50 protein-coding genes, 1 tRNA gene and 1 riboswitch (1 of these 52 running past the window's edge) are annotated in these 57,671 nt (G+C 39.2%); of the genes, 6 read left to right on the plus strand and 45 right to left on the minus strand.

Translation table 11 applies throughout. From position 1 onward, the window contains the following. Positions 1–169: 169 nt before the first annotated feature. Both yjeM and A3O17_RS06395 read right to left on the minus strand, forming a co-directional pair. Entirely contained in the window at positions 170–1,678 is a 1,509-nt protein-coding gene (gene yjeM, locus A3O17_RS06390; protein ID WP_064213316.1) for a glutamate/gamma-aminobutyrate family transporter YjeM, read from the minus strand. Positions 1,679–1,809: 131 nt separating this feature from the next. Beyond that, a riboswitch (Lysine riboswitch) is annotated at positions 1,810–1,987 on the minus strand. A gap of 41 nt (positions 1,988–2,028) precedes the next feature. Next, positions 2,029–2,892: a metallophosphoesterase family protein gene (locus tag A3O17_RS06395; protein ID WP_064208724.1), complete on the minus strand. Its 864-nt coding sequence runs from the start codon at positions 2,890–2,892 to the stop codon at positions 2,029–2,031. A gap of 117 nt (positions 2,893–3,009) precedes the next feature. Between A3O17_RS06395 and A3O17_RS06400 the strand changes: the two genes are divergently transcribed. Then, positions 3,010–3,384: a hypothetical protein gene (locus A3O17_RS06400; RefSeq protein ID WP_064208723.1), complete on the plus strand. Its 375-nt coding sequence runs from the start codon at positions 3,010–3,012 to the stop codon at positions 3,382–3,384. Positions 3,385–3,410: 26 nt separating this feature from the next. Here the strand turns inward: A3O17_RS06400 and A3O17_RS06405 are convergent, their stop codons facing one another. From A3O17_RS06405 to A3O17_RS06450, 10 genes are all read right to left on the minus strand, one after another. Continuing rightward, the gene (locus A3O17_RS06405) at positions 3,411–3,995 is read right to left on the minus strand and encodes a YfbR-like 5'-deoxynucleotidase (RefSeq protein WP_064208722.1); all 585 of its coding nucleotides are present in this window, start codon (positions 3,993–3,995) and stop codon (positions 3,411–3,413) included. Positions 3,996–4,091: 96 nt separating this feature from the next. Further along, complete coding sequence (gene era / locus A3O17_RS06410) at positions 4,092–5,003, minus strand: GTPase Era (RefSeq protein WP_064213315.1); 912 nt, start codon at positions 5,001–5,003, stop codon at positions 4,092–4,094. Between the two features lie 18 nt (positions 5,004–5,021). Further along, entirely contained in the window at positions 5,022–5,423 is a 402-nt protein-coding gene (locus tag A3O17_RS06415; RefSeq protein WP_086427374.1) for a diacylglycerol kinase family protein, read from the minus strand. Beyond that, on the minus strand, positions 5,401–5,877 hold the full coding sequence (gene ybeY, locus A3O17_RS06420; protein WP_057828057.1) for an rRNA maturation RNase YbeY: 477 nt from the start codon (positions 5,875–5,877) through the stop codon (positions 5,401–5,403). Before ybeY ends, A3O17_RS06415 begins: the two co-directional genes overlap by 23 nt. Continuing rightward, positions 5,877–6,896, minus strand: coding sequence for a PhoH family protein (locus A3O17_RS06425; RefSeq protein WP_057828056.1), 1,020 nt, complete (start codon positions 6,894–6,896; stop codon positions 5,877–5,879). Before A3O17_RS06425 ends, ybeY begins: the two co-directional genes overlap by 1 nt. A 100-nt stretch (positions 6,897–6,996) precedes the next feature. After that, positions 6,997–8,022 carry a DUF6933 domain-containing protein gene (locus A3O17_RS06430; protein WP_064213314.1) on the minus strand — a complete coding sequence of 342 codons (1,026 nt, stop codon included), beginning with the start codon at positions 8,020–8,022 and terminating at the stop codon, positions 6,997–6,999. Positions 8,023–8,033: 11 nt separating this feature from the next. Continuing rightward, the gene (locus tag A3O17_RS06435; RefSeq protein WP_064213313.1) at positions 8,034–8,660 is read right to left on the minus strand and encodes a hypothetical protein; all 627 of its coding nucleotides are present in this window, start codon (positions 8,658–8,660) and stop codon (positions 8,034–8,036) included. 69 nt (positions 8,661–8,729) lie between these two features. Then, on the minus strand, positions 8,730–9,272 hold the full coding sequence (locus tag A3O17_RS06440; protein ID WP_064208718.1) for a 5-formyltetrahydrofolate cyclo-ligase: 543 nt from the start codon (positions 9,270–9,272) through the stop codon (positions 8,730–8,732). Further along, entirely contained in the window at positions 9,262–10,581 is a 1,320-nt protein-coding gene (locus A3O17_RS06445) for an APC family permease (RefSeq protein WP_064208717.1), read from the minus strand. Before A3O17_RS06445 ends, A3O17_RS06440 begins: the two co-directional genes overlap by 11 nt. A 100-nt stretch (positions 10,582–10,681) precedes the next feature. Next, positions 10,682–11,974 carry a threonine/serine exporter family protein gene (locus A3O17_RS06450; RefSeq protein ID WP_081255687.1) on the minus strand — a complete coding sequence of 431 codons (1,293 nt, stop codon included), beginning with the start codon at positions 11,972–11,974 and terminating at the stop codon, positions 10,682–10,684. 303 nt (positions 11,975–12,277) lie between these two features. Between A3O17_RS06450 and A3O17_RS06455 the strand changes: the two genes are divergently transcribed. Then, on the plus strand, positions 12,278–13,075 hold the full coding sequence (locus A3O17_RS06455) for a type II toxin-antitoxin system PemK/MazF family toxin (RefSeq protein WP_064213311.1): 798 nt from the start codon (positions 12,278–12,280) through the stop codon (positions 13,073–13,075). A 234-nt stretch (positions 13,076–13,309) separates the two neighbouring features. Then, positions 13,310–13,831 carry a hypothetical protein gene (locus tag A3O17_RS06460; RefSeq protein WP_064572390.1) on the plus strand — a complete coding sequence of 174 codons (522 nt, stop codon included), beginning with the start codon at positions 13,310–13,312 and terminating at the stop codon, positions 13,829–13,831. Between the two features lie 107 nt (positions 13,832–13,938). Here A3O17_RS06460 and A3O17_RS06465 read toward each other — a convergent pair. The 8 genes from A3O17_RS06465 to A3O17_RS06500 form a co-directional block, all read right to left on the minus strand. Further along, positions 13,939–14,030 (minus strand) — tRNA-Ser (locus A3O17_RS06465). 115 nt (positions 14,031–14,145) lie between these two features. Beyond that, the gene (locus A3O17_RS06470) at positions 14,146–15,534 is read right to left on the minus strand and encodes an amino acid permease (protein WP_064213309.1); all 1,389 of its coding nucleotides are present in this window, start codon (positions 15,532–15,534) and stop codon (positions 14,146–14,148) included. A 234-nt stretch (positions 15,535–15,768) separates the two neighbouring features. Continuing rightward, complete coding sequence (locus A3O17_RS06475) at positions 15,769–16,026, minus strand: hypothetical protein (RefSeq protein WP_064208714.1); 258 nt, start codon at positions 16,024–16,026, stop codon at positions 15,769–15,771. 207 nt (positions 16,027–16,233) lie between these two features. Then, positions 16,234–17,670 carry a C69 family dipeptidase gene (locus A3O17_RS06480; protein WP_064208703.1) on the minus strand — a complete coding sequence of 479 codons (1,437 nt, stop codon included), beginning with the start codon at positions 17,668–17,670 and terminating at the stop codon, positions 16,234–16,236. Positions 17,671–17,974: 304 nt separating this feature from the next. Next, complete coding sequence (locus tag A3O17_RS06485; protein ID WP_057907024.1) at positions 17,975–18,418, minus strand: GatB/YqeY domain-containing protein; 444 nt, start codon at positions 18,416–18,418, stop codon at positions 17,975–17,977. A 34-nt stretch (positions 18,419–18,452) separates the two neighbouring features. After that, complete coding sequence (gene rpsU / locus A3O17_RS06490; RefSeq protein WP_003694124.1) at positions 18,453–18,638, minus strand: 30S ribosomal protein S21; 186 nt, start codon at positions 18,636–18,638, stop codon at positions 18,453–18,455. 156 nt (positions 18,639–18,794) lie between these two features. Then, positions 18,795–22,844, minus strand: a complete 4,050-nt coding sequence (addA, locus tag A3O17_RS06495) for a helicase-exonuclease AddAB subunit AddA (protein ID WP_064213308.1) — start codon at positions 22,842–22,844, stop codon at positions 18,795–18,797. A gap of 1 nt (position 22,845) precedes the next feature. Beyond that, positions 22,846–26,751, minus strand: coding sequence for a PD-(D/E)XK nuclease family protein (locus A3O17_RS06500; protein WP_064213307.1), 3,906 nt, complete (start codon positions 26,749–26,751; stop codon positions 22,846–22,848). A 162-nt stretch (positions 26,752–26,913) separates the two neighbouring features. Between A3O17_RS06500 and A3O17_RS06505 the strand changes: the two genes are divergently transcribed. Beyond that, positions 26,914–27,723 carry a pyruvate, water dikinase regulatory protein gene (locus A3O17_RS06505; protein WP_064208039.1) on the plus strand — a complete coding sequence of 270 codons (810 nt, stop codon included), beginning with the start codon at positions 26,914–26,916 and terminating at the stop codon, positions 27,721–27,723. A 40-nt stretch (positions 27,724–27,763) separates the two neighbouring features. Here the strand turns inward: A3O17_RS06505 and A3O17_RS06510 are convergent, their stop codons facing one another. From A3O17_RS06510 to rbsK, 7 genes are all read right to left on the minus strand, one after another. After that, positions 27,764–28,021: a hypothetical protein gene (locus A3O17_RS06510; protein ID WP_155728933.1), complete on the minus strand. Its 258-nt coding sequence runs from the start codon at positions 28,019–28,021 to the stop codon at positions 27,764–27,766. After that, positions 28,011–29,846 carry a translation elongation factor 4 gene (lepA, locus tag A3O17_RS06515; protein ID WP_064208041.1) on the minus strand — a complete coding sequence of 612 codons (1,836 nt, stop codon included), beginning with the start codon at positions 29,844–29,846 and terminating at the stop codon, positions 28,011–28,013. Before lepA ends, A3O17_RS06510 begins: the two co-directional genes overlap by 11 nt. Before the next feature lie 277 nt (positions 29,847–30,123). Beyond that, positions 30,124–32,514 (minus strand): phosphoketolase family protein, encoded by a 2,391-nt coding sequence (locus tag A3O17_RS06520; protein WP_064213305.1) that lies wholly within the window; start codon positions 32,512–32,514, stop codon positions 30,124–30,126. A gap of 27 nt (positions 32,515–32,541) precedes the next feature. Then, on the minus strand, positions 32,542–33,186 hold the full coding sequence (gene rpe, locus A3O17_RS06525) for a ribulose-phosphate 3-epimerase (RefSeq protein WP_064213304.1): 645 nt from the start codon (positions 33,184–33,186) through the stop codon (positions 32,542–32,544). A 25-nt stretch (positions 33,187–33,211) separates the two neighbouring features. Then, positions 33,212–34,099 carry a ribose/proton symporter RbsU gene (gene rbsU / locus A3O17_RS06530; RefSeq protein WP_064213303.1) on the minus strand — a complete coding sequence of 296 codons (888 nt, stop codon included), beginning with the start codon at positions 34,097–34,099 and terminating at the stop codon, positions 33,212–33,214. Positions 34,100–34,117: 18 nt separating this feature from the next. Continuing rightward, the gene (rbsD, locus tag A3O17_RS06535) at positions 34,118–34,513 is read right to left on the minus strand and encodes a D-ribose pyranase (RefSeq protein WP_064208045.1); all 396 of its coding nucleotides are present in this window, start codon (positions 34,511–34,513) and stop codon (positions 34,118–34,120) included. A 23-nt stretch (positions 34,514–34,536) separates the two neighbouring features. After that, positions 34,537–35,448: a ribokinase gene (gene rbsK, locus A3O17_RS06540; protein ID WP_064213302.1), complete on the minus strand. Its 912-nt coding sequence runs from the start codon at positions 35,446–35,448 to the stop codon at positions 34,537–34,539. Between the two features lie 266 nt (positions 35,449–35,714). Between rbsK and A3O17_RS06545 the strand changes: the two genes are divergently transcribed. Then, positions 35,715–35,942, plus strand: coding sequence for a hypothetical protein (locus tag A3O17_RS06545; protein ID WP_057828035.1), 228 nt, complete (start codon positions 35,715–35,717; stop codon positions 35,940–35,942). Between the two features lie 165 nt (positions 35,943–36,107). Here A3O17_RS06545 and A3O17_RS06550 read toward each other — a convergent pair whose 3' ends face one another. Further along, entirely contained in the window at positions 36,108–36,530 is a 423-nt protein-coding gene (locus A3O17_RS06550) for an OsmC family protein (protein ID WP_064213301.1), read from the minus strand. Between the two features lie 105 nt (positions 36,531–36,635). Between A3O17_RS06550 and A3O17_RS06555 the strand changes: the two genes are divergently transcribed. Beyond that, entirely contained in the window at positions 36,636–37,976 is a 1,341-nt protein-coding gene (locus A3O17_RS06555) for an MATE family efflux transporter (RefSeq protein ID WP_064213300.1), read from the plus strand. A gap of 38 nt (positions 37,977–38,014) precedes the next feature. Here the strand turns inward: A3O17_RS06555 and A3O17_RS06560 are convergent, their stop codons facing one another. From A3O17_RS06560 to citF, 17 genes are all read right to left on the minus strand, one after another. Further along, positions 38,015–39,478, minus strand: a complete 1,464-nt coding sequence (locus A3O17_RS06560) for an amino acid permease (RefSeq protein WP_064213299.1) — start codon at positions 39,476–39,478, stop codon at positions 38,015–38,017. Positions 39,479–39,532: 54 nt separating this feature from the next. Next, positions 39,533–40,960: a basic amino acid/polyamine antiporter gene (locus A3O17_RS06565; RefSeq protein WP_064213298.1), complete on the minus strand. Its 1,428-nt coding sequence runs from the start codon at positions 40,958–40,960 to the stop codon at positions 39,533–39,535. A gap of 56 nt (positions 40,961–41,016) precedes the next feature. Further along, on the minus strand, positions 41,017–41,958 hold the full coding sequence (gene arcC, locus A3O17_RS06570; RefSeq protein ID WP_064213297.1) for a carbamate kinase: 942 nt from the start codon (positions 41,956–41,958) through the stop codon (positions 41,017–41,019). 49 nt (positions 41,959–42,007) lie between these two features. After that, entirely contained in the window at positions 42,008–43,045 is a 1,038-nt protein-coding gene (argF, locus tag A3O17_RS06575) for an ornithine carbamoyltransferase (RefSeq protein WP_064213296.1), read from the minus strand. A gap of 28 nt (positions 43,046–43,073) precedes the next feature. Beyond that, positions 43,074–44,315: an arginine deiminase gene (arcA, locus tag A3O17_RS06580; RefSeq protein ID WP_064213295.1), complete on the minus strand. Its 1,242-nt coding sequence runs from the start codon at positions 44,313–44,315 to the stop codon at positions 43,074–43,076. 259 nt (positions 44,316–44,574) lie between these two features. Further along, positions 44,575–45,909: a D-serine ammonia-lyase gene (locus A3O17_RS06585; protein ID WP_064213294.1), complete on the minus strand. Its 1,335-nt coding sequence runs from the start codon at positions 45,907–45,909 to the stop codon at positions 44,575–44,577. A 386-nt stretch (positions 45,910–46,295) separates the two neighbouring features. Then, a complete protein-coding gene (locus A3O17_RS06595) occupies positions 46,296–47,201 on the minus strand; it encodes a deoxyribonuclease IV (RefSeq protein ID WP_064213292.1) in 906 nt (301 codons plus the stop codon). 1 nt (position 47,202) lies between these two features. Continuing rightward, positions 47,203–47,607, minus strand: a complete 405-nt coding sequence (tagD, locus tag A3O17_RS06600; RefSeq protein WP_064213291.1) for a glycerol-3-phosphate cytidylyltransferase — start codon at positions 47,605–47,607, stop codon at positions 47,203–47,205. Continuing rightward, positions 47,604–48,638, minus strand: a complete 1,035-nt coding sequence (locus tag A3O17_RS06605; protein ID WP_064213290.1) for a sugar transferase — start codon at positions 48,636–48,638, stop codon at positions 47,604–47,606. Before A3O17_RS06605 ends, tagD begins: the two co-directional genes overlap by 4 nt. 14 nt (positions 48,639–48,652) lie before the next feature. Further along, positions 48,653–49,861, minus strand: coding sequence for a glycosyltransferase family protein (locus A3O17_RS06610; protein ID WP_064213289.1), 1,209 nt, complete (start codon positions 49,859–49,861; stop codon positions 48,653–48,655). 2 nt (positions 49,862–49,863) lie between these two features. Then, the gene (locus tag A3O17_RS06615; protein WP_064213288.1) at positions 49,864–51,027 is read right to left on the minus strand and encodes a glycosyltransferase; all 1,164 of its coding nucleotides are present in this window, start codon (positions 51,025–51,027) and stop codon (positions 49,864–49,866) included. Between the two features lie 21 nt (positions 51,028–51,048). Continuing rightward, positions 51,049–52,227, minus strand: coding sequence for a CDP-glycerol glycerophosphotransferase family protein (locus tag A3O17_RS06620; protein ID WP_064213287.1), 1,179 nt, complete (start codon positions 52,225–52,227; stop codon positions 51,049–51,051). 14 nt (positions 52,228–52,241) lie between these two features. Then, the gene (locus A3O17_RS06625) at positions 52,242–53,114 is read right to left on the minus strand and encodes a YitT family protein (RefSeq protein WP_064213286.1); all 873 of its coding nucleotides are present in this window, start codon (positions 53,112–53,114) and stop codon (positions 52,242–52,244) included. A gap of 232 nt (positions 53,115–53,346) precedes the next feature. Beyond that, entirely contained in the window at positions 53,347–55,035 is a 1,689-nt protein-coding gene (locus A3O17_RS06630; RefSeq protein ID WP_064213285.1) for an alpha-keto acid decarboxylase family protein, read from the minus strand. A gap of 12 nt (positions 55,036–55,047) precedes the next feature. Next, positions 55,048–55,836 (minus strand): alpha/beta fold hydrolase, encoded by a 789-nt coding sequence (locus A3O17_RS06635; protein WP_064213284.1) that lies wholly within the window; start codon positions 55,834–55,836, stop codon positions 55,048–55,050. Further along, on the minus strand, positions 55,803–57,251 hold the full coding sequence (citG, locus tag A3O17_RS06640) for a triphosphoribosyl-dephospho-CoA synthase CitG (RefSeq protein WP_064213283.1): 1,449 nt from the start codon (positions 57,249–57,251) through the stop codon (positions 55,803–55,805). The genes A3O17_RS06635 and citG overlap by 34 nt, the downstream gene beginning before the upstream one ends. Before the next feature lie 26 nt (positions 57,252–57,277). Further along, positions 57,278–57,671 carry the final stretch of a citrate lyase subunit alpha gene (citF, locus tag A3O17_RS06645; protein ID WP_064213282.1) on the minus strand. 1,145 nt of this gene lie beyond the right edge of the window, so 394 of the gene's 1,539 nt are visible here — the last part of the coding sequence; its start codon lies beyond the right edge, outside the window; it ends in the stop codon at positions 57,278–57,280.

Genomic DNA, 57,671 nt, shown 5'->3' on the forward strand with positions numbered 1-57,671 from the left:
CCGTCACTGTTACGGGTTTCGTAACTTAAATAACTTTTTTAATCGCATTGATTGTATTTTTCTCTTAAATCAAAAAGAAGCATCAACTGCGTAACAACAGTTAATGCTTCTCCTAAAAGTTCTTCACCAATACGATTTGACAAAGAGCCCAATCAATTTTCAATTCACTTTAATCTAATTCTTCTTCAACAACCGGTTCAACGTTGCGACTTGCATGCCGATAGAAGATCCATCCAACAAGGGCAAAGAAGACCGGTCCAAATGCTGTCCAGAAAGCAGTATATGCATCATGTTGTAATACTGGTTGAATAATCGTAAAGACGATTCCGAAGAAAATCGTGATCCAGCTAACAACACAAATCGTATTCGTTAACTTCCGGTTCTTATAAACTTCGAATGACCGGTTTAAATTCTTGATCCGCTTGAAGAATGGGAATGCAAGAATTAAGAACAAGTACGGAACTGATGAAGTAATGTTATTCATATCTGTTAAAACCGTATAGAATTGTTGGGCACTCTTCCCGCCAAATGAAACGCCGAAGATAATAATTCCCATTACGATGGCTTGCATCCACATTGCAAATGCCGGCATCTTGCGGCTGTTCAACTTCGTAAGCTTTTCTGGCCATAAGCGCTTTGGTGAACCAAGTAAAATCGTCTTCAATGGGGAGTAAATCAAAACGGTCATTGAACCAAAGACTGACATCATTTCTTCAAATCCGATCAGCCGATCTGTCCATTGTCCCATGATCAATGCTTGGTGAACTGGCAAGTGAAACACTTCACGTCCAATCGTGTAACCTAAATTCTGCATCAAAACCAAAGTGATATTTCCAAGGTTAGTTGAATCGGTTCCCAATACCTTGTGCCAGTTGGCAGTTACTCCCCAAAGAAAAATCCCTAAAGCGTAAATCAAAATCATTCCAATTCCAGCAAGGATAATGCCCTTTGGGAAATTGCGTTCGGGCTTATCGACCCGGTCGATCGTTCCACCCATCGTTTCCATCCCAGCATATGCAAAAACGGCATAAACGAAGAATGAAAGAATCGCAATTGGTGACTTAAACTGCGGATTCGGTGATGAAACGATGGCGTGAGCTGACATTGGCTGAGCTAAGTGGCCATGATTTAAAACCAGCATCAAAATACTTGCGACAATAAATAATCCTGAGATTGCAATGATAACCGCCCCGCTGGCTGAAGCAACCTTTTCGATCTTATCGAATCCCCGAGTTGCCAGCCACGTAATCAAAACTAATAACACGATTCCAATTAATCCAAGGGTTTCCGTTGAATTCATTCCAAAAAGGTGCCAGCTTTGCGTCGTATCCTTTCCAAAGATCAATCCAGAAATTGGAATACAAATCGTTGAGAATTGGGTTACCAATGTAATTACCCATGCAGCATACCAAACAAATGCGCCGATAAAGGCCGGCTTTTCACCGATTGAAACTTCAAGCCATGAGTAGATTCCCCCTTGACTTTCCTTCAATGCTGATCCATATTCAGCAAACATCAATGATGACGGAATGAAGAATAACAATGCACCGGCAATGTACCAGATAATTGCACCGTATCCCATTTGGTAATATGCGGTTGTTACGTTTCCGAGGCCGAAGATCGATGCAAAGATCATCAATACTAAGGCCGTGACTGACATCTTCTTTTGGTTTTCCATAATAAAAAGACTCCTTATATTAAATTAATAATAAAGGCGTCACACTATCAACAAAATTGAGATAAATAAAAAGCCTTACTGCCGGCTGAGCTCACTTCCAACAATAAGACTTGATTTTATTTAATCCCGTGTTGAATAATAGCGCTCCGCAAACAATTGCGACAGTCCGTAATTTCTTAAACTACGTCCCAATGCATTCCTAGCTGTTATCCAACAATGCATTTCGGCAAAATCCCCTTTCAGCCATCTTCAACGTTTAACAGCCACTCAAATAGCTTACTGATGTCATTTGCAACCTCTATTATTTGATTTACTTTGAATTTTAAAACTACTTCCTAAAATTGTCAACCCTAAAAATCAGATTTTTCGTGAATTGCATGTTGAGCTTCATACTCTTTGGTTTCACGAAGATAGCCATATTTATCATTCAACCGCGCCAACAACGGGTAATCATGCGTGTGAACTTCACCCGTTTCCATTTGCTGCTGATAAAGTTCAATATACGGAATGTTCGCGTTTGCCGCCCGCAATAATTCATCCGGATGACTGTATGCGACTTTTCGAAAATCAATCCCGCTTACCCCGTCATCATCAATCGTCACGATCAAATATTGCGCCCGTAAATCCTGTTGAAATTTAACATGGCGGTTAAATGGTTGTCCGACAGATCCCGGATTAAGGACGATCTGTTCTTCACTGCTGTACCGCATGATTGGATGGTGAACATGCGCATAAATTGCAAGGTCAAGGTCATCTTCCACAAACAATTTATTAAAGTTTTCTGTTGGCAATGTCGGATACAATTGTTGTCCAAAATTGATTTCTGGAAGATCATGCGTGATCGCGATCCGCACGTTATTGATCTGCTTTACAACTCGCATCGGCCAGCGTTTCATGGTTGCCAAAACTTGAGGATCAACTTTCGAAGCAAGGTCCATTGCAAGCCGTTGCATATAAACCTTGCTTGGCTTTTCAAGCGCAATTTTCCCAGCGGCGCCCCGAATCATCAGGTCATCCCAATTTCCGCGGATATATACATCAGGATTAATTTTTTGCATTAAATCCCATAAATCTTGTGCACCGGACCCCGGAGCGAATAAATCACCTAAAAACCATGATTCAGTTACTCCTTGCTCTTGCATATCCTCATATACTGCCTTTAAAGCCGTATAATTCCCATGTACATCTGAAAAAATTGCTATTTTATGACGCATGATGATCCTCTTTCCTAAATTGTTATCTTAATTAATCATATCACAAACTCAATATTTTCCTTCACCCTTGATTGCGTTAAAATAAATTCAGAATCAATTACGAAGAAGGAATTTTAAATGACATTACCGAAAAATCAACGTTATGTTCAACCGCAAAATGTGCGCGAGGCAATGGAAGTCATTCAAGACCTGTTTAATCAATACCGGCATGAACCATTGACCCAACAACTTTTAAATTATCATCTGGGACTAACTCAACGTTTGCAAACTGACATTTATGTAACTGCGGTCAAAGAAAACGATCCCCAACAGTTAAAACAATTAGATGGAATGATCGAAGCCATGAAAACATGGACCCAAATTCGAACAGCTAACCGCCCGTTTAACGCTAAAATGAAAAATTTTAAATTGGTTTCAAGCAACCGTCCGAAATTTAAAAAACACTCGCATAAAATTAAAGGACAGCATAATTTTCATGCTGCCCGGCATTAAAAGATTGTGGCATGCCACAATCTTCTTTATTTATCTTCTGTTTTAACACTTTTAGCTTGTTCATCCGTGACGATTTCTTCAAGATGATCCAAATACCGTCCAAGGTTATCATATGTTTCCCGGATAACTTTCAGTAACGTTGCATCTTGATTTCCAAGTGCACGTTCAGTCTTTAAAAATTGAATAAGTGCAATAATATCGGCAAGTTTAATCACGGTCCCCACAATATCGCCATCTGCTTCGTGCTCGCGTAAACTTGTAAATTCATCTTTAATTTCGGGAAAATATTTGTTGATTGCAAAATCTTCAGCCTTGTCAAGCATCTGCTTTAATCCCGGAACCTGATATTTAACGTTGCTTGGAACATCTGATGAAGATGATTCTGCAATGTCGTGGATCAATGCTTGAATCGTAATTTCCCCTTTTAATTCATCATTCAGTTTTAACTTTTTCGCAATCTTAAGTGCGTAATACGCAACGAAAAAACTGTGTTGCGCAATGTTTTCCGCCTTGATCGTGGTGATCGTTGATTGACGGTGAACACTATTCATGGTTGCGAGCTTATCATTAACAATTGCTGCGACAAATTTTTGCATTTCTCCAATTTCCATTCTTTTCAGCCCTTTCTGTCTTTAACGATAAATACTACACATTGTTAAATGTAAAATCAAGTGTAAACAAAAAAATCGTGCGGTTGCACGGTTTTTCTATAAGTCATAATCATCTTGTTTATAACCAAATGCTGCAAGATCCGCTTTGCGATCCTTCCAGTTCGGCTGTACTTTAACCCATAATTCAAGGTAAACCTTATCACCAAGCATTAATTCAATATCTTTCCGTGCTCGGATTCCAATTTCTTTCAGCATTTTTCCGCCTTTACCAATAATAATTCCCTTTTGACTTGGGCGTTCAACAATAATGGTTGCTTGGACAAGAACCTTTTCATCGGTTTCACGTTTGATCCGATCAACTACGACAGCGACTGAATGCGGAACTTCCTCCCGCGTAAGTTGTAAAACCTTTTCCCGAATTAATTCGCCGGCAATAAACCGTTCGGGGTGATCTGTAATTTGATCATCTGGATAATATTGCGGTCCTTCAGGAAGATCAGCCACTAAATTATCGATTAATTCTGGTACATTATTCCCTTGAAGAGCTGAAATTGGATAAACTTCCTTATAGTCAAGGGTGTCTTTATATTCAGCAATAATATCCAGGAGTTTATCCGGATGAATCTTATCGATTTTATTAATCACTAAATAAATCGGCTTGTGAACCTTTTTAAGCCGTTCAATAATGAAATCATCACCCTTACCCCGCTTTTGCGTTGCATTGACCATAAAAAGCACCGCATCAACTTCATTTAACGTTGAAAGGGCTGATTGAACCATAAAATCACCTAATTGACTATGTGGCTTATGGATCCCGGGAGTATCAATAAAGACAATCTGCGCGTCTTTCCGGGTATAAATCCCTTGAATCTTGTTTCGTGTTGTTTGAGCCTTATCGCTCATAATTGCAATTTTTTCGCCGATCACCCGGTTTAAAAACGTTGACTTTCCAACATTTGGTCTTCCAATAATTGCAACAAATCCTGAATGAAATTCTTGATTTCCCATTTTATCCCTCATCTTTAATTAGAATAAAGCAATAATGCGGGGAATAAAAATCAATCCCGCAACGATCACCGCAAAGGCCGCTGCAAGTAAAACCATTCCGGCAGCGATATCCTTTGCTTTTTTTGCAAAGTCGTTTGAATGAAGATGACTTGCTAAATCTGTCAAATTTTCAATGGCAGTGTTGGCCGCCTCGGCAATTAAAACAATTGCTGAAGCCGCAATCAACCACAACCATTCACTAATTGGCAAGTGAAAGATCAATCCTGCAATAACGACCAATGATAAGCAGATCAATTCAAACCGAAAATTCCGCTCTTCTTTAAAAAGCGTTATTAAACCATCACATGCATGTCTTAATGAGTGCGAAAATTTTCGATTTTTCCAACTTGTCGCGAATTTATCTTTGAAGTCCATAGCCATCCAAAATCTCGTCTTGTAAACTGAACATTTCTTTTTCGTCTTCAGCCTTCATGTGGTCGTATCCATTCAGGTGAAGGAAACCATGAACCGTTAAAAATCCAAGTTCACGATCTTGTGAATGTCCAAGATATTCGGCTTGTTCAGCGACCTTTTCCATTGAGATCATCAAGTCGCCTAAATTTTTCGGCATTTCAAATTCCATGTCAGATGGCAAAATAATATCATCTTCATCGCCATCTTCTTCCATTGCAAAACTGATAACATCTGTCGGCTTATCAATTCCGCGATATTTTTTATTGATTTCGTGAATATGCTTGTTATCCATTAATGTCACTGACATTTCAGTATTTTCAGGTAAACTCAAATAGTTTGCAGCATATTCAAGCACTCCACGGACAAGATCTAATTGATGATCTGTCACGTGCTTAGTTTCATCAATAAGCTGTAGATCCATTAGTCTTCATCCTTATCATTTTCGTTTTCATCTAAAATTTTATCCGCGGCTAAATCGCCACCATCTTCATAAGCTTTGATAATTTCAGATACAACTGGATGCCGAACAACATCCGCTGCATCAAAGTGAACAAATCCAATATGCGGTAGGTTTTGTAATAACCGTTCGGCATCAACCAATCCGCTTTGTTGGTGTCCCCGTGGTAAATCGATTTGTGATTTATCACCATTAACGATCATTTTTGAACCAAAGCCTAAACGGGTCAAGAACATTTTCATTTGAGCACGGGTTGCATTTTGGGCTTCATCCAAAATAACGAAGGCCTTTTCAAGGGTCCGTCCCCGCATGTATGCTAACGGCGCAATTTCAATTACTCCGCGTTCGATTAACCGTTCAGTATGTTCTGCACCTAAAATTGCATATAATGCATCATAGATTGGCCGTAAATATGGGTCGACCTTTTCTTTTAAATCACCCGGCAAGAACCCTAATGATTCACCTGCTTCAACGGCTGGCCGTGTTAAAATCAAGCGTTCAACTTCCTTCTTCTTCAATGCGGCAACGGCCATTACAACTGCTAAGAAAGTTTTCCCGGTCCCAGCAGGCCCAATTCCAAAAGTCAAATCGTTGTTTTTAATCGTTTGAATATACTGCCGTTGACTAAAGTTCTTTGCCCGAATCGGCCGGCCAGTCCGATCCCGCAAAAGCGTTGTTGTATATAAATCAGAAAGATAGCTTAATGTCCCGCGTTCTTGCATCTTAACTGCTGAAACAATATCGGCTTCACTAATACTGATTCCGCTTTTCAAAAGTTCAATTAATTTTTCAATAATTTGAATTGTCGCTTTTACATCATCAGCTTGGCCATCAATCTTAATATTGTCTCCAAACGGACGAATTTCGACGTTTTTACTTTCTTCAATCAAATGAAGGTAACCATCATTAATTCCAAATAATGCTGGTTCTAAATTAGGCTCAGAAATATGATATTCTTCTTCAACCTTTTGCTCTGCTGTCAATCAATTGACCTCCTAGTAATATAATCGTTAAATTAAAATTTAACCGTCTTTACAGAGATATTATACAACTTTCTGACTTTCAACAATATTGTTTACTCTTTTACATCGGATAAAAGGTTGTTTGAACGATTTTCTTCGTTTCATTCAGCTCATGGTCAATGATTTCATGATCGTCAGTTGAAATCTGACCGCTTGCCTCCCAAAAATCAGCCAATTCGCTAAGCGTTTCAAACGCAACCGGCTCATCTAAAGGATTTTGCCGCTGAGCAGGCATAAACTCAGCAAAATATGCCGGTAAAATTGATAGATCATGGATAAACGTTTGATGTAAAATCGTCAATAAAAATTGATCAAGATAATCACGCGCATAACTCATCATCAATGCGATTTTCCGCTGACTATATGATGCTCCCTGGAGATACCGTTTAAAGCGGGCAAGCATGATTGAGTTATTCTTTTCAACGGCAATCCGGAAATTATTCATTTCATCTGGATCACTACTGATCTTCCCATCCATTTCTTCCCATTGAGAATATGGATCCCACGTTGGCTTAATTTTGACGTCATCAAAATTGGCGGTAACGTCCGCTGGAAATAAATATTTTGCTGTAATTTCAAATTTAAAGGCTGCCAACGGATTCCGGTAATCATTCAACTTACTTGGAAAATCACGCCCGATTCGAACCGCCGCCATCACATTTTGCGGGTCATTTGGTCGATCCAGTAAGTTTGCATTTTGAATCAGCTTTTCTTTATAAACTTCCAGTAACCCGGCTGCTTTACTATGGTTACTCATTTGCATGATCGTTTTATGGTCGATCTTAATGTCATTCAGATAAGCTTCGATTTTAATGAAACTAATATCCATTGATTCGCAAACGGACATTAAAGTTAGACTAAAAGCCTCAAAAAAATCATCAAATGACTTGAATGGTCTTGTTTGCGGAATGATCACCGCAAAGTTTGTATAGTCATTCAAGGTAAGCATTCCTTGATGGTCGTCGATTTCATACGGTAAAATCGACCAATTTAAAATTTCAGTGTGATCATCGGTTTCAGTCAAATCCACTTCATGAGTCGGATTCTTAAACTGTGAAAGTGCCTTTTTTGTTGTATGAATAAGCATTCAATCAACCCCTAGTTTTTATTGTTGACAACATCCGTTAAAACTTGACCGTCTTTGGCCGCATAAATTACTTGATTGCTATTCGGCTTCGTCAATTGTAATGTATAGCCCTTTCCAAGCGGTTTGGTCAGTTGCTTTGAAGTGCTTAAAATTCCGCTCGTCAAATTATTATAGCCGCTTTGTTGCGCCTTTTGTGGATTGGCTAGAACGTAGTTAATTGCTTTTACATCCTGGTCCGTTGTTGGCGTGACCGTAAACGTCTTGCTTTGCTGATCAAACGTTACGGTTCCAACTTTCGCAAAGCTTTGCTGCAAATCTTTCAAAACCTGTTGTTGATCCTTATCTTCTTGGATTCCGTTATTGATCACTTGCAAGCCATTTTCAACCATTCCACCTTGGAATGATGCTTCCGCTGATAACGTTGTCCGCATTGGATTTGAGCTTGTCTTTGCCTTTTGGTCTTCTTGGTGAAGATGATAAGCATTTAAACCGCATCCAACACATACGATCAGACTTACGATCAATAAAATGGTTGGTGCAAGCCACTTTCCATAACGGTGTACTGAATTAATCAAATAGAAAATTCCGAGAATAAAAATTATCCCGGCTAATAATGCGATTGCAAACCAAATTGCCACTCTTTTTCGTCCTTTCTCATGGGTTTAATACGTTAATTATGCCTTATCATCCGCAGAAGTTCAAACGATTTAGTGAAGAATTTGATCAATCGGCATATCTGTTGACTCAATTTGCCAATCAGTACTTAAAGCCACTTGCTCAGGCAGTGCTAACGTTACCGTGTGCCCGTTAAATTTTTTCAAAAAACGATCATAAAAACCGCCACCGAATCCCACTCGCTGATGAGTATCCAAAGCATATTTAATCCCGGGGACGATTAAAATATCGGGTTGGTTGTTGATCTTTTCCTTTTTCCATTCCGGCTCCCAAATTCCAAAATTACTCTTTTGAAAGTTTGTGTCTGAACTGATTTCAATAAAGTCCATTTGGTGATATGGGCGGGTGATTGGACAACAAACTTTCTTTTGATCTTTCAAAATTCGCTCGATCAGTTGATGCGTATCCAGTTCAGGAAAATTACTAATTGTAATTCCAATCGCCGTTGCTTTTTGATATTCGTCAAGTTTCAAAAACTGCGCAACTAATTTTTGCGTTTCACTTTCCCGTTCACTTTCCGGCTTGACCGTTAATTGATGTAACACATTTTTACGAATTTCTGCTTTACTTTCCAAGACCCTGCTCCTTTATTTTGGCTTTTTTAGTAATCAATTTATCAATGAAGTACAATGCAACCCCGCAAATCAATGCAATTATTCCAAAAAGAATTACCTTCAATTTGAGGTTCACTAAAATATAAACACATACCAGCAATGAAAGCACTGGAACTAAAATTCCCCCGCGTAAATTAAAGGCTCCTTGTGGTAATTGTTCATGATGCCGTTGCCGCCGCCACTGTTTAACAAACATTACCAGTGAAGTTGAGAAGTACTGAACAAGCGAGATGATAATTGTACATGGAACTAAGAAAAGGTAACCCCCACTTAAAATCAATAACGCACATAATCCAGCAGTAATGATGATCGCAACGTATGGCGCCCCACTTTTCGATTTTTTACCAAAAAATTGTGGAAGCAGTTGGTGTTCATTTGCAAGGGACGATGCAACGTATGGGGTACTGTATGATAGTGAGATTGCGACGCCCAAAACTGACCCAACCGTTCCAACTGTAATAATGACTTTTCCAAGATTCCCAAAGTGTTTTGCAAATGCAACTGCAAGCGGCAAGCTGCTGTGGGCAATTGAAGGTCCAACCGTCCCAATTGCAACAACGACCGTTGCAATATACAGTAACGTTACCGAAATAATTACGGCAAGTAACTCCCGCGGTAAATTCTTTCGCGGATTCCGCATTTGAGCAGCCGCAACCGGCAAAAAGGCAAACCCGGTAAACATGTAAAATGCATTACTAAAAGCATTATTTACAGAATGAAAACTGTAATGGGCATTTGAAACAAAGTTAATTCGGTGAATAAACCAAATTCCAGCTAAAACGAAAATCAGCAAAACGCCAATCTTCAAAAACGTGGCGATATTATCAGCAATACTTGAAACCCGATCACCCATCAAACCGATAATTGCGATCACAAGAACGATTGCAATTCCTGAAATGTCATAAACCAATTTATCTGAAAGCTGCGGAATAAATAATTTTAACGAGGTTAAAAAGGCGGCAATTTCAGTTGTGATCGTAATTACCCCTTGAAACCATGTAAAAAAGCCGACTTCAAATCCGGCAAACCGGCCGAATTCCTTATAGGCATATAGCCATGCAGCCCCATTTTGTTTCGTTTCACTTGATAACGCCGCATAGCACAACGCCAGCAATAATGCTGACACGCCTGAAACAAGTAAAATTCCAATTAAGCTGTTTCCCGCCTTGGAATATAAACTGCCGGGTAAAAGAAAAATTGCTGACCCGACCATTCCATCAACGCCAAGTAAAAATGCTGAAAATGGACTGATTTTTTTATCCTTTGCCATTTAAATTCCTCCCCTGGAAATTGTTTTAAATCTAAATTCAGTTTACCATTTTAGTCGCTGAATTCAGTTTAAAAGTCGCCAACTCCCATATCCATTGCGTCTAATTTGTATACCGCCACTTCGAGTCCGTCAGTAAACGCGCAACCATTAGCCCTAACGGTAAGAACATCGCAATCAAGCACGCCTTAACTAACCAGTTAGCGCCGTCTTGCAACGTTAAGTTTCCAATTTCATATACAGCCCGGTAGAAGTAAAGTCCTGGAACCATGATAACGATCGATGGAACCGTGATTGCAATTCGCGGATAACCACTTCGTTTTTGAACCAACGAAGCCAAAATTCCGGCAGTAAATGCACCGAAGAAAGCCGCTGCCCCAGCTGGAATGGCAGTTAAATCAACTAATTCAAGCCGCAAAGTATTAGCAATGGCACCAACAAAGCCGGCAATTACCGCCATTCGTGGTGTACTGTTGAACATCATTGAGAAACCATACACCCCAACGAAACTGGCCGGCAACCGCAAAAGCATCAATTCAAGCGGTGTAAGATGCAATGCAATAAAGTTTTCCGGTTTTAAGTGAACAAGCAGCGCAACTAGCCAGCCAACAAGCGTTGCAACGACAATAATCGTTAATGCGTACGCCAGTCGTTCAAGCCCTGAACGCATGTCAGTTTTCGCAATATCCAATCCGCTTGTAATAAACGGGAATCCTGGAATCACAAAAAGCATCGCCCCAATGTACCCTGCCTCGTGACCAGAAGCAACCTGAAAAATCATTTTTAAAACGTCAAAAATCATTGCGTATGACAAACACGAAACCGCTACACTAGCTGCAACGCCAGCTAACGCCGTAATGTGTTTCGTTCCCATGATCTTCCGCACGTAGCTTCCAAGCGATGCCGCAATAAAGCAGCAAAACATTTCAATCAATCCGCCGCCAAGTAAAAATACGAAGGCACTGCAGGCAAATCCCGCAGCAAGCGCAATCGTGATATTTGAATAGTTATTTGATTTTTGTTTAATTTTATCCAATGCTTGATTAACTTGCTTGGTTGTTAAAAATTGGCCATCTGCCTGAAAAGCGGCCACAAAATTTTCCAATTCACTTAACTGGATCGTGTTGATTCCAGCTGCTGGTAAAGATAGCGCTTGGGTCGTACTATGACCATTTTCATAACAGGTAAATTCAATTGAAACTAATCCAATATCGGCTGAACACCGCACCCCCATCACCCGGGCCATTGAGTTCATTGATTCGCGTACCCGCCAAGCTCCGGTTCCGCAGGCAAGCATCATAATGCCGACCCGGCCGATAATTGTGGTTTTAGTTTGTAAGTCAGCATGCAGAATATTCTGATCCTCGTCTTCAAAGTCATGCCATGGAATATTCATATGATGCTGTTCGATCTGTCCGTCCAATGTAATAAACTCCCTTAAAATATTTAATTAATTTAATTATATCACGGGTTCCAAGATCATAATTGGTAAATTTGAGTATAAAAAAACGCCTCATTTCTGAGTCGATTTATGGCATTCCCAATATTTGAAAATCCATTACTTTTAAATATTTATTTTTGAGAACGATTTATATATAATGATGATACATTTTCTCCCTAATGAAATTAGATATTACACTATCAAATTTTTATGACATTAAAAGCTAGCAAATTAGAAAGGACATAAAAGGTATGCGTAATGGCAAATTACAATCGAAAGTTTAACTTTGATGAAAAGTATCAAGATATTGAAAACTTAATTAATTTTTATTTCAATGCTGACGATTCAAATTATAAGGCATCCAGATTACCAAATTGGATAGACTTCTACGGTAAAACATTACTTAATGAAAAAAGATATAAGTTTTACAATAAATTTTCTCAGGGAACTGTCGTAACTATTGATTACGGTGTTCCGGTTGGTGGAGAAATGAGTGGTATTCATTTTGCAATTATACTTAGCAAAAACGATACTCAATATAAGAAAACGGTTCTAACCATTCCACTTTCATCACACATTAATAAAGACCGAATTTCTCTGGGAAAAGATATTTTGTATCAAGCACAATTAAGTATGGATGATCAATTGCTTTGTTTAAAAACGAAAGTCCAATCATTAGAAAGAAAAATTACCGACTTAACCAATGATATTAAAAATTCTGAAAATGAATTGATTAGATTTAGAGCTCTCAAAAGTCCTTCAAAAAAAGATATTAATAAAATTAAATCCAATATTAAAAAATATAAGAATGATCTTACTTTATTTATAAAAGATAAGAATTCCCTACTTGTTGAAGTTGATAAATTTAAAAAAGAATTGAAGCATTTAAATAAATATAACAAGAATTCATACGCTTGTTTAGATTCGATTGGTTCTGTAAGTAAATTGAAAATCAAAAAATTTTCTCAATACGGAATTAATAGTAATATTTCAATTAGTGACGAAAATTTAAAATTATTAAAGAGAAGAATTAAAGATTTTATTGATATTGACTAAACCGAAAATCGTATATATAATACACTTAATGAAGCAAAGTCTTCGATACTTTTAGTATCTTTACGTATGATTTTCAGTGCCATAGATTTGGCGAGTGCTTAATCATTTACTGATTAAGCACTCTTTTTTACCCATTTTTTACCATATAGATATTTAAATTTTAATTTGTCCAAACCTTGATGACAATAAAAGCTAGTAAAAAGGAGGTGAGAATATTTTTTGGAGGTTTCTTAAGTGAAAAAAATTGTTTTTAGTTGTAGTGTCGTTCTGTTAGGAGTAGCTCTAACAGGCTGTGGCAGTCAAAGTCATAGAACAAATATACATACCAAAATCAAATCAGAAAAAGTAAGCAGTTCAAAAAAGAATTCAAGCTCAGCAAAATCTAGTTCCAGTTCAATGAAGAGCTCTTCAAGTTTAACTTCATCAGTTGCTCAATCTGCTCCAGCAACTAATGCAAATACTCAAAATCAACAACAGAAACAAAATAACGATGTTCAACCACAAGCCGTTCAGCAAACCCAACAAGCGGTTACACCCCAACAGCCCGTTCAGCAAAATCAGCAATACACTGAACAAGGCCACTATCCAACATGGAAAGAAGGCAATGTATACTGTGCCCAACTACCTGATGGTACAGTGATGAAACAAACCTTTGCCGATGGAGATGATCCGGGTACTTATCAAGGTAACCCCGAAGTCCAACGCGAAACTGCCCAGATGCAAAACCAATGGAATAAGGAACATGGGATAAATTAAATATTACAAATAATAAATTTAAAATTCGGAGAGTTCTCTCAAAACGTATAAAGCAATAGTTTTATAAAAAAAAGACGTCTCATTTCTGAGACGTCTTTACTTTCTTAAGGAGGATGGGAGATTCGAACTCCCGCGCCGAGTTGCCCCGACCTGACGGTTTTCAAGACCGTTCCCTTCAGCCAGACTTGGGTAATCCTCCATGTCTTTCAAACAACAGTATTAAGTTTATTAAATCTGATTCGGTTTGTCAACAACTTTTTTCAAAATTTTTTGTGGTAAAATAAAAAGACTACCCTTCAGCAGTCTTTTAAGTTCTATTTATTTGGATTCCTTAATCCATGACGGCAAATGTAAACAACCGTCAAGATAATCAAGAGCACTGCTCCCACAGATACTGAGATCCGCGTGTCCGGATTAATGAACATAAAGATTACAATAATCAACATTGAGATCAATGCAAGGTAATTTGAAAGTGGATATAATGGTAACTTAAACGGATGGTCCTTCATAATATCTGGACTATTCTTTCGAAACCGCAATTCAGCAAGTAAAATTACTAACCACGGAACCATTCCGGGAAGAACACTTGAACTAAAGATAATTACAAAAAGATTTGCGGTTGACTTGTTCAAAGCTGCCATGATTGTGTTTAACACGAATCCGAGTAAAATTCCGCCTGAAATTGCTAAAATTGCAAGATTCGGCACTTTCCGCTTTGATAATTTACCTAGTACCTTTGGCGCATCACCTTCATGGGCTAACTTAAATAACATCCGACTTGAACTATAAATTCCAGAGTTCGCCCCTGACATTGCGGCTGTTAATACAACAAAGTTAATAATTCCGGCAGCACTCGTAATTCCAATCTTCGCAAAGGTTTCAACGAACGGTGATCCGATTGAACCTAACTTATTCCATGGATAAATCGTAACAATTACAAAAATTGCGCCAACGTAGAAAATCAAAATCCGCCAAATAACCGATTTAACTGACTTAACAATTGCCTTTTGCGGTTCCTTGGCTTCACCAGCTGAAATTCCCAGCAATTCGATTCCCTGGTACGAACCAACAACGATTGCCAGGGCAAACATAAATCCTTTAAATCCACCCGTAAAGAAACCGCCATTACTCCATAAGTTATGGAACCCAATCGGAATTCCGTGATGACCAATTCCAAAGACGATGATCAAAAGGCCAAGAATAATCATTAAAATAATGGTTACAACCTTAATCATTGAAAAATAAAATTCCAGTGTCCCGTATGTTTTAGCTGAAACCAAATTGGCTAAAGTAAGGAAAGCAATTACAACCAACCCGGCAATCCAGTCTGGCAAATGCGGCCACCAATAATTCAAATATTCCGTTGCCGCAACCACTTCACTCATTCCAACGATGATATATTCAATTACGTTTGACCATTCTGCCAAATAACCAGCAAGCGGATGAACATATTCCGTTGCAAAACTTGCAAATGATCCGGTCCCCGGGTTTACGTATAACATTTCCCCTAAGGCACGCATAATAACATATAATAATACCCCCACTAGGGCATAGGCTAAAATAACTGACGGTCCTGTCCACTTGATCGTTGACGTTGAACCCATAAATAATCCAACCCCAATGGCCCCACCTAATGAAATCATTTCAAGCTGGCCAGCAGACATGGAACGTTTTAACTTAATGTTTTTATCCTTTGACTCCATTTTGCTACTCCTTACTTTATCAAAACTAATAATTATAGTATACCGTATAACTAAATTTAAGACACCATTTATTTTTCAGTTAGTTTTCATTATTAGATTTTCATTTACGTTCCATTTATAAAAATTTAATTCGACTATTATCTAAAGGATTAGAATTGGACGTTTTTTTAAACCGAAATTTCGCGTGATTCTTAATTAAAACAAAAATGGTCGAGAAAAATCTCGACCATTTTTTTACGCTTGATCCCACATATGACGTAACCGCAAGCCATCGTCACTTACCTTTCCCGATGGATCGGTTGCATTTGCAATTTCGTATGTGAACCGATTCCATAATTCTTGATATTCATCTTCCGAACCGCTGCGCCATACTTGATGACTTCCATCATAATCTGCCAATTTTGATCCAAGCATCCCATAAATTCCTGGATACTGCTTTTTAAGAAAATCAAGATCATCATTCTTGAATACTAAACATTTTAATTCAGCCATTTTTACCCCTCCGATATATTAAACCAACCGACAAAAAACTCCGCTTCATTATTGAAGCGAAGAATCATCAATTTCAATCTTGACAGGCTTATAGAAAAGTCTTTATTCATCATCTATTCTTATGATAAATTCATTTTAACCGGAATTCAAATAATATGACTTAAAAAGAAGCTGTGACTAATGCCACAGCTTCTTCAAATCCCCATTTTAGAGGTTCTTATCCATGTTGAAGGTCAGCTTCGAGAGCTCGATGCCTTTCATGATCAACTTGTTCATGTGATCCTTGGTCATTGCCTTCATCTTTGCAACCATTTCGTAGTTCTTTTGAGTTAAGAATTCAGTTAATTCTTCACCGTGTAACTTAGCTGCTTCTTGGTCAAATTGCCATAACATCCGCCGTTGAACCCGCCGGCATTCTTTCAAATAGTCGCGGTTGTCTTGAACAAACTTGCTGTAATGACTTTCAACCAACATTGACATGTGACGGTACATCCAGTAAGCAGAATCTGAATCAACATCCATTTCCATTGGTGTTTCTGAAAAACTTGGATCTGTATCATTTGCATTTGTGTAGAATGGAATGTATGGTGCAAATTCTGGGAATCCAATACATAACCACATTACGGCTTGTTGTTCTTCAGGAACGTCATTCCGTAATTGAAGAACGTGTGAGTTTTGGGTCCGGTTCAAACCGATTGGACGGTAACGGTACATGTCAGCTTCCGTTGAGTCCTTGCTGTATGGATCGTATGGAGTTTCATTGTAGTGTGAACCAAGATATTGTTCAATGTCATCTGGCGTAAACTTGTGATTTGTCCGCATGATAAACGGTAATTCACCTGATTCAGGATCTTCTTCGATTTCAGGGTTGAACAAGTGGTGACCGTACCATACACGTGGAGTGTTGTAGTGCCGATCTTTTTCGTCAAATGAACCAAAGATGTGCCGGAAGTTCCAGCCTTCCTTATCAGGGTTCAGGTGGTGTTCTTCAACGAATTCTTGAATTCCATCAGCCCATTGGAAGTTTTCAGTGTCATCAAAGTCAACTTGTTGAATTGCAACTTCATTGGCAACAACTGCATATGCATCATCTGGAATCCGTTGAGCTAACCATAAGTGCCCCGTAACGATTTCCATATACCATGCTTCGTTCTTATCAGCAAATAAAACTGAGTTTCCAGCTGGTGAACCGTATTTACTGATCAACTTTCCTAAGAATTGAACCGCTTGGCGGGCTGATTCAATAAATGGAAGCGTAACGTTCACGATGCAGTCTTCATCTAATCCATCCTTAACAAGGGGATCAAATGCAAGAGCGCGTTCGTTACCGTAAGTTGATTCAGTTGCTGACATAGCAACGTTCTTTTCGTTAATTCCGCTTTCTTCATAGTAACCGTGGTTTTTGTAGTCCACGTTTGGAACGGCATTGTAACGGTAACCATTTTCTGGCAATTCCATTTCAAAACCGTTTAACCATGATTTGATTTTCTTACCTTTTTCACCATGCCATGCTGGATGCATGTAAAAACGTTGAGGTGTCAATGGCAAGAATGTATCGTCATTCCGAGCGATCATTACTGAACCATCAGCACTTGCATCTTTACCTACAAGCATTGATGTACAAGCACGTTCGATTTGTTCCATAATAATGCCTCATTTCTATCTAAACTACCGTTATTTTAGCATATTCATCAAATTGCATTCAATGTTTACTATCAAATCGCAAAGATCATCAGCGAAACAAAAAAAGGCTATGACGTAAGTCGCAACCTCTTTGCTATATCCGCATAATCGGGTTCCAAAACAAACGAGCTGTGTGGAAGTTCGAAAAGTTCCGAATCTATGCTCCGCGATTCGCTCACTTTTCTGCTTCCACCACGCTCGTTTGTGACGTTTTGTCACACCTTCAAATAAAAAAACTGTGGCGTTAAACCACAGTTCTTCCCTCTTAACTGAGCAATGACTTTACTGTTTCGTTGACTAACTTACCGTCAGCTTTGCCTTTTAACTTCGGCATTACAGCGCCCATTACTTTACCAAAATCAGCTTTGGATGTTGCGCCAACTTCATTGATTGTTTCTTGAACAATGTCCTTCACTTCATCTTCGCTTAATTGTTTTGGCAAGTAACTTTGAACAACTTCGATTTCCTTTTCAAGTTGCTTAACTGAGTCTTCCCGGCCAGCATTCTTGAATTCTTCAAGGGAATCTTTCCGTTGTTTCAATTCACGGGACAAAACAGCAATTTCTTCTTCTGGAGATAAGTCATGACCAGCATTGATTTTTTCGTTAGCTACCGCTGCCTTCAGCATCCGGACAGTACTTAACTTGTCCTTATCCTTGGCTTTCATTGCAGCAATCATGTCTTTTTGTAATGAATCAGCTAAACTCATCACAATTGCCTCCTTAAGCTAACCAAGCCTAAAATTAGAAACGACGCTTGTTTTTACGCTTGCGTGCAGCTTCTGACTTCTTTTTACGCTTTACACTTGGCTTTTCATAGAATTCACGTTTGCGATATTCTTGCAAAGTACCTGTTTTTGAAACGGAACGTTTGAAGCGACGAAGAGCGTCATCAAGAGATTCGTTTTTACGAACGACTGTTTTTGACATGGTGTTTCCCTCCCTCCGAGCTTTAAAGTAACCGTCTTAATCCGTACCTAAGTACTTCATCTTAACAGTTCGCGTTTATTATACAATATTTTATTAAAGACTATCAAGATGATAATGCAATTTTTTATTGAAATATATGATTGTTTTTTCATCAAATTACAGATCGATCTGTTTCCGTTTATTGACGGAATACAAAACGCAGTGATGAACCGCTTTGCCGGTGATTTGCTGCAGGGCGATCGCATACAAATTAATCTGTCCGCGGTATTCCTTTTCAATCTGTTTCAGGGACGCGTGGTCAGTCTTATAATCAAATAAATAGACCGCTCCCGTTTCTTGATCTTCAAAATACCCATCAATGATTCCGTGAATCAAAACTGACTTATCCGTTTTTTCACTGATCGATGGCAGCATTTTCGCAGGCAAAAGCATTGCAAATGGCACCTCACGTTTAACTTGAGAAGCATTCGCGCAGACCTTCTTTCCCACTTCAGTTTGGTAAAATGCTAAAATTCCAGCAATATCAATTTTGGCGGCAACCTCTTTTGTAATCGAACCTTCAAGAACCAATTGATCAATCAACTGTTGAATCGTTGCCGTTGAAATCGGCTGAGTCAGATCTAACTTTTGAAAAATCAAGTGCGTTGCCGTCCCAATTTTAGCAGGCGAAGCAATAACTTCCGTTGTCATAAAGTTGGGCTGCCGAAATGCATGAACCTTAGTGGTGACCGTGGGCGTTTCATCAACAACGTTCAACTCAACTTGAGCTGAATTATCAGTGTCCTCCGCTTGTAATTGGTCCATCAAATTATTATCCGGATCATCGAAAAGGCGCTTAATATCCGTTACTGCTTGGTATGCCGATTCACGAGTCAATTCAAGGTGCGGATATTGAAAGTCTAAAATTGACTGGATTGTCGGGTCCATTGGCTGACTGATCGCGTCGCGCAAAATTGACTGGTCATCCTTAGCTGCCCCACCTTCAAAAGTTTGATTGCGTAAAGCGGCAACTGCCCCCTTGCTCCACAGTTCAACTTCAAAGTTCAATGCATTTTCACGAATCGCTTGTGGTATCCGCTCGGCATTAAAGTACCTTTTCCAGTCTGCAAATTGATCTGCTGCACGTTGCGACGTAACTTGTTGCTGATCATTAAGCGTGATCCAGGTTGTATGGTCAGCGAGGTTTGGCATCCGCCCAAGCGCCATCCCGATCCAATCCATAAAGTTTCCTTTACTAAACCGTTGATTTTCTGGTAAAAGAACGGCCTCACTTTCGGGTTGACTCCAAGCGGTTGCCCATTTCTCAATGTCAGCATACGCTCCGACCAAATAAATTCGTTGTTCAGCCCGGGTCAATGCAACGTAAAGTTTCCGCATTTCTTCGGCTAAAGCCTTGCGTTTGATCCGTTCCTTAATTGCAATGCTGATTGGGGTTGTTTCTTGAATCTCGATCGCGTCATCTTCGTTGAGTTCAACATCGTGATCCCGCTTTAAAGTCTGCCTTGAGGATTCAACGATATCTAACCCAATTCCAAATTGATCATCCAAAACGTATTTGTGATTCAGATCCTGCATGTTGAATCGTTTACTTAGATTCGTCACAAAGACAACCGGGTATTCTAAGCCTTTGCTTTTATGGATCGTCATGAATTTAACGGTGTCTTCATTGACTTGCATTTTCATTTCTGGAAGATCGCGTTGTTGCTGATCCATCCGTTCAACAAACCGAATAAATTGGAATAATCCCTTAAAACTCGTCTTTTCATATGCCGTTGCTCGTTGGTACAAAGCGTGCAGGTTCGCTTGCCGTTGTGCCCCGCCAGGTAAACCGCCAACATAGTCTAAAAAGCCAGTTGTTGTGTAAATGTTCCAGATCAACGCCGCAATTTCACTCCGCTTGGCTTGCACCCGGAACGTTGACAAATCCTGGTTAAATTGCTGAACTTTCGCATTTAAAGTTTGCCGGCGGGTTTCATCCCATGCCTTTAATTTTTCCGGATGATCGGTCATTTGGGTTGAATAATCAGTAATCGTGCTGTAAAAATCGCCGTGCGGATGATTGATCCGCAAATATGCCAATTCATCTTCATCAAACTGATACATTGGCGAACGTAAAACCGCAACCAGGGGAATATCTTGATGCGGATTATCGATGGTCTTCAAATACGAAATCATAATTTGAATTTCGGTCGTCTTAAAGTAATTATTAGTTTCATCAACATCCGTTGGAATCCCCAGCCGCTTAAATTCTTCGTTGACCAATAAGCTATCCTGATGGGATGACGACAAAATCGCAATATCAGAATACTGCAACGGCCGCATTTGCCCCTGATCACGATCAAAAATCTGGGTCTGGTTATCCATTAATTTCTTGATCTCATTTGCAATCATCACGAACTGGGCTTGCGTTTGACTATCCAATTCAAAAGCAGGTGCATTTTCCGAATCATTTTCGGCCTTTGAATCTTGCAAATAAATCAACGCTTTTGCTGGAATATTATTAACTAATTGTTCCTTTTGATATGCCGGATTTTCCGCCTTCAAAAATGCTTGTTGATCATAATCGATTTCGCCCAGGTTTTGATCCATGATCTGCATAAAAATCAGGTTCGTCAGATCGGCGATGTTTTTGATCGACCGGAAATTTTCCTGGAGAACGATCAATTCACCGTTTGAAAAGTCGTTTGACGTCTCTTCGGTTTTGAAAGTTTGGTACTTATGCATAAATAAACTTGGATCAGCTTGCCGGAACCGGTAAATTGACTGCTTAACGTCCCCCACCATAAACAAGTTATGGTTAGCAATTGCTTGAACGATTGCTTCCTGAACACCATTTGTATCTTGGTATTCATCAAGCATGATTTCCGTATAGTGCTGTTGCAATTCTTCGCGAATCTTTTGCTGAACATCATCATTGCCACGTAAAATCTTAAGCGTTAAATATTCTAAATCACTGAATTCTAAGGCGTGCCGTTGCAACTTGACTTGCAAATACCGTTGCCGAAACTTTTGAACAAGGTCAACCACGAGTTCAACGACTCCTTGGGCCCGTTTCAAGATTTCTTTCAACTGCGAATCCGAATAAAACAGCTCTGCATTTAATAATCCCTTCACCACTTGGTTAGCATCATCTTTGAACTGCTTAATGCCCCCAAGTTGATCCAATAAATCATCGTCATCTGCCGCAAAATCACGGTTTTTCGCATACATTTTGGCCTTAAACTCGAATTGCTTGACCTGCTTGCGTAAATCATCCCACGAAAGCGTTTCGTGATTAATTTGTTCAAGCATGCTCTGAATCTGGTCTAAAATTTGATCGATCGAAGCCAAATCTTCATCTGTTTTGGCCGTCAATTTTTTCAACGGCTTTTCTTTCATATTGTAAAATTCCTGCATTGCCGGAACCTGAATCGTTTGAAAGGCTTTCCGGTAACGTTGCAGGTTATCCGCAACCGTTTGAAGCTTATTGACCACATCATCTTTTAAAATCTGTTTCCAAACCGGTGTCTGGGTAAACGTTTCTTCCGTGAATTCATAATTTTGCGGTGCGGCAGCCAACCACTGATCTGGATTTTCATTCGCGCTCGCAAAATCATTTAATCGGTATACGACATCCGTTAAATCGTCATCCCGGCGATCTTGAACAAAGACCTGCAAAAAGTCATTATACTTTTCGAGAAGCTCTTGTTGACCAGGATCTAATGACGATTTCTGATTCAAATCTTCATATGCTTGATAAAAATCTTCGCGAACTTCTTGCCAAACATCTTCGCGCAATACATTTCGTTCAGATTCATCCGCCAGCACCCGGAAATTCGGATCAAGATCAATTGCATAATAATATTTTTTCAAAAACCGTAAGCAAAATGAGTCAATTGTACTAATGTCAGCAACATTAACCGCGGTTAATTGCTTTTGTAAGTGACTGATTAATTGCGGCGTCCCATGATTTTGAATCTGTTTTTGCAATTCTGCATTTAAGATTTTCGTCAAGCGGTCTTTCATTTCCTTGGCTGCCGCATTCGTAAATGTCATGATCAGCATCCGCGAAATATTCGCATTTTCATTTAAGATCTCATCCTTGATCCGTTCAACTAAAACCTTTGTTTTCCCTGAACCAGCCGAGGCAGATACTAAAATGTCATGTCCACGGTGTTCAACCGCCTTAACTTGATTCGGGGTTGCATAATCTTTAAATTCCGCCATTTTAATCCTCCTCAACCTGTTTCTTGATTGACTGCCACAATTCACTTTCCGCTTCAATCTGTTGCCATAATTCATCCGCAGAAACGTGGGTTAAATCATTAAGATCACGGTACTGGTTTCCAATCATCGGATCAAACGTCATAATTGGCAAGTAATCGGAGAAATCCAGTCCCGTTGCGTTTGCAAGCTTATATGGCGCAAGGTCAATGACCCCACTGAAAATATCGTTGGTTGCCTGACTGATCTTATATAAATCCAAGTCAAGCAATGCATTAAAGTGATCCAAATCATACATTTTCTTTTGGCTTGCCTTGCTCAATTTACCGCTTTTAAGAAGCCCGAGTTTATAGTTATCAAGGTTCAATTCGACGTCTTGATTATCATAAATCGTTCCTAAAGCCTTCACGTAATCTTCAGGCGCTTCTTTTCCACTCCGGAAAATTCCATCATAAACAAACTTTGAGTCGGCATGACTGATAGCTTGTTTCGCTGACATAACCTTTTGATAATTTGTTTGCTTTTCCTGCGGAGTCCCTAAGTGGAAGTAAACCGCACTTCCAAGTGAAATCTCGTGCTGATCGGCATCTGCGATTTGAGATCGAAGCGCTTCATTTTGGCGCAGCATCTGCAATAATTGCGGTTGATTATCCCGTAAAACTGCAAGGTACGTTAAGAGTTGCAATGAAATTCCACTGAAGGATTTAACAAGGAATTTATCCAACTTGGCATTAATGCTGCCTGATTTATAGTCCGCAACGTTATAGTAAAGATGGTGCTTTAAGTCTTCGACCACATCAATGCGGTCAAGCCGCCCCTGCAAGTTCATTTGCGGAGTCGGGGTTCGTTGAACGTCAACCGCCTTAAACCGTTTGCCGGCCAAGACTGCGTCATTTCCAAAACCAAATGTCGCTTCCGTCTTCAATGAAAAGACTTTCCGTTTCCGGTGTTGCCGGTAAATTGCTTGCGAAACTTTCCGGGTCGATTGAACTAACCGTCGTTGTAAATAGCGGTTCCGGGCAGTTTGCTTAAAGACATCGAATTCATCAAGCGCACTGATCTCACCTAATACTTGACCAAGCAATTGATCAAAATCGTCGGATTTCAACGTTGATAAGGTTGCTCCATCCTGCTGTAAATGATCGATCAAGGCTGCCATGACATCGTGGAAGAAATCGCCGACATTGGCACTCGTTGGTTCAAAAATCGTCCGCGGCTTCAACGCTAACCCGTACTTCAAGAAATATTCGTATGGATTCTTAAAGTAGGTTTCAAGCCGGGAAATCGAACCAAAGATCTCATTGCCGTAAAGTTCCTTAACCAAGGATTCATCAAGCTTTTTATGCCCGTTTTCATCAACTGGCGTTCCTGGTAAAACATCATTTGAATAATTCAAACTGTTAAAGATTCGCAATACACGTTGCGGATCCTGCTGCTTGACGTAATTATAAATTGTCGACCATTCCGGTGATAACTGTTCCTTTTGCCGTTGCAAATCCCGACTCAGTCGTAACAATTCATTAATCGTCGTCATCGGGGTCCCGATATACTGAATAATTTCCGGGCCGTAATTGGGCGCGATCAATCCCAACTTGTTAATCGGAATATTGAGATCGTCCTTAATCTTTTCAACGTAACCTGATAATTTCAGTTCTGCCCCGTCAGAATCGTTGATCGGATATGAAAAATGCAACTGCTCGCTTGGGCTCATGAATGCAATGTAATTCGTAAATGGTTCTTCTGCCATCCGCATTTCGCATGTTTCTGGCAAAAACTTATCATCATTTGATGTAGGATTCCAAATGTCATTTAAAACGTTCCGATCATCTTCTGAGAGCAGCTTTTGGTCATCAATTTTTGCTGGCATCACGTCATCGGTCGCGCCGATTACAAACGCAATTTTACGATTCTGCATTTGAGCATTGCCGCTTTGTGAAAAAATCACCTGATCAAGCGTTGATGGAACCCGCTTATATGATGCGGTTTCAAACCCGCTTTGGAAGATATTAATAAACAGTTCACGATCAAATGGTTCATCACCAAGCGCCAAAACGTATTCATCCATTAACTGGCAAAAAACGTTCCAAACCTGTTCCGGTCGGGTAGGATCAACCGCATTGCCATGCAGCGTTGCATCCGTTGCCTGGTGGTTTTCGCTCAGAATCTGCTGAGCACCTTGTTGCCATTGCCGCAGTGTTTCGGCGACTTCCGCCTTTTCAAGGATTTGGTACAACACAACTGCAAAATCGCGGCCGGTTTTAACGCTCTTTAATGCCTGCTGATAACTTTCAAATAATTCTAAGACCTGTTTCCGCAACAAATTAGCATTCCGGTTGATCGTCAGTTGCCGTTCACGTTCAAGCAACTCTTCCGTTGTTTCCTTTTCCTTTCGCGGCAACTCCTGCACGATCCACTCTTTTTGCCAGGCCGCCTTCGTTTGGATCCCATGCGCCAACAGATAATTTTCAACTACATCCAGCGTATTCCGGTATGTTGCCGCTCTTCGAAGTTCAACTTCATCAGCGTCCGTTGGAATCAATGATGAACTGTTCGGATGATCCCGCAGCCAGCTTTGCTCCCGTTTCCGCATTAATTCTAAGGTCCGTCCCTTAATAATTTGCTTAGGGATAAACAGTTCCGTCTTCAAGAAGCGCATGATCGACTGGTAATTAAACCCATGTTGTTGAACATCGAACAGTGCAAGGATGAATTCAACTAATGGATGCGAGGCCATCGTCTGGGTTAGATCCGTAAACAGTGGAATTTGAAATTGTTCAAAGACCGGTTCGATCAAGTTTTGATATTTCGCCGTATCGGGGGTCAAAACCAAAAAGTCGCGGTACTCATATGGGTGATCCGTTTGCTGGCTTTCAGCAACCATTCGTCGAATTTTGCCAGCGACCCACTTAACTTCACTAATTCGGTCAACTGTCTGGGTAATTGAAATTTGCTGTTTTTCATCTTTGGAAAGTTCAACATTTGGGTGGGCGCCGATTCGATGACTGGCGATCCAATCGTCTTCAAGCTTTTGCAAACTTGAGTTTACTCGAGGAGTTAATGCCCACCGAATTTTGATGTTTTGGGCTGGAACTAAGTGACGTAATTGCTGGTAAAGTTTAGCCGGACGGTAAAAAAGTTCATTCGGTCGCGGTAATTTTTTAGATGCTAAATCGTCAAGCGGCAAGCTGATCATCACATCATGCGCATTCTGCATTAAATGCTTTAAAATTTTAATTTCACGGGCATTGAACTGGTCAAACCCACTGATCAAAAAATATTGATGACTTAAATCAAGCCGTTGCAATTCTTCAAATAAAAGGTCCATCAACTTGGCTGGATCAAGAAATTGGTCAAGCAGCAACTGACCATTGACCTTCGCGTTTAAAAATTCTTGATAGATAACCGCCAAATCACCTAGCTTGTCCGCCAAATTTGATTGGTGCTGGTTAATAGCGGCCTTTTGCATTTCAAGTAAATCTTCCGGTTCAAACCCGCTTAATCGAAATTCAATCAGTTGGTCAGCTAATTTGGCAGCAAACCCAGCCTGACTTTGCTCACTGCTGAAAATCGTTAAATCTTGCTTTTGAATTTTATTCAGCAAGTGCGTAACCAGCATTGCCAGCCCCGTTTGACTCAAATTTTGCCGGTTTAACACCGATGAATTACGCAAAAAGAACCATGCAAACCGGGTAAATGACAAAACCTGCACGTTTGCACTGGCGAAAAATTGCGTTTGTTTTTCCTTTCGTAAATAATCAAGGACGTTAACTTCTGATTCGAATTTGATGTGTTCTGGAACTAAATAAAAGAACTGGGCATCCGGATCTTCCTGCATCCAAGTTGAAAGTTGATGGTGCATTACAGCTTCGTGATCCATTGATGCCTTACCCAAGACAAATTGAACTCCCATAAAATAAATCCTTTCTATGTAAATCTTATTTAGATTATATCATTTCACCGAGCATAACACTTTTTAAAAACTTGCATATTAATTACTTTAAATCTAGACAAATAATACGAATAAACATTATAATATAAGTAAATAAAGCGCTTTTATACAAGGAGGATTTTCATGGAGTCAAATGTTAAAATTTACGTCGTATCAGATTCAATTGGGGCAACGGCACTCAGCCTTGCGCAGGCGGTCACTGTTCAATTCCCCAAAACCAAGTTTGAAATCAAGCGTTTTCCGTTTATTACAACCCTCTCGATCTTGCAGGGAATTTTAAATTCTGCTAAACGCGATCATGCATTCATCATTCATACGTTCATTACGAAAGATTTAACCGAACATACAAATGAATTTTGCACGGCAAATAACTTAAATCACTATGATGCGGTTGGCGATTTACTAACTGAACTTGAAAAGCAAACGAATGAAAAACCGCTTCGCAAGCCGGGAATCAACCACGAAACGGATAAAGATTACTTCAAGAAAATCGAAGCAATCGAATTTGCCGTAAATTACGATGACGGGAAAGACCCATCTGGCTTTACAAAGGCTGACATCGTGCTTTTAGGCGTTTCGCGAACTTCCAAGACGCCGCTTTCGCTTTACCTTGCCAACTTAGGTTATAAGGTTGCCAACTTGCCGTTAGTTCCTCACACTAAAATTCCAGATGAACTTTTTAAGGTCGACAAAAATAAAATCTTTGGTTTAACAAATGATCCTGAAATTTTAAATGATATTCGCAAACAGCGGATGATTGCCTATGGGCTTGATCCGAATACCCAATATTCAAATCTTGGAAACATCGAAAGTGAACTAAGTGCTGCTAACGAACTTTATCGTAAATTAGGATGTCTTGTAATCAATGTTGCTCATAAATCAATTGAAGAAACTGCAACGTTGATCATTGAAAGTTTGCCAGAACAAAAATAGGAAAAAAACAGGTTGAAACGATCGTTTCAACCTGTTTTTGTTAAATCACATTTTTAAATAAATATTCCACTGAAAATCCAAAAAGAAATTCAAGGATAATCACGACCGTTGTTACCCGTTGCAACTTGATCCAGTATTCCGGATTCATTTTAATTTTAACTAACCCGTAAATTGCATAAATCACAAGCAGCGCTGTGACAATTCCAAATAATTTAACATTTAGAATGCATAAAATAATTTGGATTACAACCGCAACGATCATTCCCATTTGGGCGTTTCGAATTTGATTATTTTGCATCGCTTTCATCATCCGTCTTTAAAACTGCCATAAAGGCTTGTTGCGGCACTTCAACCTTTCCTAAAGCCTTCATCCGCTTCTTCCCGCGTTTCTGCTTATCAAGCAATTTTGCCCGCCGGTCGGGATCCCCAGTATGGATCCGAGCAGTGACATCTTTCCGGTAAGCCTTAATATTGGTCCGCGCAATAATCTTGGCCCCAATTGCGGCTTGAATCGGGATCTCGAAGTTTTGCCGCGGAATAATCTTCTTCAACTTTTCAACGATCGAACGCGCCCGTTTTTCAGCAAATTCCTTGTGGGAGATAAAACTCAAAGCATCAACTTTATCCCCATTCAGTAAGATATCGATTTTTGCTAATTCACTTGGTTGGGTTCCATCCAATTCATAATCAAGCGAAGCATAGCCACGGGTACTTGATTTCAATTTATCAAAGAAATCAAAGATGATTTCCGCAAGCGGCATTTGATAAATGACGTTTACCCGGTTGTCATCAAGATATTCCATGGTAACGAATTGCCCCCGTTTACGTTGACAAAGTTCCATTACCGCCCCAACATAATCATTCGGAACCATAATTTCAGCCCGGACATACGGTTCGTTGATCTGCTTGATCAGCGTTGTTTCAGGCATTTCAGCCGGGTTCGTAACTGCAACGTGACTGCCATCAGTCAGTTCAACATCATAAGTTACGGATGGCGCCGTTGTGATCAACTCCAAGTTAAATTCGCGTTCAAGTCGTTCTTGAATAACGTCCATGTGAAGCAATCCTAAAAAACCGCATCGGAAACCAAAGCCAAGGGCCTGCGAGGTTTCAGGTTCAAATTCAAGGGCCGCATCGTTTAGTTTCAACTTTTCAAGTGCTTCGCGCAAATCATTGTACTTAGCATTGTCAGTTGGATAAAGTCCAGAATAAACCATTGGACTCATTTCACGATAACCGGCAAGCGGTTCGTCTGTTGGGTCATCTGCATTGGTGACTGTATCCCCGACCCGGGTATCTTGAATATCTTTGATTGAGGCAGTAATGTAACCAACATCCCCGGCAATCAGCATGTCACGCTTCAACGGTTTCGGCGAGTTTACCCCCACTTCAGTAACTTCATACTTCGCACCGCTGTTCATCAGTAAGATCTTATCTCCCGGCTTAACGGTTCCTTCCTTGACACGGACACTTAAAACAACGCCGCGATAATCATCGTAAACTGAGTCAAAAATCAACGCCTTCAATGGCTTTTCAAGGTCGCCATCTGGTGCCGGAAATTTATTAACGATATCTTCAAGAACCTGATCAACGCCAAGCCCTGTTTTGGCAGAAATCAAATCGGCGTCCGAAGCATCCAATCCAATGTCATTTTCAATTTCTTCCTTAACCTTATCCGGCTGAGCTGACGGCAAATCGATTTTATTAATGACCGGTAAAATTTCCAGATCATCATCAAGTGCCAGGTAAACGTTTGCTAACGTTTGGGCTTCAACCCCCTGCGTCGCATCAACAACTAACACGGCTCCTTCACATGCGGCAAGTGACCGTGAAACTTCATAAGAAAAGTCAACGTGCCCCGGGGTATCGATCAGGTGAAAAATATACGTTTCCCCGTCTTTGGCCTTATAATGCAATTCAACTGCATTCAACTTAATCGTAATTCCCCGTTCGCGTTCAAGGTCCATTGTATCAAGCAACTGGTCCTGCATTTCACGTTTTGAAACCGTATCGGTCATTTCAAGGATTCGATCGGCAAGCGTTGACTTTCCATGGTCAATATGCGCAACAATTGAAAAATTGCGAATATGCCGCTGACGCTCTTTCATTTCTTCCAAATCCATTCGTGCGTCCCCACTTTCGTCCAATAATGTCTAACTTTTATTATATCAAGATATAGGACGATACAAAAGTGAATTTGTGACAAAAAAGGAGGTTGTGACACAAGTCGCAACCTCTTTGCTATATCCGCATAATCGGGCTCCAAAACAAACGAGCTGAGTGGTGACGCGAAGCTAATTCGAAAATCTCCGAATCTACGCTGGCGCGATTCGTTCGTTTTTCTGCTTCCATCACGCTCGTTTTTTACTGTTTTGTCGCACCTTCTTTTTACTACCAAATCTATTTTTGGTTAACATCTTCCCAACGCCATTCGGTAACTTCCGGCATATCTTTACCGTTATCCCGAATGTATTGGTTATGTTTGTTGATCATGTCATCCATCTTCTGAACGAATGATGCGGCCTTTTCCTTGTATCCTGGAACATGCATAATTGCGTCTTTTGCTAAATGGAATCGATCAAGATGGTTCAAGACCCGCATATCGAACGGGGTGGTAATGTCGCCTTCTTCACGGTATCCATGCGCGTGTAAATTATGGTTATGCCGGTTAAAGAACATGCTTTGTAATAAATCTTCAAAGCCATGGAATGCAAAGATTACGGGCTTATCTTTTGTAAAGTAGCCATCAAATTCTTCATCCGATAATCCCCGCGGATCGATTTCCGGTGAACGTAATCGCAAAATATCGACTACATTGATCATCCGAATCTTTAATTCAGGAAACGCTTCATGCAAAATACTTACAGCTGCCATGGCTTCCGTTGTCGGTTCGGTCCCGGCACTGGCAATTACCACATCCGGTTCGGCATCTTGATCAGTTGATGCCCAGTCAACATACTTCAACCCGTTTGTGACTAATTCACGGGCTTCATCGGCCGTGAACCATTGGAACCGTGGATGCTTTGAAGTTACCATTAAATTAATGACATTCCGTTCGGTAAATGCTTTGTCACCAACGGCAAGTAACGTGTTCGTATCACATGGGGTGTATTCACGAACGTACTTGCCTTTCTTTTCGGCCATATGCGTCAACATTCCGGGATCTTGGTGGGTATATCCATTGTGATCTTGCTGGAATGAATTTGACGCATTCACGATGTTCAATGACGGATAATCATGGTGCCAATCAAGTTCATCAGCTTTCCGGATCCACTTAAAGTGTTGGGTCAACATCGAATCAATGACCCGGGTAAAAGCTTCGTACGATGCAAACATTCCGTGCCGGCCGGTTAAAACATATCCTTCAAGCCAACCTTCGCATTGGTGTTCTGAAAGTTGAGAATCGATATTGCGGCCTGCATGCGCCATATTTTCATCATTTGGTTCGTGAATTTCTTCCATCCACTGCCGTTTACCATCATCAAGCATTTGGAACAATTTGTTTGATTTTGTTTCATCTGGTCCAAATGCCCGGAAGTTAGTTGGATTCAACTTTTCAACTTCGGCTAAATACTTGCCCCAGGTAACCATGTCTTCAGCCTTAAATTGGCCGCGCCCTTGTTTTTCAACGTCTAGGGCAAAATCACGGTAATCTGGCAGATCCAAGGTCTTCGGGTGAATGCCGCCATTTGTGATTGGGTTCGTTGACATCCGGTGTTGTTCGTCAGGGATGTTTTGCCGCACGATTTCGGTTGGATAACCATTTTCATCAAACAATTCTTCGGGGTTATATGATTCCATCCAATTGATCAATAAATCTTTATGTTCCATTTGATCTTGGCTGACCGGAATCGGAACTTGGTGAGCCCGGAATGAATTTTCAATCGGATTACCGTCAAGATCCTTCTTCGGACCTGTCCAACCCTTGGGTGCCCGCAAAATGATCATTGGCCATACTGGCAATGAATCATCATGATTTTCACGCGCATTCTTTTGGATGGCCTTGATTTTTTCAATACAGTCATCCATGGCATCGGCCATGATCTTATGGGCCTCCATCGGTGCCTTGCCATGCACATTGACAATATGCGGTTCCCAGCCCATACCTTCAAAGTATTTCGTCAAATCTTCATCGCTCATCCGCGATAAGACCGTTGGGTTTGAAATCTTGAACCCGTTGATTTGAAGAATCGGTAATACCGCACCATCATAGATCGGATTAATAAATTTATCCGAGAACCATGAAGCTGCCAACGGACCAGTTTCAGCTTCACCATCGCCAATTTCAACGGCCGCAATGACATCTGGGTTATCCAAAATTGCCCCGGTTCCGTGTGAAAGGGAATACCCTAATTCGCCCCCTTCATGAATTGACCCGGGAGTTTCTGGAGCAGCATGGGAAGCCACCCCGCCTGGAAATGAAAATTGCTTGAACAGCCGCTGCATTCCTTGTTCATCCTGAGTGATCCGTGGATAAATTTCCGAGTAACTGCCATCCAAATATGAATTTGAAACCATTACTTGGCCACCGTGACCGGAGCCCTCAATATAAAACATGTTCAAATCATATTTTTGAATTACGCGGTTCAAGTGCGCATAAATAAAGTTTTGTGGCGCAATCGTTCCCCAGTGGCCAATTGGTTTCGGCTTAACATCCGTTGCCTTTAATTCCCGGCGTAATAATGGATTATCCATTAAGAATAATTGGCCGACTGAAAGATAAGTAGCGGCTCTCCAATAAGCATCAACACTTTTTAAGTATTCGGTTGTATCATATTTTGTATTTGTCATGTTGCTGTTCCCCTTCAATTAAGATTTCTAAACTGCTTTTAATTTCTGAATTTGAATTGCAGGTGTTTCATGATTATAAACAAACGATCCTGCAACGGCAATCGTCGCTCCGGCCTGTTTACATTGCGCGATTGTCTGATCATTGATCCCGCCATCGACTTCAATTTCAAAGGCGAATCCTCGTTGAGCTTTAATTTCTGCAAGTTGTTTGATTTTATGCGTCATTGACGGTAAAAAATGCTGGCCGCCAAATCCTGGGTCAACGGTCATCACTAAAACCTGATCAACTTCTGAAAGAAGGTCAGTGATCATCGCAACCGATGTTCCCGGGCAAATCACCAATTCGGCCTTTTTCCCCGCTTCATGAATCATCTTCAACGCCCGATGAATGTGCGGCGTAGCTTCGTAATGAACGCCGATAATATCCGCTCCGGCAGCGGCAAATTCACTGATCCATTTCTCAGGATGTTCAACCATTAAGTGAACATCAAAAGTCAAATCTGACTGTCCGCGTAACTGCCGGACAACATTTGCCCCAAATGAAAGGTTCGGAACAAAATTGCCATCCATCACATCGATATGCAGATAGTCCGCTCCCGCCTGCTCAACGCGCTTCACATCTCTTCCTAAGTTGGAAATATCTGCACTTAAAATTGAAGGTGCAATTTTCATTTTATTTCACCCCTGTCAAATCATCTTAAACAATTACCGTAATTGCTGCGGCTCCGATAATAATTACCAAACCTAAGATCGTGACCAGCATTTCCTTATGCGTTTTCTTCTGACCTAAGAACCAGATTCCCGTCAACGTTGCTAGAACAACTGAAGTTTGTGACAAGATAAACCCGGTTGCCAAGCCATTCATATTTGGTTGAGCAGAAATCAAATAGGTTAAAGCTGCAAATGCAAAGAAGAAGCCGGAAATGATTTGTTTGTAAGTTACCGTTTCTGTAAACGGTGATTGTTCTTTGTTTTTAACCGTCGCAATTATACCGTAAACAATTCCAACAATTACCATTCCGATTGCTTGCGGTAAGAAGGCATGCATTCCATTAATATGGGCTGCTTGCGGAGCTGCCGAATATGCCCAGTATCCAATTTCGCCAAAAAGCAAAACGATGACTGCTTTTTTCAACGCTCCTTGACCTTCTGTTGTTTTCTTTTCTGACCAAACCGTCATCCACGCGCCGAGAATGATCAACGCCAAGGCAATAAACCCAACCACCTTATCCATTCCAGTTGGCCAATCACCCAACGCAACGACGCCCCATAATGAGGCTCCTAACAATTGGAAAGCGGTTGTGACCGGCATTGCCCGTGACGACCCAATTAGTGTAAATGAATAAAACGTCACAATCTGTGCACATGCCCAACCGACTCCTGAAAGAATCGCCAGTAATAGATCCATTCCATGCGGAAATCCTAAATGTTCGATCTGGTTGTAAACAATCGCAAAAATCAACGTCCCCAGGGTTGATCCTAAAATTTGGTTAACGGGTTTTCCGCCAAATTTTGATGCAATTGTTGGATAAATTCCCCAACCGATCAACGGTCCGAGACCAATTAAAATCGCAACCATATTCATATAAACTACCCCTTCTTTTTAAAAGACAACGCCGCTTTCAAGCATAATATTTGAGTACGGTGTCATTTCACCAGTCCGAATAAACGCTTTACAATTACTTAAATCCTTCTTCATTTCATCGTGCGGAATGAAAACGATCGGTGTATCCGGCAGCCGTTTCTTAATGTTCTCCAGCATTGTCGGATTTTGCGTCTTGATTTCTTCTGCAAGAAAGATCCGCTGAACTTCAAGTTCTTCCAAAACGTTATTTAAAACATCCATAAAGCTTGGAATTCCTTTTGTAACTGCCAAATCGATTTTTTCAGTGCCCGCTGGAACCGGCATTCCAGCATCGCCGATTGCTAATTTATCAAAGTGTCCCATTTGGGCAATTACCCGTGACATATCTGAATTAATGACCTTTGTTTTTTTCATGATTGATTCCTCCCCAAAATGATTTAAGCTTCCATTTCCTTTAAGTACGGAATTGAAGGCTGTGCGCCAAAGCGTTGAACCGTAATTGATGATGCTTTATTACTAAACTTGATCGCATCTTCTAAATTACTGAAATCTTTATTCAAAACGCTGCTTAATGCCCCAATAAAGGTATCGCCGGCAGCCGTCGTATCAACTGCATTGACTTTTAACGCTGGAATAATCGCGGTCTTTCCGGCATAGCTATAAAAAGTTCCTTGACTTCCAAGCGTAATCAAAACGGCTTTAATTCCTAAAGCATGGAATTTTTCAGCTGCGTTGATCATTGAAGCTTGATCCGCAATTTTAATTCCGGTAATCACTTCGGTTTCCGTTTCATTTGGAACGATCATATCAGTTACTTTAAGTAGTTCTTCTGGAATTTTATCAATTGCCGGTGCTGGATTTAAAATCGTTACAACGCCGTTTTGACGCGCGATTTTAAATGCTTCCGTTGTACAATCGATTGGAGTTTCGAATTGAGCAACTACAAAGTCGCTTTGAGTGATCAAGTCGCGATTTTGATCAACGTGTTCCGGTTTAAATGCCATATTGGCGCCGCCATGAACGTAGATTAAGTTTTCACTATCATCGTCAACGATCACGAATGCTTGACCTGTTTTATGATTGGATAACGTTGCGATCCCCTGGCAGTTGATCCCATCTTCATGTAAAAGCTCCAGCATTGTTTGACTTACTTCCCGGTCTTCTCCCACAGCACCAATGAAGGAAGTGTCAGCCCCCAAGCGTTGCGCAGCAATCGCCTGGTTGGCACCTTTTCCGCCACCGGCTGTAAAAATTTCTTTCGTATGCAAGGTTTCCCCTGGCTTTGCCATCCTTGCAACCCGAATTGTCCGGTCAAGATTGATGCTTCCAATAACGGTTACTTTATTCATAAAATATCACTCCAATTTAATTGACTCAGAGTGAAGCGCTTTACCCTGTAGTTATAATATACCTGATTCTGTAACCGATTTCAATAACCAATTTAATTTTTGGTAGGTACCAATTGAAATGCAAATAAACATTGCCCTTATCAGCTTTTTAGTAAAAATTCTTTGATTTAAATGGTTCGTAATTGGTAAATTAACTTGAAAATGCTATCATGAAAGTTGAGGAGAGATTCTTAAAAAAATTTGGTATATGGAGAGGAGTATTTGTTATGGAATTTGACGAACTCACACCCCAAGAACAAGAAATTTTTATGGAGGTTGCCAAAAGCAAAATTGAAGATGAAGTCTTCATGGCTGATGGAAAGAATTATTTCTCATTAGTAACGAAAGGATTAGTTAAAGAAATTCCGAATGCAAACTTTCTTGCTGCATCCGTTATTTTAACTAAGGAAGGCAAAAAACTCCGCGATAAAGTTTTAAAAAAGGAAAATAATTAACCGTTAAAGGCATTTAAAAGCTGCGACTCTGATCGCAGCTTTTTTTATTAAAAAATCCTTATCCTCTTCACAAAACTTCACGTTTCTTGTTGCTTAAAGGATAAGGACCTAATTAACCACTACCTGTATCATAGTAAGATTTTAAAAGGCATTCAAAAATTTTGCTTAGTAACTCCACGTAACCTTGGTTTGATCTTCAACGGTTGCGTGAACCGGACATGCCGTTACACATTCTTGGAAAAATCGTTCTTCTTCTGTTCGCGGTAAATCAGATTCCATTTCAAACTTAATTTGAATGTCTGAAATTCGATCTTTAATTCGGGGATCAACAATCCCGTGGGTCTCAACATTTCCAGTAATCGTTACTACCAACTTATTAATCTTGATTCCTTTTCGTTTGGCCAATGAACGCGCTGTAATATTTAAGCATGAACCAAGAGCACCAAAAAAGTAATCCGTTGGGCGCGGATATTTACCGCTTCCGCCGACCCGTGCTGGCTCATCACACTTAAAAACAAGTTCGCCCGTATCATTCGTAACTTCATAACCATCATCGCTTTTTGTCGAAACAACTTTCATTGAACGCATCGCAATTCCTCCTTCATTTTTATTTTAGCGCTTTAGATATTAATTATCTTTCATTAAGCTCTATGATAAACTGAAACTAAGAATCATTTAGAAAGGATCAGTTCAATGTCAGAGACTTCTAACGCATCCCTTAACCATCAGTTATCGCAATATGTTTTTCGCAGTATTTTAAGTACCGTTGGCGCTTCCATCTACGTGCTTGCCGATAGCTTTTTTGTTGCTCAGAAAATGGGCGTTTTAGGCGTTGCCGTAATGAATCTTTCAATGCCGCTGTTTAATGTGATGGATGGGCTTGGTTTTCTTCTCGGAATGGGTGGCGGAACGTTGTTTACGATCTATCAAATTCAGGACCGCAAACGTTCAGCGAAAACATACACGCAAACGGTTATCGTGGGACTGATCATTGGACTTATCTTTACTTTGCTTGGAATTTTATGGGCTGCGCAAATTTCACATCTACTTGGAGCTGACTCGACCACTTTTAAAATGACCTTCCAGTACGTTCAAACCGTTCTTCTGTTTGGTCCTGGATTTATCTTTAATAATCTTTTACTCGGATTTATTCGAAATGATCATGGAACAAAAACCGCGATGTTTGCGATGACGATTTCAAGTCTTGCCAATATCTTTCTTGACTGGCTTTTTATTTTACGCCTTAATATGGGGATGATCGGTGCAGGGCTGGCAACCAGCTTTTCTCCGATCATCAGTATCCTAATCATCCTGACCCATTTTAGAAAAAAGGAAAATCACTTGAAACTCGTAAGTCATCCATTCATTTTAAGTGATCTTCGCCAAACATTTTCAATTGGGTTGCCATCATTTTTAACAGAAATGAGTACTGGAGTTGGAATCTTTATTTATAACTGGGTATTTCTCAAAGTCAGTGGCAATAATGCCGTTGCGGCTTATGGTATCGCAGCCAACGTCCTTTTGGTTGCACTAGCTTTATTTACGGGAGTTGCTCAGGGAATCCAACCAATCGTCAGCCAAGAATATGCACACCGGAATTTCAAGACGATAAAACACGGACTGCACTTTGGACTGGTAATTGCTGAACTGCTTGGGATTGTTTGCTTAACATTTGTATGTTTCAACAGCCACCTGATTATTGATTTCTTCAATGCCGCATCCAATTTCAAGGTCATCAGCCTTGCCAACTCAGGAATGAAATTACTACTAATCAGTTTGCTATTTTCAAGTTTAAACGTTGTCTTTAACATTTTCTTTTCAGCCATCAATAATTCACACATCTCGATCGCAATGGTCATTCTTCGGGGATACATTTTCCCGTTAATTATCGTTGTCTTGTCAGCAAAACTTGCTGGAATTCAAGGTGTATGGTTAAGCTTGACGGTCATTGAATTGATTACGTTGATCATTGAACTGATCGCATGGGCAATCGTTAAAAGCAAAATGAAACGCAATGATTTTTCAATTGAATAGAAAAAATAGGCCACAAAATTTGTGGTCTATTTTTTACTCTAATCAAACGTTATTGTTCCCGTAATTAATGAATAAATTCCAATAATTGCCATGATCATAATCACAATCCATGCAATTGATTCAATTTTCCCCCATTTTTCAGAGCGTTCTTTTTTGCCTTTATAATAAAATGGAAATCCAGTTATCCAAACAATCGCTGCTAACAAAAGATACTTTAATCCTGCTCCGTATACCATAAAAGCAGTGAAACAAACTGCAATTACAGCCCAAATTCCAGATGTAATTCTTACCTTTTTAGGTTGATTTTCAAACCCAATTCCAGTTACAACGCTCTTTAGTGCATAAAGTGAAACCATTAAATATGGAACAATTGAAAGAGATGTTGAGAATTTCAATAATACCTCATACCCTGCAGAATATGCTCCTGCTACAATCATCAAAACCTGAGTAATTCCTGCTGTCACAAATAATGAATTGATTGGTGCCTCGTTTTTGTTTAATCCATTTAACCACTTTGAGCTTGAACCGCCACGTCCGGCTAAACGAACCTCTTCTGCACTTAAATTTACCCATGCAATTAATGCACCAAGTACTGAAATAATTAAACAAATATTGATCAACCATGATCCCCATGGCCCAACCATATGCTCCATTAATCCAGCCATTGAGGGTGCATGTAATCCTGAAATTGTTTTTGGAGATAGTAAACCTAATGATAAAATACTGGTTCCAACTAGCAATGTAATGACAATTAATGCTCCGATTGTTGTGGCTTTTGCAACATCGGATAACTTCTTTGCCCGCGTTGCAAAAATAGTTCCAGATTCAATCCCAATTAAAGTCCACATTGCAGCTAACAAAACATTTTTACTTTGATCGAAAATAGATACATGACTCCACTGATGAGTCGTTATATTAAAAACATTTTGGCTTGCAAAATGTGCCATAAAAATATGCGGATTGAAATTAAAAATTGCTAAAATCAAAAAAGCTGTAATTGGGATAACCTTCGCAATTGTCGTTAAATTATTTAACCACGTCTCAGTATGAACACCCTTAAGTACTAAAAATACAATTACCCATAGTAAAATCGAAGCAATAATTACGGCTGGCCATGTAGTTCCATTTCCAAAATATTTAAAAATTGCAAAACTTCCAAATGCCGAAAATAGAACCGTCAAATAGCTTGCATTTCCAATTGCATCTCCAGCTCCATGGCCGTAAGCGGCAATAAATCCTCCTACATTGCCAAACATCTTTTTACTCCAACCATAAATTCCATCATCAATTTCAGGTTGTTGAAGAGTCAAATTTCGATAAACTGAAGCAAGTGCAAGCATTCCGAGTGCTACAATTGCCCATCCTAAAAGAATTCCTGCTGGATTGGCACCTTCCGTCATTGTTGCCGGTAACGCAAAAATTCCTGATCCAATCGTTCCACCAACAACCAATGCTGTTAATCCGCCAAGTCCAACTTTATTTTTTATTTCTCCTTTTTCCATAAGATCATCTCCTTAAAAAACCAAGAAGTAATCCTACACATAAATTATTTTACATTATCCATTAATCGAAATCTTTCCCGTAAACAAGAAAATAATTGCAAGTACTGCCAAAGCACAAACAACTGCCATTACGATCTTTTCACGCATTGTAATTTGATGCTTGTCTTCCTTTGAAGCCATGTAATACAATACAAAGCCCGGTAAGAATGAAATTGTCAGAAGTAACAAGTCTTGCCATCCAGATAATACAGCCGCCATAATTTCGAATCCTGCGCAGATCAACCCCACAAAGAATTGCCACCATTCTTTGTGTTGGAATGAGTATTTAATTTGATAAACTCCAACCAACATATACGAAACTAAGATTGCTGCTGCTGCAAGCGTTGAAGCAAAGTTGTATGCTGATGTCGTAAATAGCATTGAGAATAAGAACAAGGTTTGTAAAACAGCCGTAATTATCAGTGAGAATTGCGGGGCTTTCTTCTTGTTCAATTTACCCCATGAAGCAGGTAAAGTTTTGTCTTTTGCCATTAACCGGGTTGTTTCTGCTGGAAGCATTGTCCATGATAACCATGAACCAATGGTTGAAATAATAACTCCTAAGTTAATAATAATTGCTGCCCATTTTCCAACAGCGACTTCCAAGATGCTTCCCATTGCGGGTTGAGCTGCTTTCGCAATTGCTGCCTGACTCATGACCCCGTATGGAAGAATCGTTGAGAAGACGTAAATTACAACTAATGAAATAAATCCAATAATCGTTGCTTGGCTTGCAGCCTTTTGTGATTTTGCCCGGCTTGAAAGAACTGATGCGCCTTCAATTCCGATGAAGACCCACATGATCGACATCATACTGTTTTTGATTTGACCATATACAGAACCATTAACCCCGGTTGCTTTCACATTTGAAGCAAAATTAGTCCAAAAGTGAGCGGTAAAGACTCCAAGTTTAAAGCTCATTGCAACTAATACGATAAATACAAATAATGGAATAACTTTGCAGATCGTTACAATCGTATTTACAAAGTTGGCACTTTCAACCCCATTATTAACAAAGAAGGTCAAAACCCATAAAAAGACGATTGCGGCAATGATCGAAGCAATATTTTGACCGCCCTTAAAGATTCCAATAAAGTTTCCGATGGCTGACATTAAGAAAGTTGCAAATGCCAAATTCCCGATCCAAGCAGAGATCCAGTATGTCCAGCCACTCATGAATTCTCCTAATGGACCACATGCCGCCTTTGCATATCCGAATAACCCCGAATCAATATCCGGTCGTTTTTTAGCAAGGTTATTTAATGATAATACCAGTGCTAAAACACCAATTCCACAAACTAACCAGGCTAATAATGCTGGTCCAGGAGCTGCAACCTGTGCCAATTGAGATGGCAATCCAAAGATTCCTGTCCCAATTGCTGAACTAACAATCAAAGCTGCAAGTCCAAATGCATTAATCCCGTTCTTTTTTTCATTATCCATAATATCCTCATCTCCTAAAAATAAATCGCCAGCTGATAAGCTGACGATTTTATTTATTATTTGGTAATAACCGTTCCTGTTCCGCCAGCAATCAATTTATCTACATTTTTCAGCGAAGTAATTACTGCCTTTTTACCTGTATTTTCTACAAAATCAATCACTGCGCGAACTTTTGGAAGCATACTTCCTGCTGCAAATTGTCCTTCATCAATGTATTGCTTTAATTCGTCAACGGTAACATTGGTTAGTGCTTTTTGATCTGGTTGATTGTAATTTACAAATACATTATCAACGGCTGTCAAAATTATTAATTCATCTGCATTTACATTTTCAGCTAATTTAGCAGCACTGAAGTCTTTATCAATTACTGCTTCGACCCCATGAAGGTCACCATTTTCATTTCGGACAACCGGAACACCGCCGCCGCCAGCAGCAACTGGAACAATTCCATTTGCCAATAGGTTTTCAATTACTGGCGCTTCAACGATCTTTAACGGTTTCGGTGATGGAACAACCCGGCGGTATCCGCGTCCAGCGTCTTCTTTGAAAACATAATCTGGATGGAGTGCCATTTGTTCATCGGCCTCTTCTTTTGAATAAAATGGTCCAATTGGTTTACTTGGATTTTCAAAAGCTTGATCATCCCCATTGACTTCAACCTGTGTAACTACCGTTGCGATTGATTTGTTCAACTTTTGATCTTGAACAACTTCGTCTAAACTTTTTTGCATCCAATAACCAATACTTCCCTGGGTCATTGCAACTAACGTATCAAGTGGCATTGCGGGATTCTTTTCCGTACTTCCATTGATTTCTTGCAGCAGCAAATTTCCAACTTGAGGACCGTTACCATGAGTAATTACCAATTCATCACCCGCTGCAATAAATTGAGCAAGTGTCTTCATCGTCCCCTTGATTGACTGAATTTGTGAATCGGCTGTTCCTGTCTTGGTAACGATGGCATTTCCCCCAAGAGCAACTACAATTCTTTTGCCCATTGTAATCGACCCCTTACTAAATAAAATATCCTCACATTAAATTTTTTGATTAGTCATCAATCTTAACTGATGGGATGTACAAGTTTCCCAATGTAGCAGCCATAATTGCTTTAATTGAGTGCATCCGGTTTTCAGCTTCAGTGAATTGCCATGCATATTTTGAACGGAAGACATCGTCTGTAACTTCCATGCATGTCAAACCGTACTTTTCATTGATTTCTTTACCATATTCTGTGTTTGTGTCGTGGAATGCTGGTAAGCAGTGCAAGAAGATGATTTGATCATCTGGGGTGCCGCTCTTCTTGAACATTTCCATGTTAACTTGGTAAGGTTTCAAGAGTTTAACCCGTTCTTCCCAGTTGCTTTCACCCATTGATACCCAAACATCTGTGTAAATTACGTTTGTGTTCTTTACACCTTCATCGATATCATCAGTAACAACTGGTTTTGCACCTGATTCCTTGGCAAATTTTTCAGCCATTTCAACAATTTCCTTTGCAGGATGCAATTCTTTTGGTGCTAAGATGCGCACGTTCACGCCAAGCATTGAACCTGTAACCAATAAGCTGTTAGCCATGTTGTTGCGGCCATCACCAACAAATGTTAATGTTAAGCCTTTCAAATGACCGAATTTTTCCTTAATTGTCATGAAGTCAGCGATCATTTGAGTTGGGTGCCATTCATCAGTTAATCCATTCCATACAGGAACACCTGAATATTTAGCTAATTCTTCAACGTCTTTTTGAGCAAATCCACGGTATTCAATTCCGTCAAACATGCTTCCAAGAACTTTTCCTGTATCTTCGATTGATTCTTTCTTTCCGAGTTGTAAATCATCCTTGCCCATGAATTCTGCATTTGCGCCTAAATCATGCGAAGCAACAACGAATGATGAACGTGTCCGGGTTGATGTCTTTTCAAATAATAATGCGATGTTCTTACCTTCAAGGTAACGGTGAGGAATATGATTCTTCTTTAATTCTTTCAAATGTAAAGCAAAATCAATTAAGTAATTGATTTGATCTGGTGTGAAATCTTTACATGCTAAGAAACTCCGACCTTGAAAAACGTTTTTAAAATTACTCATAATTCAAATTCCCCTTTATCTTATATTTTTATTTTTTTAAATCTTGACGAACGATTGGCATTGACATGCACCGTGGGCCGCCACGACCGCGAGCTAATTCACTTGAACGAACTTCGTGAACCAAAATACCGTGTTTCCGTAACAAGTCATTTGATACGTAGTTCCGGTCATAAGTAACAACTTCACCAGGTGCAATTGCTAATGTGTTTGATCCGTCATTCCATTGTTCCCGTGCAGCAATGATTGGATCGCCGTTTCCAGTTGGAATTAAGTCTAAGTCATCTAATCCCAAAGCTTCCTTTAAGACTTCCTTCAAATCATCGTTGTACTTGATTTCAAGTTCGCCATCTTCTTTACCTGGATGCAAAGTATAAGTATCAACTTTGCCACCCTTTGTAAGGATTGCTGGATGAACCGTGAACTTATCGTAGTCAATCATCGTTAATACTGTATCTAAGTGCATCATTGCGTGGTTGTGCGGAATCTTAATGGCAATTACCGTATCGAAGTTTGATTTATGATCTTCGAATAAGTGCTTTGCAATATCTTCAATGGCATTTGCCGTTGTCCGTTGTGAAACCCCAATTGCAAATACGTGATCGCTTAAGACCAGTTCATCGCCACCTTCGATATGGCTTGTGTGATTTCTGCTCCGCCATACATGAAGGCCTTTATTAGCGAACCGTGGGTGATACTTGATGATGTATTCCATAAACATTGATTCACGTTGACGTGCCTTGAATGTCATCCGGTTAATTGATAACCCGTCCCCAATTGATGCAGCAGGGTCACGCGTGAAGTACAAATTCGGCATTGGATCCATGTAGAATGGATAATCAGCATCTTCAGCCAATTCCTGAAGACTTTGATATGTTAAATCAACTTCATTCTTCCGAACCCCAGCCATGATCTTATTAACCATATCTTGAGTATTGAATGATAATAAGTATTCCTTTAATGCATCATGAATTGGACCATTTAAGTATCCTGATTCACTGATCATTTGTTCCAAGAATTTATCCTTAACTTCTGGATCTTCGATTGCTTCAGCAGCCAACTTTTCAAGATACAAAACTTCAATGCCATTTTGGCGTAAGGTATCAGCAAAGAAGTCATGTTCTTCTTGAGCGATTGGTAAATATGGAATATCGTCAAAAAGCAATCTTTCCATTGTGTCAGGTGTAATGTTTTCTACTTCGTGTCCAGGCCGTTTTAAGATAACGGACTCAAGCTTCCCAATTTCCGAAGTAATGTGCATTGGACTTCCCATAAAATCATCTCCATTTTTAAGTATTTCCCTTACAGTTATATTCATAACATCTAATAAAAGCGATTACAACATTATATTCAAAAAAATTCGTGTTTATGAGAAAAGTTTTTTGGTATTTTTGTAAATCACTTATATGAAAGCGATATCGCGGATTTAAATAATTAATTAAAAATGAGAACGCTTTTAATTTTTAAAGTTGGCCAAAAAAATAGAAGCTTGTATAAGAACAAACTTCTAGATCAGTCAAATTTAAGATGATTTAGTCATCTAAATGAGTTTCTAAGTTTTGTTGGTTAATTTCTTCTGGAACCATTGAGCCACCAGTTGCCCATGTAAGATGAATAATATTATCTTGAACCTTATCTAAGCCATTATCTTTCATGAATTGCTTAGCGTACTTGTTTTCGAAGATCTTAACTGCTCCTTCAAATGAAGCACATGATGATGGTTCAATTGTAAAGCCTTCTGATGAGTGTAATTCACGTAAATAATCGAATAACGCACCATCGCGAACTGTAAATTCACCATCAAGCATTGGTTTCATGTAATCGCCAGAGAATGTTGATGGACTTGGACATGCTAAACCGTCAGCTTCCGTTTTTCCATCAAGACCAATATCCATAACTGAAACGTCATTGTTCAAGCCAGTAACCATTCCTAATGGGATACTTGGACAATGTGTTGGTTGAACAAGAAAGACCCGTGCTGCTTCACCGAAAACAGCCTTCATTCCAAATAAAGTACCGCCTGATGAACCGCCAACACCTGCTGGACTATAAACAAATACCGGATGATCCTTGTCAACTTTGATTCCTTGCTTTTCAAATTGCTTCTTTACACGTAAAGCTGAAGTTGCATAACCAAGGAATAAGATGCGTGACTTTACATCATCTACAAAGTAACTCTTAGGATCTGCATCAGATTCTGCACGGCCTTTCTTCAAAGCGATGTTAAAGTCAGTATCATATTCAACGACCTTTGCACCTTTTTCACGCAATAAGTCCTTCTTCCATTGCTTTGCATCATAACTCATGTGAACAATGGCATTAAATCCAAGAGCTGCAGCTGTTACCCCAATTGAAATTCCTAAGTTTCCTGTTGAACCAACTTGAACCTTGTATTGACTAAAGATTTCTTTAGCTTCAGGGGTAACAAGTTTTGTATAATCGTCTTCTTTAGAAGCAATGATTCCTTCTTGAAGTGCGATATCTTCTGCATGCTTCAAAACTTCATAAATTCCACCGCGGGCCTTGATTGAACCAACAACGGGTAAATCTGAGTCCATCTTCATATATAATTGACCGTGAAATTCATGATTCTTTTCAATTTCAGCTTGCATCTTATCAAGCTTTTCAAGTTTTGATTCGATAATTCCGTTTGATGATGCCGTTTCTGGGAAAAGTTTAGCAATTAATGGAGCATAACGTTCCAAGTCAGCTTCTGCAGCTTCAATATCTGCCAAACCAAATTCTTCATTATCCCAAATTTGTTCTTCTGAAACTTTATATGGGTTAACCCAGAACGTTGGCTTTTGTTGTTTAATATCTTCTAATGCTGGTTGTTCAGCAATATATTTATCAATGTCGATTTTCATTTATGAACCTCCAAATCATCAAGCGTAAAACTAGCTTTCATACTACGGTTATCATACCATACTCCCTCTGTTTAACCTAGTAAATTCTGTGATTTTGATTAAATTGTGGTACGATAAAATAGTTAAGTTATTTTACGGAAGGAATTTATTATGCATCACATTCTCGCAACTATTTTGGCATTTTTGATTCTTGTCGAAATTTTATATTTTTTGTATTTCTGGATGGGAAAATTCTTTAATTTCGGAAAGACATATTTTTATATTACGTTTTACAAGAAATTCTATCCCAAGAAAATCTTGATTTGGTCAGTTATTGTTGACGTCTTACTTATAATCGGAATATTGTTCATTTAAAAAATCGGCCTCCGTTCAGGAAGCCGATTTTTCTATTTTAATTTTCCTTTATTCTCTAACACTTTATCTTGCATTTCCGGATCAAATTCATTCTTTTTGATCATCGCAATTTCATAGCCATATGGGGCGTACTTATGATTTTTATCTGGACCAACAAATGGCGTTTCAAGGATTTTGGGAATATCTTTTAATTCTTCAAAGTGTGCAATTTTACTTAAGGCTTCAAATCCAATTTCGCCAAATCCAATATTTTCATGACGGTCTTTATGACTGCCTTGCGGATTCTTTGAATCATTCAAATGAATTACCTTTAACCGGTCAAGACCAATCACATGATCAAATTCATTCAACACTCCTTCAAAATCGTCTTTGATAGCATATCCAGCATCACTGGCATGGCAAGTATCCAAGGTTACCGAAACCTTTTCGTTTAATTGAATTTGATCGATCATTGAAGCAATTTCTTCAAATGTACGACCAACTTCAGTTCCTTTTCCAGCCATTGTTTCAATCGCAATTTCAACATGTTGATCAGGAGTCAAAACTTCATTCAACCCTTTGGCAATGTTGGCGATGGCTGCCTCGGCTCCAGCACCAACGTGAGCCCCCGGATGAAGGGTCATTTGATCAGCACCTAAAGCATCCGCCCGTTCAATTTCCTTGCGTAAAAATTCAACTGCAAACTCAAATTTATCTGGTTTCTTTGTATTCCCCAAATTGATGATATATGGCGCATGGACCACAATATGTGACATTCCATGATCTTCAATAAAAGCTTTCCCAGCAGGAATATTCATTTCATCAATCGGTTTGCGCCGGGTATTTTGCGGTGCCCCCGTATAGATCATGAAGGTATTTTCTCCATAACCTAACGCTTCTTCAGCTGAACCAAGCAACATTTTCTTACCGCTCATACTAACATGTGATCCAATCAGCATTTTATTTTCCTCTTTTCTCATTTAAATCAGTTTTGATCTGTGTAGTACTAATTTCTGGAGTTCGCGGAAGATAAACAACGTCGACTCCTTCGTCTTTCAGATAATCAAACTTTCCTTTCCAATCGTCACCCATTACAAAAGTATCGATCTTATACTTCTTCATGTCGGTTTTCTTTTGATCCCAGCTTTCTTCCGGAATTACTAAATCAACATAGCGGATCGCCTCTAAAAGCTGTTTGCGTTTTGCATAATCAAAATAAGCTTTTTTATGTTTTGATTTCCAGTTAAATTCATCCGTTGATAACCCAACGATTAGGTAATCGCCATATTCTTTGGCTCTCCGTAATAAATTTACATGACCATAATGAAGTAAGTCAAAAGTTCCGTATGTAATTACTCGTTTCATTTGGTCTTCACTCCGTTTCGATCAATAATTTCTTCTGCCTGACGAATTGCGTTTTTGATCATCATTCCATTCCGCAATTTTTCGGCAAGTTTTTGAGCATTTGATTGAAGTTTTTGGTACTCTTCATCAGAAATTTGATGTAAAATCTCATCTAAATTATCAAGGCGATCAACCGCAATTCCTACTTGTTCATCAAGAATGAATTTACTGATTGCCGCCTGTTTCCATACGATTACTGGCATCCCTGAACTCAAATATAATGAAGTTTTATGCGGTGCATTATAGTGCTGATAATCGGCATAAATTCCGCCGTTTCCATCAAGCGATGTGCCATCCCATACTAAGCCAAAATCCCCCTTTAAATATTTAGGTAATTCTTCTGCCTGATATAAGCCTTCATATGAAACATTCGCAGGATATTCAGGTGCCGGATCCATTCCAAATAAGTACGCATGACTATTTTTTAATTTTAATTTTGTAAGGAAAGAAGATTTTTCAAGGTTGCCGGCAAAGCAAATTGAATGTTGATATTGATGCTTTTCCATTAACTTTTGCGGATTATAGTAGTCAAAAGCACCCAAGATGACCATCGGCGTAGTCACTCCATTTTGACGCATCTTATCTTTCATTGCCTGACTATGAACAATCAAACAATCGGCAGCGTTGAAAATTGCAACCTCATCTTTAAAGAATTTTTTGTCACCCTTATACTTCCGAATTGCTTCGTAATCATGAATTACGAAAATCAGCTTTGCATTCGTTTGGCGCCGGACTTCTTTAATAATCGTCTTGGTTAAAAATACCGTATACATCGGATATTGGAAGATAATCTTATCTGCATCTGTATTTTTAAACAAATGCGGTAACTTAAAAATTCGATAACCTAACTTTTGGATTCTTTTAATTGGCAAATCCAAATCAAGAATTTGATAACCAACATCGCCCAAGAACTGGTTAATATCGGCTTTTGCCTTCGGACCGGCATGTTTATATCCCTTATAAATGTCCGAAGTTAATACGTAATTCGTCATAAAAATCTTCTTTCCTACTTAATTTTTTGCTTTAATCGCTGGAAGAATCGCAAACCAAATAATTGTTTAAATAATGGCATTTTTAAAATCCGGTAATAGATTCGTTTGATTATTCCTGGATTCAACGAGCCAAGTTTATTTTCAACTTTTATTTGAACATCAATGTAATCTTGATCAGTTAATGGTTCAGTTTCAAATTCCAGGTTCTTAAATTTTGCAGTTCGCCGTTCTAATTTTGAATAATAATCAGCTGACATCATCTTTAATACTTCTTGAGAAGCGATAAATTCAGAATCACTCACTGCGTGTTGACTGGCCTCGATCAATTTTTCTGCATCATCCACTAGGCTGTGTTTTTCAAGCCAATGAACCATTGGAACGTCCTTAAAGTTCTCATAGATCACATCGTCATCACCTAAATATGCTAGAACCTGGTGGCCATTTGCGACCGCTTCTGCAATCGAATATCCAAGAGTTTCGCATTTTGACGTCGAAAGATATGTATAATGTTGCGGCAATGAATGATTAATTGAAACCATTGATCGTAAATGATTTCCATCAATGTAACTGCGATAATCAAATTCATCTGCACCAGTTCCTTGAATGTACAAGTGAAAATCAGTTTTTCCATGCTGTTTAAGGTCGTTGAATAACCGCAAACTGTACATAATGTCTTTTTGTTTTTCAAAGAAGCGACTCTTGACAACAAAATTTTTACTCATCGATGTATCAATTTCGCCCCACTTTAAATGAGCAAGACTGACAGTTTGAACGTAGATTCGATCAAAATTATACTTTTCAGCAAATTTTTCTCGAATCGAATCCGTTGCAACCCGGACACATGATAAATCCGACAAGCCTGGAAGCGAATTGTCTAATAGTGCTAACGGTGTATGAATTTCTCCAATGATCAATGCCTGCGGATTAAACGCACGCAAAATTTTACTTAATGGAAATAGATTTTCCCGCGTAATAAAGACAATATCGTATGGTTGAACAATCGAACTTTCGCGATCAAATAAGTCTTTGATTCGTGCAAATTCAGTTTTTGTAATCCCTGGAATTTTTCTTTGTAATTGTTGAATATCTTTTTGACTAAATGGCAGGTAATTAAAGTAAACGGTTGAATCCATATGCTGATTAAGAATCGACAAGAGATTCAAATTACTTTGAGTTGTTCCACCAACTGCAAAAATATTATATCCAATAACAGCTGCTCGCATATTTAATAATCATCCTCCAATTGAGGTTTGCCGTAGAGTTGTCGGAGAGCCTTTGTAGAGGTTGAGATCGTGTATCCCTTCTCAATTAATTCATTCATTGTGTTGTAACTTTGTTCAAAGCGGTTGACCGTTTCAAGACTCAATGAATGGAATTTATCCGCCCAACTTTGAGGGTTATCAAGTGATAGTGCTGTAACTGCACTTAAAGTCTGAATCTCTGCTGGCTGTTGTTGTGAAACAACCGCAGTCGCTCCATTCGCAAGGCTATGCAATAATGCTAAAGATAAGCCGCCTGATTCAGCCGGGTAAGCAAACACGTCAAAAATATTTTGAACTTCTTCTGAATTTTCAAGATAGCCAGTAAAAATTACTTTTCCTTCAAGATGAAGCTGGTAGACTTTCTGCCGAATTTCTTCTAACTTTGGCCCATCTCCGATCAAAACAAGCTTGGCGTTCGGATTGATTTTCTGGAATAAATTAAAACTGTCAACCAAAAATTCTTGATTTTTAACGTCAATGAACCGCCCAATATTTCCAATAACAAAGTCATCTTCCTCAATGTTATACCGTTTGCGGTAGTAAATGTTTTGTTCTTCGTGATACCGTTGCTTCCGAACCGCAATTCCATCTGGTAAAAGCTTAAACCGTGAGCTGCGTTGAATCCGTGGTGAAAAGAAGAAGTCAGCCGCTCCTTGAGTAACAGCCAAGAAGTCAGTCCCATAAACTTCGGTCATTCGTTTTCCAACCTTTTGCAATTGCCGGCTTGTTAAATTCATTGTTCCTTCAAGATTTGAATAAGCGTGGACAATTACCCGGTCAAATCCGGAACGCCGGGCATAGACGACCGGGATCGGATCACAAAGCATATTTAAATATAGATGAATAACATCACTATTTAACAGACATTCGCGATAAACCTGATGTAATTGATGGTTAAATGTCCGTCGTTTTCTCAAAAAGTGTTTATCCTTAATATCAGTGAAGTAAAACGGAACTTCATAATAATTTCCAAAATGTTTTAATTCACGTGCCGGGCGGTAATTAGCGATATTAATAATATTAAATTCATAACCATCTGCAAGTAATGCACGATAATTTGTTTTAAAAAAACATGTCAATCCAATATCTTCACTAAAAAAACCCAGAACTGTAATCCGTTTCCGCATTTTGGACGTCTCCTTCTTTTATTAGTCTTTTAAATATTGTACCGCATTTTGAAGAACACGGTTAGTTGCTTGACCATCATTAGCCGTATTCCATAATCGATTAAATGCAGTAAAATCAGTCTTTTTAAGTGGTTCTTCCAATATACTTACCAATTCTTTTGTCGTTGTTACCAATTTACCAGGAACCCATTTTTTAAAGTCCGCTTGAATTCCAACTCGCTTGGCATATTCATCATAGTCATAACAATAAAAAATGGTCTGCTTTGCATTCGGTAAAAGTGTGTAATCAAAAATCACTGATGAATAATCCGTAATCAACCGATCAGCCACAAGCAACAAATCATTTGTACTAAAATCATCGATCCAAACTAAATTTGGATACTGCCATTGATTTCTAAGTTGGTTTTCAAATGCTTTTAAGTGCGGATGTAATTTAATAATCAATCGTTGATTTCCGTTCAATGATTGGATCATCTGTTCAAAATCTTCAGGAAGATTCATCATTGGGTTTCCATGATCATCTTCTCTGTAAGTTGGTGTATACAAGATTATCTCTTTCCCTGATAAATCAGGATATTTATTCATAATTTTTTGAGAAACTTGCATTTGCCAATTTTTATCAAACAGGATATCAGTCCGTGGATATCCGATAACATTCATTCGGGTTTCAGAAACATGATAACTATTCGTGAATATCTCTGCCATCTTTTGTGAACCGACTAAATATTCATCAAATTGATCATAGACTTTTTGAAATCTGCGTTTATCGCTTTTTGAACGTTGGGCAGTTGTTAGCTCTTCCCAACCAAAAGTTTTAATTGCTCCGTTCGCGTGCCATAGTTGCACGACATGGGTTTTCTGATGATCAAATTGACATCCGCTTAAGAATGCATAGTAATTGTCACACAATAATAATCGAGCGTTCATTACGAGTTGAAGCTTATTAAGAAGAAAATCAAAACCATCTTGAAATTCAACAACTTTGATTCCCTTTTTCTGAAGCCTCATTGCCGCATTCTTACACTGCGGTAAGTACATTATAATAAATTTCCAATCATATTTTTTGGCCAATTCAGCATAAGCTTCAATTAAATGCTCATTTCCAGCAAAACTCATCAAGTATATAATGTTTTGCGGATCTTTAGCTCGCTTCCAACGCGAAAACAAATTAACGAGCCAAATATAAATTACTTTTTTCAAAATTCCATCACTCTCTATGGTTCTGGTTCATAGAAATGACCAATTGTATGGACATTTTCCGTAATACTTACAAACGCCTTCGGATCCGATTCATTCAATGCTTCCTGCAAATCAGGAATTTCATAACGTGAAATAATCGTGAACAAGATCGTCTTAGCATCATGACGGTATGCACCTTCCGCGCCATGCACGATCGTAATTCCACGGCGTAAATGACTTTGAATACAATCAACCACACTATTCGGTTTCGTTGTAACGATCATGACCTGCATCTTTTGCTGACGAGTATATACCGCATCCATCACTTGCGCGTTAATAAACAATCCGATTGCTGAGTAAAATGCATATGGCCAACCGTAAATCAATCCAGCAGCTAAAACAATAAACGTATTAAAGATAATATTAACCGTTCCAACTGATTTACCAGTTAGCTTCCGCACCGTCAAACTGATGATATCCAACCCACCAGTTGAAATTCCGCTCTTCAACGCATAGCCGGTTCCGTACCCATTCAAAATTGCACCAAAAATCGCACAGATCAATGGATCTTTCGTCAAAACGGTTGGATGAAGCCATTTGATCATTAAACTTGAGCAGACAACCGCGATGACCGTAAACACGGTAAATCGGTGTCCAATTTGCTTCCAAGCCAATACCAACAATGGTAAGTTCAGTAAGAAGATCCATGTCCCTGTCGAAATCGGAACTGGGGTATGTTTAAATAAGGTATCTAATAACTGAGCCATTCCAGTGATTCCAGATGAATAAATATGTCCTGGATCCCAGAAAAAATTCATTGCGACGGACACTAATAACCCGTAGATAAGTGCTGCCGAAGCCCGTGATAAATAAATGTGTTTCTTCCACATTTTTTGAAGTTCATTCATGTTTCTAATTACCCACTTTTCTTCTTTCAATGATTATTTTCTATCATTATACATTTATCTACAATTTTATCAATAAAAGCGACTGCAAAGCAATATTATGACGATTCTTAAATCTTTCTTTTTATAAAAATTCACTAAAAAAGAGACTGCAACTTCATGTTACAGTCTCGTTTGAGATGTTATGTCACATCTCAGATAGCGATATAATTAATTAAGTTATTGTCTGTTATTTCTATTCTGGATCATAGTTGTAAAAGTGTGATTTGTCGATCTGGCTCATTGAGTCCCCAATATTCTTAACTAATTCAGGAGCATCCATTGCCTTTGTTTTAAGAATGATAAGGTGAGCCTTGCTCCGATCATCAGCAACTTTATCCATGATTTTCAACATGTCTGTCTTATTATCAGCAACGTTGATATCCATTGTGTCTTCTGAAATTCCCAATGCTGCTGGAATCTTTGTATAATCCCATCTTGCAACATCGTTGTACTTAGCATGTGCGCCGTGGATAACACGTTCAATTGTGTAACCATCATTGTCGATCAAGAAAATGATTGGCTTCAAGTGATGACGTTGGATCAAACTTAATTCTTGAATTGTCATTTGTGATGAACCTTCACCAATCGATAAAATATGACGACCTTCTTTATCAGCGATTTGACTACCTAAAACGGCTGGCAATGTGTAACCAATTGATCCCCAGAGAGGTTGTGCTTCAAAATCAATTCCTTTCTTAAGGTTCATGAATGACAAACCATATTGTGATGTTCCGGTTTCAACGTAAATTGTATCGTCTTCACGAATAAATTTATTAGCAAAGGCATACATGTATTGATCAAGGTTAAGTTCAGCATCATCATTATCATGGTACATTACTGAATGATCAACGTTTGCTAAACCACTCTTTTCAAAGTCATACTTGTAGTCGGTCTTCAATAAGTTTGTTAACAAGTTATCAATGTTTACTCCGCGACTATTTTCACCAAAGAAATCACTGTGATCACCATTTAAAACAACGGTTTGATCTTGAGTGAAGCATTGAGTGAAACTACCAGTATTAACATCGATCAACTTACCACCGAAGACAACGATCAAATCAGACTTGTCAATGTAGTCACGAACTTTCTTGTCACCATATTTTGGATAATATGTTCCCAAGAAATGTGGGTTTTCTTCATTAATTGAAGATTTTCCTAATAACATTGTTGCCACAGGAATTTCTGTTTGGTCAATAAACTTTTCAAACTTATCTTGAACACGGAACATTGTAATTTCGTTACCGGCCAAGATAACTGGGTTCTTAGCCTTCTTCAATAAGTCGCTCAAACGCTTAGCAACGCGTTGATTGTGACCGGTATTTTCAACCGTTAAGTTCAATGGTTCAGCTGGTTCGTTGATCAAACTGTGAGCAACATCTAATGGTAATGAAATGTATACTGGACGCCGCTTGATAATTGCAGTCCGAATTGCCCGATCAATTTCAAAACCTGCATTTTCGAATCCTAAAACAACTTGTGTTTCAGTAAATTCTTTGTATGCTTCTAATGAATGTTTGAAGTTTCCTGTTGCATCTGTGTGGTGCATTAAACGGTGATTTTCTTGAACCTTTGTTGTTGGTGCCCCAGTGATTGCAATTACTGGAATATGTTCAGCATAACTGCCGGCGATTCCGTTCAAGGCACTTAATTCACCAACATCAAATGTAGTGATCATTGCCCCTACACCACGCTTGCGGGCGTAACCGTCAGCGGCATATGCGGCGTTCAATTCGTTACAATCACCGATCCAGTTAACAAGCGGACTGGCTTCAACATCATCCAAGAATGATAAGTTATAATCTCCAGGAACACCGAAAATATCTGTAATTCCGATTTCATGAAGACGTTGGATCAAGTAATCAATTACTGTAATTTGCTTCATTATAAAATCCTCCTAAATTCTTTTTATAAAATCTTCAACAAACCGATTAAATTTATCCGGTTGTTCGGCCATAATACAATGACCAGTTTGATCCACAGCTGCGTGACTAAGATAAATCTGATTTTCATTACACATTGCATCCGCAAACGCCCCATTAAAGAACGGGCTTTGATTTGCGGTCATCAACATTAACGGTTTTGTCATTGACGTAACAGCTTTTCGCCAATCACGGCGTGCATGATCAAGCAAAAGCTGATTGCAAGCGGACCGGTCAAATGGAAATTGGTGTTGAGCAACCTTCACTCGTTCACGACATTTTTGCGTTACTCCATTTAATGTTTCACGAACATGTGAGAGCTCTTGAAGTTTTTCCTGATAGTTTGCCCGAGTAGCATTCATAAATCCATACGGCCAAGCAGCATTGCCAATCATTTTAGGAGACTGATCAACTGCAATTGCTGCACAAACGTTTTCATCTAAATTTTTATCAAAGAGGCCATAGACTACTGAAGCTCCCATCGAATGTCCAATTAATACAACATTTTGAAGATGCAAACCAGCGATCAAGTTCTTTAAATCATAAATTAAACGATCGATCTTGGTTAAATTTGGATCAAATTGAGATGCTCCGTGATTTCGCTGATCATATGTGATTACATTGAATCCATGATCAACAAAATATTGAATCTGCATTGTCCAAATTTCTTGATAACCGCCAAACCCATGAATAAAGATAAGAGGTTGTCCATTTCCATATGATTGGTAATTTAATTGAATTCCGTCATCAGTTGTAAATTCCATTTTTGAAACCGTCCTTTAACTTTCGCAATAAAGACCGTGATAATCAATAAATCAGCGCAGCCGCCTAGACTTAACTTGTTTTCTGAAAAAGTTGCTTGGAGTTTAAGGATAAATTCTCGTCCTTTTTTCTCAGATATTCCACCCTCAGCAAAAAACTCATCAAGTTGCTGGTTCTTCCATGTAATGATCTCAGGTGAACTTGCCCGCTTTATTAAGGTCGAATCAGTTGTATAGCGTGCAATCACCATTAATGTCATTACCAGGCGATCATTAAAGTTTAAATCTTGATAAGTATTAAATGCAGGGAGACCATGATCAAAAACTACGGGATAACCTGCAGCTGCTTCACTACGGACTCCACCAAGACCGTATTTCTGATACTGCTGAATTCCTGCCGTTTGAGACTGTCCATCATTTCTCTTGTTTTTTAAATCTTCATTTATTAAATTGACAAGCATTTCTTTAATTGTATGCTGTAAATTTTCATTGTTTAATTGATGATGCTGAAGATTAAATCCAACAGCAGCAGTTACGATTCCCAGTGAAAAAATTGCACCCTTATGAGTATTGATCCCAGCAGTTGCCTTCAACATTTCTCTTTCAGCAACTTTTCCAAATTCACGAATTTCGTTAAACAATTCAGATAAAGGAAAATGATCATCAAAATTAAGCCCCGCAAGTGCACACTCTTTTAAGTACGGTCGCATTGAAATCGAACTTTTAACAAACAGAAAATAATCCATATCAGGATGAGCCCCATGTTCAATCGGATCAACCAAGCCCGGTTTCGGCCAAGCACTTGCCTCACTAATCAAGGCTTCAACTCCAATGTCAGCTAATTGATTTGAAATTTCCATCAAATGTTCTTGATGATTTGCATTCAAAATTAGTTGATTTACCTTAATTTGGAGATCACTTACCTGATGTCTGCGTGAACGACCGCATTCCTTTGCGGGAAGATTGCAAATCAAACATTTACGTGGATTTTCACCTAATTCAGTTCGCGAAATTGAACGGATATTATCGGCATCATTGATTAAAACATCAAGATCAAATAGTCGTCGACTTGGCGTTGAATCTTCAAATGAGACTGCACATTGCTTCAACTTTTTAAAATCACCATCAACAAGGTAAAATCTTTCCGGTCCGGTCAATGCATCCAACCATTCTTCCTTTTTAACAAATGTGAGGTGATTAATAAGCATTTGTTTTTCAAAATGTTTGAGTTGATTTTCGAAAAAGCACTTAATAAATGCATTATTTTTTACCGGTCCAGGAATATTTAATATAGCAGCGAGCACTATTTTTGTTGGCGCATTCGTTAAAAGTGCTTGCTGAACTGCGACCCGACGATCGCGATTTTTTAAGACATCAGTAATGTTTTGTGAAATCCCATTTTCAAAAATATTCTTCATTTTCCTTATCCTGCTTTACTGCAAAATTAATCTTTTAATTGTTTAACTTCATCGATAATTGTTTTGTCACGATATTCGATCATCGCAACTGTCTTGTCAGTATATTGTAATTTTTCTGGCTTACCAACGATCTTTTCAGCCCGTTGTTGAAGTTCTTCGATCGTCATCAAAGGAATTCCAGGAACCTTCTTGAAGGCTTCAATTAAGTCTTTCCGTTTTGGATTGACAGCAACTCCGACTTCAGTAACTAAAACATCGATTGAATCGCCCGGTGTAACAACAGTCCCAACCTTTGGAACAACCGTTGCGATCCGACCACGAGTCAACGGAGCTGAAATAATTGTCATCTTCGCTGTCGCAGCATCTTGGTGACCACCAATAGCTCCCCGAAGAACACCGTTTGAACCAGTCATAACATTA

This window comes from Ligilactobacillus aviarius (assembly GCF_001654615.1).
GTDB lineage: Bacteria > Bacillota > Bacilli > Lactobacillales > Lactobacillaceae > Ligilactobacillus > Ligilactobacillus aviarius_B.

Excerpts from the sequence above, each read along its gene's own strand:
- yjeM (WP_064213316.1), bottom strand. The coding sequence starts at position 1,678 with ATGGAAAACCAAAAGAAGATGTCAGTCACGGCCTTAGTATTGATGATC.
- A3O17_RS06395 (WP_064208724.1), bottom strand. The coding sequence starts at position 2,892 with ATGCGTCATAAAATAGCAATTTTTTCAGATGTACATGGGAATTATACG.
- A3O17_RS06400 (WP_064208723.1), top strand. The coding sequence starts at position 3,010 with ATGACATTACCGAAAAATCAACGTTATGTTCAACCGCAAAATGTGCGC.
- A3O17_RS06405 (WP_064208722.1), bottom strand. The coding sequence starts at position 3,995 with ATGGAAATTGGAGAAATGCAAAAATTTGTCGCAGCAATTGTTAATGAT.
- era (WP_064213315.1), bottom strand. The coding sequence starts at position 5,003 with ATGGGAAATCAAGAATTTCATTCAGGATTTGTTGCAATTATTGGAAGA.
- A3O17_RS06415 (WP_086427374.1), bottom strand. The coding sequence starts at position 5,423 with ATGGCTATGGACTTCAAAGATAAATTCGCGACAAGTTGGAAAAATCGA.
- ybeY (WP_057828057.1), bottom strand. The coding sequence starts at position 5,877 with ATGGATCTACAGCTTATTGATGAAACTAAGCACGTGACAGATCATCAA.
- A3O17_RS06430 (WP_064213314.1), bottom strand. The coding sequence starts at position 8,022 with ATGCTTATTCATACAACAAAAAAGGCACTTTCACAGTTTAAGAATCCG.
- A3O17_RS06445 (WP_064208717.1), bottom strand. The coding sequence starts at position 10,581 with ATGGCAAAGGATAAAAAAATCAGTCCATTTTCAGCATTTTTACTTGGC.
- A3O17_RS06450 (WP_081255687.1), bottom strand. The coding sequence starts at position 11,974 with ATGAATATTCCATGGCATGACTTTGAAGACGAGGATCAGAATATTCTG.
- A3O17_RS06455 (WP_064213311.1), top strand. The coding sequence starts at position 12,278 with ATGGCAAATTACAATCGAAAGTTTAACTTTGATGAAAAGTATCAAGAT.
- A3O17_RS06470 (WP_064213309.1), bottom strand. The coding sequence starts at position 15,534 with ATGGAGTCAAAGGATAAAAACATTAAGTTAAAACGTTCCATGTCTGCT.
- A3O17_RS06475 (WP_064208714.1), bottom strand. The coding sequence starts at position 16,026 with ATGGCTGAATTAAAATGTTTAGTATTCAAGAATGATGATCTTGATTTT.
- A3O17_RS06480 (WP_064208703.1), bottom strand. The coding sequence starts at position 17,670 with ATGGAACAAATCGAACGTGCTTGTACATCAATGCTTGTAGGTAAAGAT.
- A3O17_RS06485 (WP_057907024.1), bottom strand. The coding sequence starts at position 18,418 with ATGAGTTTAGCTGATTCATTACAAAAAGACATGATTGCTGCAATGAAA.
- rpsU (WP_003694124.1), bottom strand. The coding sequence starts at position 18,638 with ATGTCAAAAACAGTCGTTCGTAAAAACGAATCTCTTGATGACGCTCTT.
- addA (WP_064213308.1), bottom strand. The coding sequence starts at position 22,844 with ATGGCGGAATTTAAAGATTATGCAACCCCGAATCAAGTTAAGGCGGTT.
- A3O17_RS06500 (WP_064213307.1), bottom strand. The coding sequence starts at position 26,751 with ATGGGAGTTCAATTTGTCTTGGGTAAGGCATCAATGGATCACGAAGCT.
- A3O17_RS06505 (WP_064208039.1), top strand. The coding sequence starts at position 26,914 with ATGGAGTCAAATGTTAAAATTTACGTCGTATCAGATTCAATTGGGGCA.
- A3O17_RS06510 (WP_155728933.1), bottom strand. The coding sequence starts at position 28,021 with ATGCAAAATAATCAAATTCGAAACGCCCAAATGGGAATGATCGTTGCG.
- lepA (WP_064208041.1), bottom strand. The coding sequence starts at position 29,846 with ATGGATTTGGAAGAAATGAAAGAGCGTCAGCGGCATATTCGCAATTTT.
- A3O17_RS06520 (WP_064213305.1), bottom strand. The coding sequence starts at position 32,514 with ATGACAAATACAAAATATGATACAACCGAATACTTAAAAAGTGTTGAT.
- rpe (WP_064213304.1), bottom strand. The coding sequence starts at position 33,186 with ATGAAAATTGCACCTTCAATTTTAAGTGCAGATATTTCCAACTTAGGA.
- rbsU (WP_064213303.1), bottom strand. The coding sequence starts at position 34,099 with ATGAATATGGTTGCGATTTTAATTGGTCTCGGACCGTTGATCGGTTGG.
- rbsD (WP_064208045.1), bottom strand. The coding sequence starts at position 34,513 with ATGAAAAAAACAAAGGTCATTAATTCAGATATGTCACGGGTAATTGCC.
- rbsK (WP_064213302.1), bottom strand. The coding sequence starts at position 35,448 with ATGAATAAAGTAACCGTTATTGGAAGCATCAATCTTGACCGGACAATT.
- A3O17_RS06545 (WP_057828035.1), top strand. The coding sequence starts at position 35,715 with ATGGAATTTGACGAACTCACACCCCAAGAACAAGAAATTTTTATGGAG.
- A3O17_RS06550 (WP_064213301.1), bottom strand. The coding sequence starts at position 36,530 with ATGCGTTCAATGAAAGTTGTTTCGACAAAAAGCGATGATGGTTATGAA.
- A3O17_RS06555 (WP_064213300.1), top strand. The coding sequence starts at position 36,636 with ATGTCAGAGACTTCTAACGCATCCCTTAACCATCAGTTATCGCAATAT.
- A3O17_RS06560 (WP_064213299.1), bottom strand. The coding sequence starts at position 39,478 with ATGGAAAAAGGAGAAATAAAAAATAAAGTTGGACTTGGCGGATTAACA.
- A3O17_RS06565 (WP_064213298.1), bottom strand. The coding sequence starts at position 40,960 with ATGGATAATGAAAAAAAGAACGGGATTAATGCATTTGGACTTGCAGCT.
- arcC (WP_064213297.1), bottom strand. The coding sequence starts at position 41,958 with ATGGGCAAAAGAATTGTAGTTGCTCTTGGGGGAAATGCCATCGTTACC.
- argF (WP_064213296.1), bottom strand. The coding sequence starts at position 43,045 with ATGAGTAATTTTAAAAACGTTTTTCAAGGTCGGAGTTTCTTAGCATGT.
- arcA (WP_064213295.1), bottom strand. The coding sequence starts at position 44,315 with ATGGGAAGTCCAATGCACATTACTTCGGAAATTGGGAAGCTTGAGTCC.
- A3O17_RS06585 (WP_064213294.1), bottom strand. The coding sequence starts at position 45,909 with ATGAAAATCGACATTGATAAATATATTGCTGAACAACCAGCATTAGAA.
- A3O17_RS06595 (WP_064213292.1), bottom strand. The coding sequence starts at position 47,201 with ATGCTGATTGGATCACATGTTAGTATGAGCGGTAAGAAAATGTTGCTT.
- tagD (WP_064213291.1), bottom strand. The coding sequence starts at position 47,607 with ATGAAACGAGTAATTACATACGGAACTTTTGACTTACTTCATTATGGT.
- A3O17_RS06605 (WP_064213290.1), bottom strand. The coding sequence starts at position 48,638 with ATGACGAATTACGTATTAACTTCGGACATTTATAAGGGATATAAACAT.
- A3O17_RS06610 (WP_064213289.1), bottom strand. The coding sequence starts at position 49,861 with ATGCGAGCAGCTGTTATTGGATATAATATTTTTGCAGTTGGTGGAACA.
- A3O17_RS06615 (WP_064213288.1), bottom strand. The coding sequence starts at position 51,027 with ATGCGGAAACGGATTACAGTTCTGGGTTTTTTTAGTGAAGATATTGGA.
- A3O17_RS06625 (WP_064213286.1), bottom strand. The coding sequence starts at position 53,114 with ATGAATGAACTTCAAAAAATGTGGAAGAAACACATTTATTTATCACGG.
- A3O17_RS06630 (WP_064213285.1), bottom strand. The coding sequence starts at position 55,035 with ATGAAGCAAATTACAGTAATTGATTACTTGATCCAACGTCTTCATGAA.
- A3O17_RS06635 (WP_064213284.1), bottom strand. The coding sequence starts at position 55,836 with ATGGAATTTACAACTGATGACGGAATTCAATTAAATTACCAATCATAT.
- citG (WP_064213283.1), bottom strand. The coding sequence starts at position 57,251 with ATGAAGAATATTTTTGAAAATGGGATTTCACAAAACATTACTGATGTC.